The sequence below is a fragment of the Mesorhizobium sp. B2-4-14 genome, assembly GCF_006442155.1.
Taxonomy (GTDB): domain Bacteria; phylum Pseudomonadota; class Alphaproteobacteria; order Rhizobiales; family Rhizobiaceae; genus Mesorhizobium.
Genome location: NZ_VFVA01000034.1, coordinates 1 through 54,797, shown reverse-complemented (window position 1 = coordinate 54,797; position 54,797 = coordinate 1). Strand labels below are relative to the sequence as shown.

At 58.4% G+C, this 54,797-nt stretch carries 44 protein-coding genes, 3 pseudogenes and 1 riboswitch; of the genes and pseudogenes, 26 read left to right on the top strand and 21 right to left on the bottom strand.

All coding sequences use genetic code 11. From position 1 onward, the window contains the following. The coding region (locus FJ938_RS23920; RefSeq protein WP_246673490.1) for a DUF6101 family protein at positions 1-341 on the bottom strand (341 nt) is incomplete at its 3' end. A 284-nt stretch (positions 342-625) separates the two neighbouring features. On the opposite strand from FJ938_RS23920, the pseudogene FJ938_RS23915 reads away from it, so the two are divergent. Continuing rightward, positions 626-808, top strand: a pseudogene (locus tag FJ938_RS23915) (IS110 family transposase); the annotation flags it as partial. A gap of 197 nt (positions 809-1,005) precedes the next feature. Continuing rightward, positions 1,006-1,278, top strand: a complete 273-nt coding sequence (locus tag FJ938_RS23910; RefSeq protein WP_140698077.1) for a hypothetical protein — start codon at positions 1,006-1,008, stop codon at positions 1,276-1,278. Positions 1,279-1,304: 26 nt separating this feature from the next. Here the strand turns inward: FJ938_RS23910 and FJ938_RS23905 are convergent, their stop codons facing one another. The 6 genes from FJ938_RS23905 to FJ938_RS23880 all read right to left on the bottom strand — a co-directional run bounded on the left by FJ938_RS23905 (position 1,305) and on the right by FJ938_RS23880 (position 7,951). After that, positions 1,305-2,189 (bottom strand): carbohydrate ABC transporter permease, encoded by an 885-nt coding sequence (locus FJ938_RS23905; protein ID WP_246673488.1) that lies wholly within the window; start codon positions 2,187-2,189, stop codon positions 1,305-1,307. 21 nt (positions 2,190-2,210) lie between these two features. Then, a complete protein-coding gene (locus tag FJ938_RS23900) occupies positions 2,211-3,107 on the bottom strand; it encodes a sugar ABC transporter permease (RefSeq protein WP_140698075.1) in 897 nt (298 codons plus the stop codon). Between the two features lie 75 nt (positions 3,108-3,182). Beyond that, positions 3,183-4,556 (bottom strand): extracellular solute-binding protein, encoded by a 1,374-nt coding sequence (locus FJ938_RS23895; protein WP_140698073.1) that lies wholly within the window; start codon positions 4,554-4,556, stop codon positions 3,183-3,185. Between the two features lie 10 nt (positions 4,557-4,566). Next, positions 4,567-5,736, bottom strand: a complete 1,170-nt coding sequence (locus tag FJ938_RS23890) for an ABC transporter ATP-binding protein (RefSeq protein ID WP_140698070.1) — start codon at positions 5,734-5,736, stop codon at positions 4,567-4,569. Between the two features lie 234 nt (positions 5,737-5,970). After that, positions 5,971-6,480, bottom strand: coding sequence for a flavin reductase family protein (locus tag FJ938_RS23885; protein ID WP_246673486.1), 510 nt, complete (start codon positions 6,478-6,480; stop codon positions 5,971-5,973). Positions 6,481-6,502: 22 nt separating this feature from the next. Beyond that, positions 6,503-7,951 carry an NAD-dependent succinate-semialdehyde dehydrogenase gene (locus tag FJ938_RS23880; RefSeq protein WP_140698068.1) on the bottom strand — a complete coding sequence of 483 codons (1,449 nt, stop codon included), beginning with the start codon at positions 7,949-7,951 and terminating at the stop codon, positions 6,503-6,505. A gap of 274 nt (positions 7,952-8,225) precedes the next feature. Here FJ938_RS23880 and FJ938_RS23875 point away from each other — a divergent pair, with 274 nt between their 5' ends. Further along, entirely contained in the window at positions 8,226-10,214 is a 1,989-nt protein-coding gene (locus tag FJ938_RS23875; protein WP_140698066.1) for a sigma-54-dependent Fis family transcriptional regulator, read from the top strand. Between the two features lie 14 nt (positions 10,215-10,228). On the opposite strand, the gene FJ938_RS23870 is transcribed toward FJ938_RS23875, so the two are convergent. The 3 genes from FJ938_RS23870 to FJ938_RS23860 all read right to left on the bottom strand — a co-directional run bounded on the left by FJ938_RS23870 (position 10,229) and on the right by FJ938_RS23860 (position 14,522). Continuing rightward, positions 10,229-11,671, bottom strand: a complete 1,443-nt coding sequence (locus FJ938_RS23870) for an FAD-dependent oxidoreductase (protein ID WP_246673484.1) — start codon at positions 11,669-11,671, stop codon at positions 10,229-10,231. 10 nt (positions 11,672-11,681) lie between these two features. Then, on the bottom strand, positions 11,682-13,286 hold the full coding sequence (locus FJ938_RS23865) for a GMC family oxidoreductase N-terminal domain-containing protein (RefSeq protein ID WP_140698062.1): 1,605 nt from the start codon (positions 13,284-13,286) through the stop codon (positions 11,682-11,684). A 129-nt stretch (positions 13,287-13,415) separates the two neighbouring features. Then, positions 13,416-14,522, bottom strand: coding sequence for an LLM class flavin-dependent oxidoreductase (locus FJ938_RS23860; protein WP_140698060.1), 1,107 nt, complete (start codon positions 14,520-14,522; stop codon positions 13,416-13,418). A 268-nt stretch (positions 14,523-14,790) separates the two neighbouring features. On the opposite strand from FJ938_RS23860, the gene FJ938_RS23855 reads away from it, so the two are divergent. Together FJ938_RS23855 and FJ938_RS23850 are read left to right on the top strand one after the other, a co-directional pair. Then, positions 14,791-15,777, top strand: coding sequence for a D-2-hydroxyacid dehydrogenase (locus tag FJ938_RS23855; protein WP_140698056.1), 987 nt, complete (start codon positions 14,791-14,793; stop codon positions 15,775-15,777). A 144-nt stretch (positions 15,778-15,921) separates the two neighbouring features. Then, entirely contained in the window at positions 15,922-17,124 is a 1,203-nt protein-coding gene (locus FJ938_RS23850; protein WP_140698053.1) for a bifunctional 3,4-dihydroxy-2-butanone-4-phosphate synthase/GTP cyclohydrolase II, read from the top strand. 71 nt (positions 17,125-17,195) lie between these two features. On the opposite strand, the pseudogene FJ938_RS23845 reads toward FJ938_RS23850, so the two are convergent. From FJ938_RS23845 to FJ938_RS23835, 3 genes and pseudogenes are all read right to left on the bottom strand, one after another. Continuing rightward, positions 17,196-17,605, bottom strand: a pseudogene (locus FJ938_RS23845) (heme-binding protein); the annotation flags it as partial. Between the two features lie 119 nt (positions 17,606-17,724). Then, positions 17,725-18,974 (bottom strand): annotated as a pseudogene (locus tag FJ938_RS23840) (D-amino acid dehydrogenase). Between the two features lie 45 nt (positions 18,975-19,019). After that, positions 19,020-19,125, bottom strand: a riboswitch (glycine riboswitch). A 154-nt stretch (positions 19,126-19,279) separates the two neighbouring features. Next, positions 19,280-20,443 (bottom strand): mandelate racemase/muconate lactonizing enzyme family protein, encoded by a 1,164-nt coding sequence (locus tag FJ938_RS23835; RefSeq protein ID WP_140698050.1) that lies wholly within the window; start codon positions 20,441-20,443, stop codon positions 19,280-19,282. Positions 20,444-20,572: 129 nt separating this feature from the next. On the opposite strand from FJ938_RS23835, the gene FJ938_RS23830 reads away from it, so the two are divergent. The 4 genes from FJ938_RS23830 to FJ938_RS23815 all read left to right on the top strand — a co-directional run bounded on the left by FJ938_RS23830 (position 20,573) and on the right by FJ938_RS23815 (position 24,178). After that, positions 20,573-21,478 (top strand): LysR family transcriptional regulator, encoded by a 906-nt coding sequence (locus tag FJ938_RS23830; protein ID WP_140698047.1) that lies wholly within the window; start codon positions 20,573-20,575, stop codon positions 21,476-21,478. A 198-nt stretch (positions 21,479-21,676) separates the two neighbouring features. Continuing rightward, positions 21,677-22,036 (top strand): RidA family protein, encoded by a 360-nt coding sequence (locus FJ938_RS23825; protein WP_140698043.1) that lies wholly within the window; start codon positions 21,677-21,679, stop codon positions 22,034-22,036. A 74-nt stretch (positions 22,037-22,110) separates the two neighbouring features. Continuing rightward, on the top strand, positions 22,111-22,851 hold the full coding sequence (locus FJ938_RS23820; protein ID WP_140698040.1) for an SDR family oxidoreductase: 741 nt from the start codon (positions 22,111-22,113) through the stop codon (positions 22,849-22,851). A 538-nt stretch (positions 22,852-23,389) separates the two neighbouring features. After that, on the top strand, positions 23,390-24,178 hold the full coding sequence (locus FJ938_RS23815; protein ID WP_140698037.1) for a class I SAM-dependent methyltransferase: 789 nt from the start codon (positions 23,390-23,392) through the stop codon (positions 24,176-24,178). A 257-nt stretch (positions 24,179-24,435) separates the two neighbouring features. On the opposite strand, the gene FJ938_RS23810 is transcribed toward FJ938_RS23815, so the two are convergent. Beyond that, positions 24,436-25,086, bottom strand: coding sequence for a TetR/AcrR family transcriptional regulator (locus FJ938_RS23810; protein WP_140698034.1), 651 nt, complete (start codon positions 25,084-25,086; stop codon positions 24,436-24,438). 417 nt (positions 25,087-25,503) lie between these two features. On the opposite strand from FJ938_RS23810, the gene FJ938_RS23805 reads away from it, so the two are divergent. The 9 genes from FJ938_RS23805 (at position 25,504) to FJ938_RS23765 (ending at position 36,323) form a co-directional block, all read left to right on the top strand. Beyond that, positions 25,504-27,576 (top strand): hydantoinase/oxoprolinase family protein, encoded by a 2,073-nt coding sequence (locus tag FJ938_RS23805; RefSeq protein WP_140698031.1) that lies wholly within the window; start codon positions 25,504-25,506, stop codon positions 27,574-27,576. Further along, positions 27,542-29,332, top strand: coding sequence for a hydantoinase B/oxoprolinase family protein (locus FJ938_RS23800; RefSeq protein ID WP_348642291.1), 1,791 nt, complete (start codon positions 27,542-27,544; stop codon positions 29,330-29,332). Before FJ938_RS23805 ends, FJ938_RS23800 begins: the two co-directional genes overlap by 35 nt. Further along, positions 29,329-30,168: a sugar phosphate isomerase/epimerase family protein gene (locus tag FJ938_RS23795; RefSeq protein ID WP_140698025.1), complete on the top strand. Its 840-nt coding sequence runs from the start codon at positions 29,329-29,331 to the stop codon at positions 30,166-30,168. The genes FJ938_RS23800 and FJ938_RS23795 overlap by 4 nt, the downstream gene beginning before the upstream one ends. Before the next feature lie 168 nt (positions 30,169-30,336). Next, positions 30,337-31,104 carry an amino acid ABC transporter ATP-binding protein gene (locus tag FJ938_RS23790; RefSeq protein ID WP_140698022.1) on the top strand — a complete coding sequence of 256 codons (768 nt, stop codon included), beginning with the start codon at positions 30,337-30,339 and terminating at the stop codon, positions 31,102-31,104. A gap of 15 nt (positions 31,105-31,119) precedes the next feature. Continuing rightward, the gene (locus FJ938_RS23785) at positions 31,120-31,788 is read left to right on the top strand and encodes an amino acid ABC transporter permease (protein WP_140698017.1); all 669 of its coding nucleotides are present in this window, start codon (positions 31,120-31,122) and stop codon (positions 31,786-31,788) included. 4 nt (positions 31,789-31,792) lie between these two features. Next, complete coding sequence (locus FJ938_RS23780; RefSeq protein ID WP_140698014.1) at positions 31,793-32,461, top strand: amino acid ABC transporter permease; 669 nt, start codon at positions 31,793-31,795, stop codon at positions 32,459-32,461. A 77-nt stretch (positions 32,462-32,538) separates the two neighbouring features. Continuing rightward, positions 32,539-33,369, top strand: coding sequence for an SDR family oxidoreductase (locus FJ938_RS23775; protein ID WP_246673481.1), 831 nt, complete (start codon positions 32,539-32,541; stop codon positions 33,367-33,369). A gap of 280 nt (positions 33,370-33,649) precedes the next feature. Beyond that, a complete protein-coding gene (locus FJ938_RS23770) occupies positions 33,650-34,477 on the top strand; it encodes a transporter substrate-binding domain-containing protein (protein WP_140698082.1) in 828 nt (275 codons plus the stop codon). A 118-nt stretch (positions 34,478-34,595) separates the two neighbouring features. Then, positions 34,596-36,323 (top strand): dihydroxy-acid dehydratase, encoded by a 1,728-nt coding sequence (locus FJ938_RS23765; protein WP_246673479.1) that lies wholly within the window; start codon positions 34,596-34,598, stop codon positions 36,321-36,323. A gap of 205 nt (positions 36,324-36,528) precedes the next feature. Here FJ938_RS23765 and FJ938_RS23760 read toward each other — a convergent pair whose 3' ends face one another. Then, on the bottom strand, positions 36,529-37,161 hold the full coding sequence (locus FJ938_RS23760; protein WP_281409106.1) for a GntR family transcriptional regulator: 633 nt from the start codon (positions 37,159-37,161) through the stop codon (positions 36,529-36,531). A 229-nt stretch (positions 37,162-37,390) separates the two neighbouring features. Between FJ938_RS23760 and FJ938_RS23755 the strand changes: the two genes are divergently transcribed. From FJ938_RS23755 to FJ938_RS23730, 6 genes are all read left to right on the top strand, one after another. Further along, the gene (locus FJ938_RS23755; protein ID WP_140698005.1) at positions 37,391-38,809 is read left to right on the top strand and encodes a DUF4147 domain-containing protein; all 1,419 of its coding nucleotides are present in this window, start codon (positions 37,391-37,393) and stop codon (positions 38,807-38,809) included. Position 38,810: 1 nt separating this feature from the next. Continuing rightward, positions 38,811-40,085 carry an enolase C-terminal domain-like protein gene (locus FJ938_RS23750; protein ID WP_140698002.1) on the top strand — a complete coding sequence of 425 codons (1,275 nt, stop codon included), beginning with the start codon at positions 38,811-38,813 and terminating at the stop codon, positions 40,083-40,085. Between the two features lie 48 nt (positions 40,086-40,133). After that, a complete protein-coding gene (locus tag FJ938_RS23745; RefSeq protein ID WP_140697999.1) occupies positions 40,134-41,255 on the top strand; it encodes a tyramine oxidase subunit B in 1,122 nt (373 codons plus the stop codon). A 31-nt stretch (positions 41,256-41,286) separates the two neighbouring features. After that, on the top strand, positions 41,287-41,469 hold the full coding sequence (locus tag FJ938_RS23740) for a hypothetical protein (protein ID WP_140697996.1): 183 nt from the start codon (positions 41,287-41,289) through the stop codon (positions 41,467-41,469). 234 nt (positions 41,470-41,703) lie between these two features. Next, positions 41,704-43,059 (top strand): Glu/Leu/Phe/Val dehydrogenase, encoded by a 1,356-nt coding sequence (locus tag FJ938_RS23735; RefSeq protein ID WP_140698079.1) that lies wholly within the window; start codon positions 41,704-41,706, stop codon positions 43,057-43,059. Positions 43,060-43,106: 47 nt separating this feature from the next. Then, complete coding sequence (locus FJ938_RS23730; protein ID WP_140697993.1) at positions 43,107-43,304, top strand: tautomerase family protein; 198 nt, start codon at positions 43,107-43,109, stop codon at positions 43,302-43,304. 1,231 nt (positions 43,305-44,535) lie between these two features. On the opposite strand, the gene FJ938_RS23725 is transcribed toward FJ938_RS23730, so the two are convergent. Genes FJ938_RS23725 through FJ938_RS23715 form a run of 3 tightly spaced genes read right to left on the bottom strand, consistent with a single transcriptional unit; the run spans position 44,536 to position 50,261 of the window. Continuing rightward, complete coding sequence (locus tag FJ938_RS23725; protein WP_140697989.1) at positions 44,536-45,324, bottom strand: hypothetical protein; 789 nt, start codon at positions 45,322-45,324, stop codon at positions 44,536-44,538. Continuing rightward, positions 45,321-48,752, bottom strand: a complete 3,432-nt coding sequence (locus tag FJ938_RS23720) for a VPA1269 family protein (RefSeq protein WP_140697986.1) — start codon at positions 48,750-48,752, stop codon at positions 45,321-45,323. The genes FJ938_RS23725 and FJ938_RS23720 overlap by 4 nt, the downstream gene beginning before the upstream one ends. A 45-nt stretch (positions 48,753-48,797) precedes the next feature. Next, complete coding sequence (locus tag FJ938_RS23715; RefSeq protein WP_140697983.1) at positions 48,798-50,261, bottom strand: phage integrase family protein; 1,464 nt, start codon at positions 50,259-50,261, stop codon at positions 48,798-48,800. Between the two features lie 240 nt (positions 50,262-50,501). On the opposite strand from FJ938_RS23715, the gene dcm reads away from it, so the two are divergent. After that, a complete protein-coding gene (gene dcm, locus FJ938_RS23710) occupies positions 50,502-51,920 on the top strand; it encodes a DNA (cytosine-5-)-methyltransferase (RefSeq protein WP_140697980.1) in 1,419 nt (472 codons plus the stop codon). Between the two features lie 53 nt (positions 51,921-51,973). Further along, entirely contained in the window at positions 51,974-52,474 is a 501-nt protein-coding gene (locus tag FJ938_RS23705; protein ID WP_210243423.1) for a hypothetical protein, read from the top strand. Here FJ938_RS23705 and FJ938_RS23700 read toward each other — a convergent pair. The 3 genes from FJ938_RS23700 to FJ938_RS23690 all read right to left on the bottom strand — a co-directional run bounded on the left by FJ938_RS23700 (position 52,466) and on the right by FJ938_RS23690 (position 54,729). Continuing rightward, positions 52,466-52,762 (bottom strand): hypothetical protein, encoded by a 297-nt coding sequence (locus tag FJ938_RS23700; RefSeq protein ID WP_140697974.1) that lies wholly within the window; start codon positions 52,760-52,762, stop codon positions 52,466-52,468. The genes FJ938_RS23705 and FJ938_RS23700 overlap by 9 nt on opposite strands. Before the next feature lie 194 nt (positions 52,763-52,956). Continuing rightward, complete coding sequence (locus FJ938_RS23695) at positions 52,957-53,721, bottom strand: metallophosphoesterase (RefSeq protein ID WP_140697971.1); 765 nt, start codon at positions 53,719-53,721, stop codon at positions 52,957-52,959. Positions 53,722-53,859: 138 nt separating this feature from the next. Continuing rightward, positions 53,860-54,729: a hypothetical protein gene (locus FJ938_RS23690; protein WP_140697968.1), complete on the bottom strand. Its 870-nt coding sequence runs from the start codon at positions 54,727-54,729 to the stop codon at positions 53,860-53,862. Between the last annotated feature and the right edge of the window lie 68 nt (positions 54,730-54,797).

The following is a 54,797-nucleotide window of genomic DNA, read 5'->3' as shown; positions in this document are numbered from 1 at the left end:
AGTTCGAGATAGTAGGACACTATCATCGGCACCGTCAGCGTCGGATCAATGTGCAGAAGCTTGAGCTCCGATGTGATTTTTCCATCCGGATCCTCCATCGCGCAGGCGGCCACGCCGCGGAATACCTTGGCGGGAAGGGCAATGATTGTCGGTGCGCCGCTTAAATCCTGCATGCGTCGGACCACCACACCACGCTGGTTGAGCGTGAAGGTCACGTCGCCATAGTTGTCACTCGTGGTGTAGCTCACCGTCTCCGGCAGGCGTGATGGGTCGAGACGCCTGTTGCGGCCGGTCCAAGAGCTCGTCTCCGGTTCAGTATGAGTCCGCTCACCATCGTTCATCACTGGCACCTGGAAAGAGAAGGGGCCTGAAGCACAGCACGCAACGAATGCCCCGAGTGGGCCCGCATCCTTTGCGGCGCCGCCGTCTTCGGCTTGCATCCAGCAACAGCTGCGTGCCTCCGCAATCTCCACCCCTCATTGAGGTCGAATGGATGTACCCCATTCGAACTCTAAGCAAACGTCCTACTGCCACAGAAATAGCAGTGCATTCTGCATTAGCGATTACTAATTTATATCAATTTTTCGGTAACTTTGGCTAAAGGGACCGTCGGCTGCGCTATGCAACGGAGTGTGTACGCGGCGCAATGTCGACGCAGCGCAACGAGACCGACAAGCCCGATGCGCTGGGCATCGCCCACATCATTGCGCACCTGCTGGTTCCGACAGGCCTTTCGGAAAGCTGCTACCGAACGCGGTTTCTGCTGACCCACCGACGCAATAAGGCCAAGTTCCTTGACCTGGAGAACGCCTCCGCCACCCGCTGAAGTCGTTCTCGGCATCCGCTTGAGGCAAGGTCGGTCGGGCAGGCGGCACGCTAGGTTGGTCGCGTCGATCGGAGGGGTCCGTCAATCGCCAAGGGATGGGGCCGCTCATCACTCACGCGCACCATGGTCATGCTCAGTATGCCGATCATCAGCGTCATCTGTCGGCAATGTAATCGACGATGACGGTGACCATGGCGACGATGATGATCGGCATGATGCCGACGACGCTGTCGGCGACACGCCGCCCTGTAGCAATGGCGCGCCTGGCCGGGCAGTCGTTCGTCGAAAGCGAAGGCCGCCGTTTCCTAGCCTGTCGCAATCCCGATCCGCATCAGTTTACGGCCTGCCTGCGTTCGACCGCCGCGCCCCCCGAGCGCGAGCATCGAAGAGGGACTTCCGAAGAAAAAGAAAATAGGCCGCCCAACGAGGTGTTGGACGGCTCCAGTTGCTGAGAGGTGAGCGGTGGTCCAAAAATTGCTTAGCCTCGAACCGCGCCGCCCAAGACAAAGCCCTTACGAAACACACGGTTGAGCACCAGGTATAGAATTACGACTGGCGCAGAATAGACAATGGAGTACGCCGCTACGCCCCCGTACCGTGTGACGTTGGCGGCCAGGAAGGAGAAGATCTTTACCGGGCTAGGTTGCATGTCCGACGATGTGATGAGGACCAGCGGAGCCAGGAAATTCCCCCATGTGTTAACGAAGGCGAATATGGCACCGGCAGCGATGCCAGGCATGGCTAGCGGCACGACCACGCGCCACAAAATTTGGGCTGTATTCGCACCCTCGATCCGCGCCGACTCCTCAAGGTCGAGTGGGATGGCATCGATCGCATTCTTGACGATGAAGAGCACGAACGGAAGCGAAGTCACGCCCAAGAACACCGCGGTCGGGATCATCGACAACCAGTTCAGAGATGCGAATATCTGGTAGACCGGCACGATCACGATGTTGATCGGCACGCCGGACAGGAACAGAACAATCAACAGCGTCGCGCTTTTGAACGGAATGTAACGACGCGAGAAGGCATAGCCTGCAAAAATGGACGGAACCGTCGCGATGATGGTGGCGATCATCGAAATAATGACGCTGTTCAAGATTCCCCGCATGCGCCCGGGTTCGGCGACGGAATAGAAGTTATCCATCGTTAGCGTTGGAAGATGGACCTGTCGGCTCGCCGTAGCGTCAACTGACGCAACGATCAGCCAGGTGAGCGGCAGAACGAAAAGCAGACCGCAGAAAAGCAGTGACGCGTTGACGGCCGCGCGATCTAGCGTGAAACGGCGATCCTTTACCTTGGGCGCATCATCCAAAACCGAACCTGCGGCCCTGAAGCGCCCTTCTTCAACAATGATGCTCATTGGTGGCCTCCTCGAATACTTCTAGGCGATTTTTTGAGCCCGATTTAGCCAGCGGTCGATGCCGACAAAGGCCAATCCAAGCAACGCGGCCATAACGACAATGACGTTACCAAGCAGGGCACCGTAGGCCAAATTGCTGAAGCTGAAGCCCTGCAGGTAGGAATAGACGGGCAGGATGTTGGTTTTCCCACCTGGACCGCCACCCGTCATCATGAAGACGAGCGTAAAATTCCCAAAGGACAGAAGCGTCATCATCAGCACCGAAGTCATGATGGTGGGCCTTAGCATGGGAAGGGTAATGCGCCACAATCGCTGTGCTCCTGAGGCGTTTTCGAGCATGGCGGCTTCGATCATGTCCCGGGGGATATTCTTCAGCGCCGCGGCGAACATGAGCATGGACAGGCCGCATAAGGACCAGGCATTGGCCGCGGAGACGATCGTCATCGGGAACTTGAACAGCAGATCGGAGCCAGGCATTCCCAGAACTGTCGGAAGGACACCGCCAGCGGTCGACACTGCAAACCAAACAACCGCCACCGTTGCCGGCGGAAGGATGCAGGCGAGCATCGCGAGAGCACCAACCATGGTGCCGAGAGCCGGGAGAGCCTTTTCCATCAACATCGCGAGAATCAATCCCACGACCGTCGAGGCTATCGCGCCAGCGCCGACCACAAAGTAGATGGTAAGCAGTACGGAGTGATAGAACTCCTTGTCGCGGAACATATACAGGATGTTGTACGTGCCCGTGAACCGATAGTGGAGAGCATTCGCCCCAATGAGCTGGAGGTTGGTCAGACCCAAATAGAACGCGTAGGCGATAGGCACCACGAACATTCCCAGCAACAGCAGCGCCGCCGGGGAAAGTAGGAGGGCGCTGCTCCATTCGTATCGCTGTCGATCAAGCCGAGGCATCACCATCGTAGTCACCTTTTTGGGTTCGAGAGCTCTTCCCACGGCTTGATCCTTGCAATTGTCACATAACCGATTGGCAGATTATTTCTTGACCATCACCTGGTCGGCACCAAGTTGGTTGGCGACATAGTCGTTCATCTTCTGGACCGCATCGTCGACCGACACCGTCGGGTCGAGCACAACAGCCTCTGTAGCGGTGATGAAGCCCATGGCCCAGACCGGGTAGCCCGCCTTGAGAGGTATGCCGACGGATTGCGGCAAGAGCTTCTGGAAGCCCTCCTGGAATGGATCCAACGCCAACCAGTCCTTGTCCTGCCTGGCTTCAGGGGTTGGCGGCGTCCATCCATTCAATGCCGCTGTCAGGATATTGCCTTTCGTCATCTGCAGTTCGATGAACTTCCAGGCGATGTCCTTGTTTTTGGAGTTGGCGTAGATCGAACTGCCCCAACCGCTGAGCGCGGACCCAACCCCGGGTGCTTGGCCATTCACGGTGGGCAACGGAGCATAACCCACCTCATCTTTGGCATTCGGATAGTAGGGTGCGGACACCTTCTTGACCCATTGCAGGCTGAACCAGTTGCCAGCCAGTGTGATCCCGATATGATGATTGGGGATTTCCGTAGGGGGCGTGGCGATCGCAGTCGCATTGAGGAGCTGAGAGGCCGGAGCAAGCAGTCCTTCGGCCGATGCCGTCCGATAGGCGTCGATCACCTCACGGATACCCTTGCTATCCACCACCCATTTCTGGCTGCCGGCATCGTAAATGGTCGGATCGGATGATCCCAGCAGAAGGCTGTTCGGTCCGTAGGATGCCGCGCTGGCTCCCTGCGCGGTGCCGGTGGACAGCCAAAGCGGCCAGGCATCAGGGCTTGAAGACTTGATCTTGCGTGCCGCGTCGAGAACGTCCTTCCAGGACTTCGGCTCCCAAGGCATCGCGATGCCTGCCTTGTTGAAGAGGGTCTTGTCGTAGAGGAGACCCATCTCGTTCTCGCCGTGGCTGATTCCGTATGTTTTCCCGTCGAGGGTGTACTCTGCCTTCACGGAGTCCGGGATCGTCTTGTACCAGTCGGACTTAGCAGCGTACTCGCTAAGATCGGCCAGGTAGCCGCTTTCAATCCATTGGACGATGTTCTGGTTGGAGAGTTCTGCCAGGTCCGGCGCCGTATCGGGCGAGCGGTAGAGCAGCCCCATCTTGTTCTCGAAATCCTTGTAGCTTCCAGGGACTGGGATGGCCTCGACGGTAACGTTCGGGTTGGCCTTCTGGAATTGGTCGATGACGCTCGCCCAGTATGCTTTTCCGAGCTCTGGAGTCAGCGGGACGAAGTCCTGAGAATACGCGATCCTGAGCGTGACCTTGTCCTGCGCAAAGGCAGGCGCTTGGAAAGCAATCATTGTTGCCGTAATCGCAAGAGAACCGAGAATGACTCTCTGCGATATTTTGTTTCTATTGCGCATGCTATTCCCCTTATTTGTGCTGCACGGTTAGAGATGGGTCGAAAGGCGACAAGCTGCCCGGCTTGTGGGCATTTACGTCGATTGTCAGCAGCGCATCGCCAGTTTCCGGGTCGAAGAGGTGGAGGTCGTGGATGTCGAATGCAAGGTCGACATTGTCGTCGACTTTCACGGGAGCGAAGCTTGGGAACTTTGCGTTCACCAGCGCCTCGCCGATCTTGACCATCACGAACGATTCAGCGCCCGTGGTTTCGATGCTGATGACCCTGCCCGAAATGCGCTGATCGCAGCGGGAGGGAGCATCTTGCACCCAGTGCAAGTCCTGGGGCCTGATGCCGCCCTGCACTTTGGGTTTCGCCTTTTGCGAAAGAGCAGCAACCTGCATGTCGGACAACTTGAATGAGCCGCCGAGGAGCCGAACGGATGCACGCGATTCGATCCCGAAGAGATCGCCATCGACGATGTTCATCTTGGGAGAGCCGATAAAACTTGCGACCTCTCGATTCAACGGGTTGCGAAACAACTCTTGTGGGGTGCCGATCTGCATCAGGCGACCGCGAGCGAATACGGCTATGCGATGACCCATCGTCATCGCCTCCACCTGATCGTGCGTCACATAAACGGTAGGGATGCCCAACCTCTTCTGAAGGTCGGAGATTTCAAATCGCATTTGGGCGCGAAGCGCGGCATCCAGGTTGGAGAGCGGCTCATCCAGGAGAAAGAGCTTCGGCTCGTGGATCATGGCGCGGCCGAGAGCGACGCGCTGCCTCTGACCACCGGATAGTGCCGCAGGTTTGCGGTCCAGCATGGAAGTTAGGCCGAGCATCTCGGCAACGCGTCGAACGCGCTCCGTACGCTGCGCCTTGGGCTCGTGCCTCACTTCCATCCCGAATGACAGGTTCTTCGCAACCGTCATGTGCGGATAAAGGGCATAACTCTGGAAGACCATCGAGATGCCCCGCTCCCCCGGAGGAAGCAGCGTTACGTCCTTGTCGTCTATCCAGATCCGCCCATAGGATGGTGTCTCCAACCCCGCGAGCATTCTCAACGTCGTCGTCTTTCCGCAACCCGAGGGACCGACGAGCACCAGGAACTCGCCATCGTTGATCTCGAAATTGAGTTCTTGTACCGCGGTGTAGTCTCCAAACATTTTGGAGACACGCTCAAATCGAACTTTCGTCATCGGCTCTCGCGCTTCCTTCTTCCAGGTCTCGCCGGACTGCTCAATTCATGTCAAGCACGAACCGTGCCAGATTCTCGACCTCTACCTAAGCTTTTGAAATACGACACTTTTATCAGGATGGTCTCGCCGATCTTTTCCGTCGCTTGAGACGCACTTGCTGACTTAGCTTACGTCTCAGCATTGAGACTTCCGGGAACGCGCCAGCGAAATCAACCCGAGTGGGAGCGTACCGCTTCAGTCAGCGTGCCGCTCAGCTTCTTCCATTCCCGCTACGCGCACAAATCCCTTGCGATGCCACAGCATGCAACGATCGGCATTTTCATTCGGCAAAAGGATGTCGTGAATGATGCCTACAACGATCGAATGCGAGTATCCGTCGTACGTCGCCGCGATCCGGCAATCAAAAGCGACGGAAGAGCCCGCAAGCAGGGGCGCGCCGGTTTCCTGCATGATCCAAAGCGCGCCCTCAAATCTGTCGGTGCCCTTGGCTCGGGCGAAGTGCTCTGCGAACGCCCGAAGCGTATCGGGCAGCACGCTGCATCCGAAGAACCCTTGCCGCAGAACTGCGTCGTGCGCCGTTGCAGTTTTATTTATGCATACGATTATCGACGGCGGATCGGCAGAAAGGCTGCAAACGGCGGTTGCCATCAGCCCACTGGGAGTACCGTTTTCTATTGTCGTAATGGCTGTAACGGGACCAGCAAATCGCTGCATGGCCTCGCGAAAATCGTCAGCTCTAATCACGATCTTGCTCCTCGCCTACTGTCTATGAGGGTACCAGTGCCGTGTCGTGCGTCACGAAGCGTGTGTTGAGATACGCCTCAAGCGCTTCGCTTCCGCCCTCATAGCCGTATCCGGAGTCCTTGACTCCGCCGTACGGTGTTTCAGGTAAGCCCAGCCCGATGTGGTTGATGCTGAGCATCCCGGCCTGGACCTTGCGTGCAAGAACGTTGGCCGTGGCGGCGCTTGATGTCCAAGCATAGGAGCCGAGCCCGAATGGCAGCCGATTGGCTTCGGCCAATGCCTCGTCGAGGTCCTTGAAACGGCTCACCAAGGCGATCGGGCCGAAAGGCTCCTCGTTGAGTGCCCGCATGCCCAGCTTGACATCTGACAGGACAGTGGGCGCATAGAAGTAGCCCTGGTTGCCAATTCGCTGGCCGCCGGCTTCCACGCGCGCACCTTTGGCCACCGCGTCCTCGACGATGGCCTCCACCGCGGCGCGTCGCTTCTGTCCTATCAGGGGACCCATGGTCACGCCATCTTCAAGGCCGTTGCCCACATTGATCTTGGCCACGTTTTCCAGAAATCTCTCCATGAAGGGTTCGTACGCGCCGGCCTGCACGAGAAACCGCGTCGGTGAAATGCATACCTGGCCCGCGTTGCGGAACTTCGATGCCGTCAAAGCCCTTGCGGCCATATCCAGATTGGCATCATCCGCTATGATGACGGGCGCATGCCCTCCAAGCTCCATCGTCACGCGTTTCATGTGGCTGCCAGCCATGGCAGCCAAGTGCTTTCCGACTGCGACTGAACCCGTGAACGAGACTTTTCGTATCACCGGATGAGGCACGAGAAACTCCGAGACCTCGGCGGGCGGGCCAAAAACAAGATTGGCCACGCCGGGCGGCAATCCCGCTTCCTCTAGGGCCTGGAAAAGCTGTGCCGGAGCCCCTGGAGCTTCCTCGGGCCCCTTGACGATGATCGAGCAGCCAGCGGCAAGCGCGGGCCCAAGCTTCCTCACGATTTGGCTCATTGGAAAGTTCCACGGCGTGAAGCCAACCGCCGGTCCGACCGGATCCTTCAAAGCGAACTGGCTAATCGCCACACCGCGAGCCGGGATGAGGCGGCCGTAGGTTCGGCGCCCCTCCTCGGCGAACCAGTCCAGGAGATCGGCACAGGAACCCACCTCAAGGCGGGATTCAGCTAGAGGCTTGCCCTCATCCATCGTCAGGATACGCGCAATTTCGTCCAGACGGGCGCGCAGTATGTCCGCGGCGCGCCTGATGATCTTGCTTCGTTCATAAGCTGACATTGCACTCCAAATGGCGAAACCCTGTTCAACCGCCTGAACTGCGCGCACGAGGTCTTTCCTGTCAGCATGTGCGACTGTGCCCAGACGCTCGCCGGTCGCCGGGTTATCGACATCGATGGTCCGCCGTCCTTCGGCATCCGACCACTCGCCGTTGATGAAAAGTTTCACGTCTCGATAAGCCATCTCTTTCCTCGCAATTGGCGAGACTTGCTCGCGCTGAACCACATTCGGCGAATGAGCGCCTCGCGGTGGCGCGCATTCGACAAAAGAAGATGGGGAGCGCCAAGCAAGCCCTGTGCCACCCGCAGAAGATGGCCACGCATTCAGGAAATCAGCGCAGTTGGATGCGGTAGTCTCACATTTGAGACTGAGGTCGCAAAGCGGTTGACTCCAACGGCTTTGACGTATCTCATGACAAACTCGTTAGCCGGGTCGGAGGTCTAACCAGTCTCAGCTTATGGACCGTGCGAAGGATCATCTAGCCCAAATTGAGTCGACTGTTCAGTCGCTTTCGACGGCGGAAGTGACTGCGCGTAAGGATTGGCGTGCCGAGTCGTGGATTCGCTGTATCGGCGAGCACAAGCTGGATCCCACGAAACCCAAGATCGTCGATCTTTCGCAACGCGAGCTCAAGCTGGAGCGCGAGTTGTTTGACAATGACCTCGCCATGGCATGCGAGGAACTTGAGGGCGCGCTAGCGATTATCCAGGAGGGTGGCTATAGCGCCTACATCACAAATTCTCACGGCACCATTCTCGCGGAGCGCCGCAGCCGCGACAACACCTACCATTGCTCAACGGACCGCGTCGGTGCCGTTTGGAGCGAAGAGGTGGGCGGCACGAATGCTATCGGGACCGCTATCCGGAACCTGCAGCCTACAGCCGTGCTCCTGAGCGATCATTTCTTTGCCGATTTCACGGCCCAGGCCTGCGTCGGTGCCCCTTTCTTCGACCCCGACGGCAATTTGCTTGGTGTCGTGAATTTCTCAACGCGCAACCCTGCTGTCCAGGAGAGCACTCAGAAGGTCGTGTTCGGTGTGGCACAGAACGTGGCCCGGCGGCTGGAGAGGCGATATTTTCGCGACCGCTTTGCCAAGAACGCAATACTGAACCTGAGCGGTAATCCGCTCGCACCAGCAATGCTCGCCGTCGATCTCGATTGCCGTCTGGTTGGTGCAAGCAGGGCCGCGCGCCAACTATTGTCGCTTAACGAGAACGCGTTCGGATCGCGAAGTTTGTGGGGCCTGTTCGAAAAATCAAAGGAAGTATCGACGCTAGAGGCGATCTACGAAAAGGAAACTCGCCTCCGTCAAATCGGGACTGCACGAGAATTTGAAATTCGAGGCACTCGTCCGCGCGCGCTGGGTCCGTCATCTTCAAAACCTGCAGTGTCGGACAAGAAGCCAGTGCCACCTATCCGATACAGGCCTACTCTCAGCGACTGCGTGGGCGACGACGAGAAGATGCGCCAAAGCGTCACTCTGCTGCGCCGCTTCATAGGGTCCGGGCTTCATATCTTGCTGTTGGGAGAAACGGGCGTAGGCAAGGACACCTTGGCCCGGGCGCTGCACGACGACAGTATGCGGTCCGGAGGGCCCTTCGTTGCGTTTAACTGCTCTGCGGTTCCAGAATCGCTGATCGACAGCGAACTGTTTGGCTATGCCACCGGAGCGTTCACTGGCGCCAACAGGGACGGAAATTCTGGGCGCATCGTCGAATCGGATGGCGGCACCCTCTTCCTCGATGAAGTGGGGGACATGCCCTTGGTTCTGCAGACACGATTGCTGCGGTTCCTTGAAACTGCCGAGGTGTCGCCTCTGGGAAGCGGAAAGCTCCGACATGTCGACACGCAAGTCATCGCTGCGACAAATCAGGATCTAGCCACCGCGGTTGAGCAAGGAAGGTTTCGAAGGGACCTTTACCATCGCCTTGCAGGTGTCGTTGTCTCCATCCCGTCGCTGCGGGAACGGAAAGACCTAGATCGCATCATCGACACCATCGTTCTTCAGTACCAGGGCAATCGACGTCTTGAGCTGACAGACAGGGCGAGAGTCGCACTCCGGCACCACAACTGGCCGGGGAACATTCGCGAGTTGCGAAACGTCATCCAGCGGGGAGTCATGATCGCAGATGACGCCAAGATTGATGTGGAGCACCTGAGTTCGGGCGGTTTTTTTGTCGCCCCTGCTTTCGACGGCCCTGAGGCCTCGCCGCGCGGAAGCGATCTGGCATCCCCTCAACGTGCCGAGCGGTCCGATGCCCTCGACAAGGCTTCGAGTTTTTCTGAAGGCAACGCCAAGGCGATCATTGCCAATGCTGAAAGAAACGCTCTCGAGCATGCCATCAAACAGTCAGGGGGAAATGCAGAGGACTGCGCGTTTCGCCTTGGAGTGAGCCGAGCCACTCTGTATCGCAAGCTCAAAAAGCACGGCCTGGAATTAGGATAGCGATGGTTAGGCTGTCACCGTACGCCAATGCGAAGGCCTAGCCTTCCAGGCAAGCTGGCTGCGAACTTGCCAATCCAAGTCCCCTGCTCTCCCAAGTCCTCCGCATCTTCGCAGTTCAATACGCCCCACTGAACAAATCGCCCGCCGAAAAAGCGGAATGGTTCTGGAGGCAATTTGGGCTGTCGCCTGGTGCAGAATGGTGAAAGCGACCATTCGTCTTTCGTCTGGAGGGCAAGCGAGGCGAGGGTTTCGCCTCCGATGTACGTCGCATTGATGCCGTGGCCCGTGTAACCACAGCCGTAGTGGATTTGCGTTCCCGGCAACGTTCCGAAGAATGGCAAACGGTCGGACGATACCTCGATCGGCCAGCCCCAGGTCGTGTCGATCCCCGCGCTTGCGACGGCGGGCAGAAAGCGCGCAAGCGCTGCAGCAGCCCGATCCGTGCTTTGGCGGTCGCGCCGCAGTATGGGGTTGGTATCGTCGCGCCCCAGCGACATGCGGCCGGACCCAGAGCCAACAAGTACCCGTCCGTCTGGCGTTGTCCGAAAATAATGTTGGAACATTCGCAAGTCGGCCATTCCACGCCCGGAGGTCCAGTTCGATGCGGCCAGTGCTTCCGGAGACGGATTGGACATGACCGGGAAGCTCGAAAAGATCGTCGTTCGCGATGCTACTTCCGGAAGGACAAGCGCGCCCGTGTAGTTGGCCAGGATGACTGAGTTTGCGACGACCTCGCCTGACCGGACGGCCACCTGGCATGGCGGTCCGGACGCGATCTCAAGTGCGGGAGATAGTTCGAATACCTGCACTCCGGCAGCGAGCACCGCCTCACGCAAGGCATTCGACAGGCGAGCGGGATTGACTGTAGCGCCTTCGCTGAACAGGAGGCCCATGCTGAAGGCGTGCGAACTGCAATAGGCTGCGAGCTCGATCGCATTCAGACCGCGAACCGTATGGGGCACACCGAGATCTCGAGCGGCCGACAGCAGCGAGGCCACGCTCTTCTTCTGAGCCGTGCTGGCCGCGACCCGCAGATATCCGTCTTCCCTCCACCAAGTGCTGCGGCCAGGCGCAGTCGCAAATGCCCGTATGCCGTCCTGCGCGCGCGTTCCAAGCCGCGCTACCTCCATAGCCTTGTCACGGCCCAGAAGCGCGCTTAGCGACTGAATGGCACCCCAATATCCGTGAACGTTCCCGCCGTTGCGGCTGCTGGCACCATCTCCGCATCGTCCGGCTTCCAAGACTATAACACTGCGGCCGGGATCTCTCCGCTTGAGGGCCAGAGCTGCCCACATGCCCGTAAATCCGCCGCCGACAATGACAGTGTCTGACGACTTCTTTCCCATCAGTGGAGGAGCCGTCGAAACGGCGCTTTCGCGCCGCAGATCCTTCTGCCACCAGGAGAACTCGGATGGGTTTTGATTGTCCAAAGAAGCAGAGAGGCGGATCGTGCGCATGTGTCGACTGCTATGCTACCTGTTGCTTTGCGGCCCGGTTGCCCCTTATGAATTCCGACGCGCGCTCGCCAATCATTATCGTCGGCGCGTTCAGGTTGCCTGAGACGACGCGCGGCATAATTGAGCTGTCCGCGACCCGCAGTCCCGAGAGGCCGTGCACTCTCAGGAAAGGGTCGACAACAGCGAGCGGATCCGTCCCCATCTTGCAGGCACCGGATGGATGCAATGCTCCCTGCCCGGTACGTCGGACAAACTCCATTCTGTCCGCCTTGCTGGTCAGAATCCGGTCAGGCCGGATAGGCTTCCTGACGTACTTTTTCAAAGCCGGCTGGGCGAGAATTTCCTGTCCGATACGAACTCCCTCGGCAAGGCATTCGATGTCGCTAAGCTCAGCGAGATAATTTGGATCGACCGCCGGTGACTTCATGGGATCGCTGCTACGGAGCGTGATAGTCCCTCGCGACAACGGCCGCGATTGATAGACGTTCACGGTGCAGCCATTGCCACTAGGTGTCGATTCAGCCCCCTCTTCGACACCGGCACCGGGGAGGAAATGGTACTGCAGGCTTGGCAAGGGATCTGCCGCGTCGCCATACCAGAGCAAACCGCCTTCGCAGATGTTGGAATTAACAGGTCCGCTGCCGAACAGGGCGTACTGTAGCCCGGCCCACGCTTGCCAGTGCAATTTCTTGTACTTGTCGTAGCTGTGGGGCCCCGTGAGGTCGTAGATCAGGAACATGTCGAAATGATCCTGAAGGTTCTGGCCCACTCCCGGAAGGTCATGCACAACAGGCACGCCGACAGAACGCAGATGATCGGCTGGTCCGATACCCGACAGCAGCAGCAGATGCGGGGAACCGATGGCACCCGAGCTTACGACGACCTCGCTGCCGGCCCTGGCTTCGGTCGGCCGACCATTCTCCAGATATTTTACGCCGACGGCACGGCCGGACTCGATGATTAGGCTCAGCGCCTTCGCATTGGTCTTGATCGTGAGGTTTTTCCGGAGGCGTGCCGGCTTCAGGTAAGCTACTGCCGCGCTGCTTCGTCTACCGTTGCGCATCGTCACCTGATAGAGGCCACAGCCTGCCTGCGAGCCCGAGTTAAAATCCGGATTGTAGTTGATGCCCATATCCTGGCAGGCACGAAGCCACGCTTTGGTCAGGTAGTGAGTATAGCGCTGGTCAGAGACACCGAGCGGCCCCCCTTGCCCGTGGACCTCGCCACCAAACCTCTCGTTGTCCTCGGCGCGCCTGAAATACGGCAGGACGTCGCGGTAGGACCATCCGGGGCATCCATCTGCGGCCCAGCGGTCGTAGTCTTCCGGGCAGCCGCGCATGTAGACCATCGCGTTGACCGAACTACCCCCGCCAAGCACCCTTGCCTGAACAAACTCGGGCGTTGCCCCGCCTTGATGGCGTTGCGGCTCAAGGCGATAGCGAGTGAGCAAGTCTCCCTTGGCGGTCTTGAAGTAGGTGACAGGCATGTGGATGTAGGGATTCCAATCGCTTGGTCCCTGCTCGAGCAACAGCACCTGCGCATCCGGATCTTCGCTCAGCCGCGACGCGATTGTGCAGCCTGCGGAACCCCCGCCGACGACGATGAAATCGTACATTAATTCACCCTTGGCGCGGATCTAGACGCGCTGCTGGTAGTAAACTGCATTCCGCTCAGGCAAGCCATGGCTTGCCACGGAAAGAGAGCGGCGAGAACACGCCGCTCTCACGTGGCTTCGGGCCGAAGCTTACTCTGCGGCAACGAGTTGCGAGCAGTGCTGGCGCAGCTTGGGCATGACCTGCGTCGCGAGCAATTCCATCGAGCGGCGATGCAGGTCCGGCTTGTCCCAATCCTTCTGTGTCATGATCAGGGTTCCGAACGGCCCTCCGACATCGTCGACGAAGGCGACGAGTTTATCCAGGACGGTTTTCGCCGAACCTGACATCACCATCCAGTCGAGACAGTTCTTGCGGGTGATTTCGCTGTCCGGCGTCGTGATGGACGGCTTGAGCACGCCCAGCAGCTTGAAGGCTGCCATGTCCTCTATGATGTAGTCGTAGTACCAGCCGACCGACGAATAGTCGCTCGCCAGATAGTCGGCCGCCTCTTGGTCGGTTTCGGTAACCAGGATCGACCGTGCGATGCGCCAGCTGTTTCGGTCCGGCCGACGTCCAGTCTTTTGCGCGCCAATGACATATTGCTCCCAGTGCGTCCTTACGTTCGCAGCCGGGGTGAAGTTGGCTGACACCATTGCCCAGCCTCGTTCGCCAGCCTGCCGGGCGCTGCTGGAGGAAGGGCTCATCACGGAGATGGCGAGCTGCGGGTACGGGTTCTGATACGGCTTGAGCATCGGCCCGAAGCCGAGGCTTGGAATGAGCGTCTTCTCGACGACAATGTCCCAGAACTTCCCGCGAATGTTGTACGGTGGGTTGGAGTCCCAGATCTTGTGGATGATCTCGATCGCCTCGGTTACCATCTCCGCGCGGTTCTTTTCGCCGGTGCCGAACAGCTCGATATCGGTGACGAGGCCTCCAGGCCCGACACCCATGATGAACCGTCCCTGGCTCAGGTGGTCGAACTGAGCGACTCGTGCCGCCACAACGGCAGGGTTCTGTTGCGGGAGGTTGAGAACGCCCGTCGCGAACTTGATGTTGTTTGTGGAGTTGATCAGCGTCGCCATGAACTGAAGGGGGTCCGCGATCGGTTCGGACGAGCAAGTGATGTGCTCGCCAACCCAGGCTTCCGAAAATCCAAGGCGGTCGGCAAGGATGATGGCCTCCCTGTCCTGCTGCAGCAGTTCGGTATAATTGCGCCGCGCGTCGTGCAGCGGCATCATGAAAAGTCCGAGTTCCATTTCTCTTCGCTCCTCTAGGCGTTGTGCCGCTGAGAACGCGGCGCCGCCAAACAGGGCAGCAAGTCCCGTGCCAGTCCGAGCAAAGCCATATTTTCTAAAGGTTTGAGGATCAGGAGACGGGCTTCATTGCGCCCGTCTCTCACAATCGAGACTCAGTCTCATTGCTGCGCGACCATTCCACTCTGGCCTGGAAGGTCGACCTAGAACGGCATGTGTGGCGATGGCACGCCGCTTGCACTGCGTAGTCGAATGTTTGTGGAGGTGAGGCATGACAACCAAGCAGTTTTGCATCTACGTCGAAAACAAGGTGGGTGTTGCCCCGACGTATGAAGTTACGGAAGCTCAGATCCGGCATGCGATCAGAGTGGACACGATCCGACTGGATATAACGGTCCGGCGCTCCGACAACCTCGATTCAGACCGACTTAAGCAGGCTGACTTCTTTGTCGGTTCCGGATTTGACACCGCCGTCATTCGCCGCCACGGAGACAACCTGCGCCTCGTTCATTGCACCAGTGCGGGCATCGAGAAGTACCTTCCGCTGGATTGGCTGCCCCCTGGGGCCGCTCTGACGAACAGCAGCGGCGTCCACGCGGAAAAGGGAGGGACATTCGGAGCGATGGCGGTGCTCATGCTGAACGAGGGGATGCCTCGGCATGCCACCAATCAACGGCATCACCGATGGGACAGCGCCCTCTCGACGGGCATCACGGGCAAGACCGTCCTGATCTATGGTTTCGGATCCCTAGGCGAAGCGATCGCCGAACGGCTTCGGCCATTCGGCGTTTACATCGTTGGCGTTCGTCGGTCCGGCGAACCACATCCCCTGGCTGATGAAATGCACCCGCCAGGTGAACTGCGCCATCTATTGCCGCGCGTGGACTTTCTGGTCGTCAGTTGCCCACTTACCGAAGCGACGAGAAGCCTATTTGACGAAGGGCTGCTATCTCTTCTCCCCAAGGGATCCAGTCTGTTCAACATAGCCAGGGGCCCCGTGGTCGACAATGCTGCCCTCGCGGCGGCGCTACGCGCTGGTCACCTGGCCGGCGCGATCATCGATGTCTTCGAACACGAACCGCTGCCCGACACCTCGCCGTGGTGGGATGTTCCAAATCTACTGATATCGCCACACATTTCATGCGACGATGCCAAGGGATACATCGAACGCTGTCTGGCGATTTTCGGAGCGAACGTTGAGCGACTTTGCCGGGGTGAAGCGCTGAGAAATGTTGTGGACTCGGTGCAGGGGTACTGATCCTGCTCTTTCGCCGAAATGTCGCTGCAGAAAGACGACAGCTACCGAGGAGCTCGGTCATAGCCTTTATATAACAACAGCTTACGATTTTGGCATGGCTTATGCTTATGCTTCTTCGTTGACGAGAGTTGAAGGAGAACAGCCATGCCATTCTCAACAATAGAACACGCGATAGCGGCGTTCGCAGAAGGCAAGATGCTTGTCGTAGTCGATGATGAGCATCGAGAGAACGAGGGCGACGTCATTGTCGCCGCCGAAAAGGTTACGCCGGAAGCAATCGCGTTCATGATGCGCGAGGCTCGCGGCCTGATTTGCACCTCATTACCCGCCAGCCGCCTTGAGGAACTCGCGATTCCCTTGATGGTTTCGGAAAATACGGAGACTATGCGAACCGCCTTTACGGTCTCGATCGACCTTCGTGAAGGGATTTCGACAGGAATTTCCGCAGCCGACCGTGCGAGAACCATCCGAGCTTTGCTTGACCCCAGCATCCGGCCAGAGGGATTTGCTCGTCCGGGACACGTATTCCCGTTGCGCGCCCAAAAGAATGGCGTCCTGGCGCGACCGGGCCACACCGAAGCATCGGCTGATCTCGCCAGGCTTGCTGGCCTCAGTGCTGCGGGCGTTCTGTGTGAAATAGCAAATGACGATGGAACGATGGCGCGACTGCCAGAGCTCGAGCGCTTTGCCGAAAAGCACGGGCTCCGCCTGATTTCGATCGCAGACTTGATCGCGTATCGCAGGCGAACCGAGACATTCGTTAGCAGGGTTTCCGAGGCACAGTTGCCGACAAAGTTCGGCCAGTTCACGGCCTACGCCTATCGAGATAACCTCACTGGCCATGAGCACCTCGCCCTTGTGACGGGCAACACCCAAGACGATGGGCTTCCCGTCCGCGTCCACTCGGAATGTCTGACTGGTGACGTGCTCGCGTCATCAAAATGCGATTGCGGTGACCAGTTGGACCTCGCGATGACGATCGTTCAACAGGCGCAACGCGGTTGCATAATCTATCTCAGAGGACAGGAAGGTCGCGGTATCGGTCTTGCTAACAAGATCGCCACATACGCCCTGCAGGACACAGGCCTTGACACGCTTGAGGCAAACACCGCGCTTGGCCTGCCGAGCGACAGTCGCGACTATCTGGCGGCAGTCGGCATTTTGAAGGACTTGAACCTGGACAACATCACGTTGCTCACCAATAACCCCTTCAAAGTCGCCGCTCTCCGAGAATGCGGAATTCAAGTAAACGCTCGTCGAAGCTTGATCACAGCGGCACATGCGGCCAACATCAATTATCTTCGAACCAAGCAGAATAGGTTTGGTCACCAACTCGAGCTGGCGTAGCTGCCTGGAAGCGAGGCCAGCTCGAAGACTCGATGGAGACCTAAGTCGGACCAATCAACCTGAGCCTTTAGGCCCGAAGCTTCGATCCCGGCAACTGCCGCAATTTCATCGTTGTCGGAGGTATCTCCGCTGACACCGACGGCTCCGAGCAACTTGCCCTCGTTGTCAAATATTAGGATGCCGCCGGGTACCGGGACGATGCGCCCGCCCGATACCGCATTCAAACCCTCGATGAAACGAGGGCGCTCGAGCGCCGTTTCGTGGAGCCAACGCGAACCCTTGCCAACCCCCAAGCCCCATAGGCCTTATCCGCGGAAATCTCATGCCTCAGCATCGAGGCGCCGTCTTGCCTTTGAAACGCTTTCAAGTGGCCGCCGACATCGAGCACGGCGATCGCGAGGGGTTTCATCTGCGCGGCCTTCGCCTTAGCCAGCGAGGCACAGATGATGGTATTTGCAACTTCCAAGCTTAGTTCAGACACTAAAGTCCTCCGACTCCATGTTGATTACGAGGTGCTGCCAAGACCTTCTCGTCCGGAATCATGAGGGTTCCGGATTCCCTTGAGGGGGTGCTTTTGACTTCCGCGAGAGAGTCTTTCGCTCAAGCCGCGAGGGCACCGACGGCAAATTCCGCAGAGACGCTTTCGGCAACCATTTGGGCAGTGACTGCTGAAAGCGTCCAGCCCAGATGACCATGGCCAGTGTTGTAGAACACCCCAGGCTGCCGCCCCTTCCCGATCCGTGGCATCATGTTGGGCATCATCGGCCTCAAGCCGGCCCACGGCACGACCCGGTGGGTATCTACTCCGGGAAACAGCGCACGCGTCCACTCCACCAAGGGAGCGACACGATCGTGGCGGATGTCACGGTTCATGCCATTGAACTCGGCGGTGCCGGCGACACGAAACCTGCTGGCGCCAAGTCGACTGGTGACGATCTTGGCGCGCTCATCCAGAAGGCTTACCCAAGGAGCAGCACTTTGGCTGTTTTCGTCATCGAGGCCGACGGTGATGGAGTAGCCTTTCACCGGATAAACATTCACACGATCACCGAGAATGCGCGCGAAGGACGACTGGCCAGTCCGGCACAGACAACAATGCCATCAGCTTCGATCAGATCGTAGCGCGGACGGATGTCCGGCCTATTATCAACGTAACCTATGCGAAAGCTCCTATCGTGGGTGATGCTTTCGACGGTGGCATCAAAGATAAACCGCGCACCGCGCCGCTGGCAGGCGCTGGCCAGGCCGGATGTGAACTTATGGATGTCTCCTGTGGAATCGGACGGGGTGTAGAAACCGCCGTGGAAGTCCCCGTGCAAGGTCGGCTCGATCGACTTAACTTCCTGAGCCGTCACAGGCCGTCGGTCGAGGCCACCCTCGACGAGCATCGGGTTGACCTTCAGGGCATGCTTGAAACTTGGCTTGTCCCAACAGATGTGAAGGATACCGCGGCTGACGTGGTCGAAGTCGATATTCTCGCGCTTGGCAATCGCGAACAGGTGCTCCCGCGCCGCAATCGCCAAGCGCGTCGTCTCAACCGTGTTCTCGCGATAGTTCACGATGTTGGAGACGAACTCGGCCAACCACCCGTACTTGTGCCAAGTCGGTTTCGGGTTCATCAGCAGCGGCGCGTCACGCCGCGCCATCCACTTGATGCCCTTCAGCACTGTCGACCAGTGATTCCAGACCTCAGCGTTACTGGCGGAAAGTTGCCCGCCGTTGGCGAACGAGGTCTCCATCGCAGCATAGCGTTGCCGGTCGATGACGGTGACTTGATAGCCCCGCTCAAGGAGAGCGTAGGCGGTCGTGACACCGGTTATTCCGGCGCCGATGACGGCGATATGGGGCATTTCGCTCTCCGTATACAGAATGGGGGGCGGGCCGAAACCCTGGTCTTTCCCCAATCTGTCGCTGTACCTGAGAGCTTAACCGCGTTGGCTTGGCCAATTCGGCTTTCCCCTTCGGTGGGCACCCTGCGCGCCTCTCTCCAGATCGTTCAACGGCATGGTCACTTTTACCTGAGAGTTTCCTGGGGGTTGCTCCGTCGGTGCCGACCAAAGCGCTTGGTCGAACTCTCCCATGCCGCCACATGAACGCATGTCAGCAAGCTAATAGGTCGTTAGGTTCTCCGTCTGTCCATTTTGCCCAACATTGCCTAGTTGCTCGAGCGATAGTCAAATAGCCTGTAGGTTTCGAGCCGTTTTGTCTCGACAGTGGCCCCAAGGCCTGGTTCCGCCAAAACTTCGAGATAGCCGTCCTTGATGCGACCCTCAGGAGCATTGGCGAGGACCTGCACGTATCCATCCGACTGCGGAAGATACGGGTAGATCTCAAGCGGCATCGCATTCGCGCACGCAGCCCATACCTGGAGCGAAGCCGCCGTACAAAGCGTTGACGCGCAATTGTGAGGAGACACGCGGGCGTTGTAGGCCTCGGCCATGGCTGCGATCTGAACCAGTTCGAACACGCCGCCGCAATTGCCGACATCCGGCATCACCACGTCGATCGCGCCTGTCTCCAGCAGGTTGCGGAACCCGTTGCGCGTGTAGACCCGCTCGCCGGCAGCGATCGGAAAGCGGAAGCGCCCAGCAAGGTTCTTGAGACCACTCAGATTGAAGGCATCGAGCGGTTCCTCGACCCACATTACCTTCAGTTCCTCACAGAGATCGAGGATGTGCAGCAGCTGATCGTTGTTGAGCCCCCCGGACAGGTCGATCATCAACTCCGCTTGGTCGCCCACAACATCCTTCAGGTTGCGAATGCGATCGACAGCACGCGTAAACTCTTCTGGCGACAGCATCCGACGCTGCACATGCGTCAAGGTCCGGCCAGGCTGTTGGGTTGCCAAAGGATAGCTTTTCAAAATCCTGTAGCCGTCCTTCAACGGCCGCTCCGCCGCCTTCGCCCAAGTGACGGCATCGTTGCAGTGGTAGTTCCAGCCGTTTGCGTAGACCTGCGCCCTCGGCTCGAAAGAACCACCGAAGAACTCGTACACTGGCATGCCTGCAGCCTTGCCCTTGATATCCCATAGGGCTTGGTCGATCGCGCTGATTGCGGCAAACGAGATCGCGCCGCCCCCTTTGGTCCAGAACGAATTGTCGTAAAGATGGTGATAGACGTGCCGCGGGTAGCGCGGATCTGCGCCGATCACCCGGGGAGCGTAGTCTGACACCATGCCAACGGCTGCCCGAGCGCCCAAGCCATAAGCCACGGCGGCCTCGCCCCATCCGGTGATACCCTCGTCGGTCTCGATCTCAACCAGAACCGGGCGCACTCCGCCCGTGGGGATATGATAGGCACGGACATTCGTGACTCGCATGGCTTGGATTCCTGCTCAATCGTTTGGCTAGCAGGATGCCTATCAAAACCTATCAGTGCAAAATCAAAGTTGTGATATCTCTATAAGAGCGACTTATACCCATGCCAAAGATCGGCCGACGCAACAGCCATGAAGTACCACCAACTCGAGGCCTTTTATCAAGTGATGCTCACAGGCAGCATCTCTCAGGCCGCCAAGAATCTTGGGCGCACACAGCCTGCGGTCAGCATGACCATTAACGGGCTTGAGGACCAACTGGCGGCGAAACTGTTCGACAGACACGCTGGGCGCATCACACCGAGAGCGGAGGCGAAGGTCCTTTTCGAACAGATATGCCCGGTAATGCAGCAACTGAGGGACATTCGCATCCGGTTTAACCGCCTTGAACCGCTGCCGATCCCGCGGATCTCAATCATCGCGGCGAGCAATGCGGTCACGCATCTCGTGCCGAGTGCAATTGCCGAGCTGGCCTCAAGGGGACAAGAGTTCAGGGTGATGAACGGCTCGGCTGCCACAATAGTTTCCGAAATGGAGAACCAGCGACACGACATCGGACTTACTGATCAAGGGGTAGGAGAAGTCCCCCTGAATTCGCCGCTCTTCGATACGGAAGTGTTCAACATACCCGTCTGCGCGGTCTATCCTCGAGGGCTGATACCCGCCGTCGGCTCAAAGCTTTCGGTTGATGATTTGGCGGGGTTTCAGATTTGCTCGCTCTACCATGAGAATTTAACGGCGCAGGCGCTCGTCGAAAGGATTGGATCGCCAAGAGTCGAGTTCGGAAGCTTTTTCCCGATGGCATGTTATGCGGTCCTGCATAGCAGCGTGGCGATCGCCGATTGCATCACCGCGAACGCAATTCTTGCCCTTACCCGAGGAACATTGGCCGCTGAGTGCCGCATAGTCGCGGATGTCGACTCATCGCCTTATTTCCTGATGCGCGCACGATACCGCGCGCGGTCTCAGATGGCTGACCACTGCTACGAGACGCTAGGAGCCGCGTTGCGTGCACAGCAGACATTCGGAGGTCTTTGAACTCACTGGCAGCGGCAGTTGATAGCTCTGCTGCGAATGAATGTCCCGCGCACTTCCCGTGCATTTTGAAAATCCCTTCTGCCGAACGGCAACGGATACACGTCTCGAACGGGCGATTCCGCGTCACACAGATGCTCAGCTCGTCGTTGGCATAGGTCTTGCTCCTCAGCAGCTGAACCGACCAGCGGAGTAATTCAAATGGTAATCCATCGATACGAGCCGAACGGCAAGCGGCTCAGTCACGTCCTCAGGCACAATGGAATTGTGTACATGACGGGCCAAGTGCCCAGCGATCGAACCGAGGATATCACTGGGCAGACAAAACAGCTTCTCGCCAGGATTGACCACCTGCTGGCTTTGGCAGGCAGCGACAAGGCGAAAATCCTGTTCGCCCAGATTTGGCTTAAGAACATCGCCCGCGATTTCGCCGCGATGAATGCGGCCTGGGAGGACTGGATACCTGAAACCAATCTCCCGGCTCGGGCAACTGTTGAGGCGAACATGGCTGCAAACGAGATCCTCATCGAGATCGCGCTTCAGGCCGCAGTCGAGAATTGAGCTTTACGGGATGCCAGCGGCGGCTCTGACCGAACCGAACACGTTTTGGGCGATCGACCACGAAGGGAAGAGGGATGAATCTGGCCGGAAAAAGAGCCCTTGTCACGGGCGCGTCTTCGGGCATCGGCAAGGCTACCGCCGAGACCCTGATCGAGCGAGGTGCCGTTGTGGCTCTCCTCGCTCGTCGGGGCGATGTCATCGACGAAATAGCAACGCGACTCGGAAAGAGCGCCTTCAGCGTACAATGCGATGTCGCTGAGGAAACGAGCGTCTCGATCGCGATTTCCCGCGCGTGGTCCAAGCTAGGCGGCCTGGATATAGTGATCCGTGCCGCAGGCATAATCACGCCGGCGCGGATCGAGAATCTGACCCCGCAGCTGTGGCGGCAGCACATAGACATCAATCTGTCCGGCGCATTCTACGTCATGAGAGATTGCGGCTTGAGGATGCGGCAGCAAGGCAGTGGCAGCATGGTTGCCGTAGGTTCCGACCTGTCTTTCAAAGGTCTGGCATGCTATGCCCATTACTGCGCATCCAAGGCAGGACTGGGTGGCCTCACCAAGGCCCTTGCACTTGAGCTTGCCCCCACGGTGCGGGTGAATTGCGTCTGCCCGGGCCCTGTCGACACGCCCATGATGGACTCCGAACTAACGTGGTTCGGCGAGCAGGCTCGCGAAGGCTTCATCTCTGGCACGCCGCTCAAGAGATTCGCGAGACCTGCTGAGATCGCAAGGTTCATCATCTTCGTAGCGGCAGAAGCAACCTTCGCTACCGGCAGCATGCTGAGCGTCGATGGCGGCACGACAGCTCGTTGAATGTCGACACGCCATCCGCCTTCATTTCTGAAGGTGGCCGCCATGCGATCTGGCTCCGAATACCGCTGACCTTGAGGATCTCAATCGCGAGAGCGAGTCGCAAAGTTGCGACATGGGTGCACTGTTGATGACCTAGCGTTGATCCGCCATGAGATGATCGGGGGCTGCCCTAATCCTAAAGAGTTGCCCAAGGCTCAAAAATGCGGGTAAGCGACTAACTGAGATTCCGGTTATGGCTAGGCCGTGTACTGATAAACCGGCGACGAAGTCCGGTTCGCTCCGATACCAACCTCCTTTGCACAACCGCAGCAAATGTCGCGACGGGCCATTAACGGAAGTGACGGGGCTATATTCGAGCACCTCCGTCGGGCCGGCCAACGCCACAGAAACGATAGGCATCGGCCCAGTAGTCTGGCAGAAGGACCGCCTGAGGGAGGGCGCCGGGTTATTGGTGCAAAGGTGGCGCTCATCGGCACAAGCTGCTTTCCCGATCAAACCCGGACGATGCTGCCCCTGCGTTATATAGCGGAGAATGTCGATGAGCCAAGCGCCCATACGTTTTGATGATGGTTCAGCCTACGAGCGCGGGATGGGTGTCTGGAGCCGACTTGCTGGACAAGTGTTCCTCGACTGGTTGGCGCCCTCGGCGGGACTTAAGTGGATCGACGTGGGTTGCGGCAACGGCGCATTCACAGAACTGCTTGTCGAGCGGTTAGCGCCAAGTGACGTGCAGGGAATTGATCCATCCGAAGCGCAACTGGTGTTTGCACGCGCGCGGAAAGGAGCATCGGGCGTAGAGTTTCGGCAGGGTGATGCCATGGCGTTGCCGTTCGATAAAGCACGTTTCGATGCCGCAGTTATGGCCTTGGTGATTTTCTTCGTTCCCGATCCAGCCAAAGGCGTTGCGGAGATGGTACGAGTGGTTCGACCAGGCGGCATGGTTGCGACATACGCTTGGGACATGTTGGGGGGCGGCTTCCCATTCGATCCGATCCAGGTTGAGTTTCACGCTCTGGGCATCACGCCGCCGCTTCCACCGAGCGTCAACGCCTCACGTATGGACGTCATGCGCGATCTATGGAGCAACGCAGGCCTTCAGGCTATCGAGACCCGCGAAATCACAGCGCAACGGACCTTCGCCGATTTCGACGATTTCTGGCGTTCAAGCACAATTACTGGGAGTATACGGCCAATCGTTGCGGCAATGTCAGCCAGCGACGTGGAGGGGCTGAAGTCGCGGCTGCGTGCACGTTTGCCGGCGGATGCAGCCGGCCGCATATCGTATAGTGCGCGAGCGAACGCGGTACGGGGTGCGGTGCCAGAATAATTGAGCGGCGTTGTGTGCCTCGCAAACTTCGGTGGTGAATGTCGGCATTGAGTGCTGGATCACCATCGAGGATCCCCATCAACACTATCCATTTTGACTATCCATTTTGATCTCCACCAGGCAAGCGGCACAGGCGATTGGCACTCGCAAAGATCGGCGTGTGGCTTCTATGCATAGCGTAGCGTCACCTCCGCCTTCGGTTGCCGTCAGGGCAAATGCGCATTTTCGCCGACACGCGGTGCATCCTGGAGATAGCGTTACCGGCGCAGGTACGCGAGCACCATATCTACCGCTTGCTCGCGTTGGTCGGCGATATGTTTCGAACTCTGAAAATTCTCGTCTAGGACAATCGACAGGGTATGCGTGTTCGAAAAATAGAAGTACCCCAAAGCCGAAATTGATACGTACAGATGCTTTAAGTTAACATTTTCTCTAAACAATCCCTTTTGTTGACCAATTATAATGACGCTGCTTAGCTTCTCAAGAAGCGGTGTATACAGAAGCTTAATGCTAAGGGATTGCTTCAAAAACCGTGCATTCTGGACGTTCTCGTGAGTCATCATTCTCACGATTTGCGGGTTGTTGGCAAACGTATTGAATGTGGATTCGACAAGTTTGCGCATGGAGTTGACGGGATCGTTCTCATCAAGATCGATCTCGCGTTGCGATGCGCGAAGCCGCTCATACGTATGTGAAAGGCTTGCTATGTATAGCTCGTCCTTACTAGTGAAGTATTTGTAGATGAGACTTTTGTTCGTTTGAGATTGCTCAGCAATTGCGTCAATGCGCGCGCCGTCAAATCCGCGCTCGGTAAACTCGTCAATAGCGCATTCTATTATGTGCTGTTGCGTCCGGCGCGGATCGCGAATTCTCTTCTTCTTGGTTCCCACTTCGGGCTCGACACGCATTCCCCGATCCAATCAACTTTGTGAATGCCCCATGAGCAGGGGCCTCAAATCAAACAACTAATCCGAAACCAAGGCGCCACGCAAATCGATAGATCCTGCGCGGAACTGGGATCGGTGCGACAGTTAAGTTGCTGATATCGCAACGTAAACGAACTAACTCCTGTCCTCCACAAAAATTCGGTTGACTCCTTCCGAGAAAGCGACTAGCTCTCGTTAATAAACTAAATAGTTCTATAACGAACAAAAAAGGGTGAGTCAATGAACGTGGGTGGAAACACTTTCGAGATCCGCTGACACACGTCGGCCTGCTCGCACTAACCAAAATACTCAGCACTCACAAACTGCCCGCAGACGGCTCACCCGGCTGGCGGGAGAACTCGACCCGATAAAAGGCGCTGATGCGCAGGAGACATTACGATGGACAACGCACGTATTGGCGTTGATATTGGCGGGACTTTCACCGACCTGGTGCTTTTTGGTGACGCTGGCGAAACCTTCTTTACTAAGATTCCCTCGACACCCGCCAAACCTGAACAGGCCGTCCTGACTGGTATTCGCCAGATCACGGAGACTGCCGGACTTGAAATCAGCAAGGTAGCTGAAGTCGTTCACGGCACGACCGTCGGCTCCAACACGCTCCTGCAGAAGGTCGGCGCCAAGACGGGTCTCATCACGACCAAGGGTTTCCGTGACGTCTTGGAAATCGGCCGCGTCCGCACGCCAACCATGTTCGACCTTAGCTGGGAAAAACCCGTGCCGCTCATTGCGCGCCGTTACCGCCTGGAAGTCGACGAGCGTTCGACCGCCGACGGTCGCATCCTCAAGCCGCTCAACGAGCAGGAAGTAATCGAGATCGGCCGCTTCTTCGAAAGCGAGGGCATTGAATCCGTCGCTATCTGCTTCCTGAACTCCTACCGCAATCCAGAAAACGAGACGCGCGCGCTAGAAGTGATGCGCAATCACTTCCCCAACATGTGGGTCACCGCTTCCGTTTCGGTTTTGCCGGAAATCCGCGAATACGAGCGAACCTCCACAACGGCCGTGAACGCCTATGTCCTACCGTCGCTGCGCGCCTACTTCGAACGCCTCGAAAACGGCCTCCGGGAAATCGGCGTCTCGGCGCCCCTTCTGATCAGCAACTCCAACGGTGGCCTTTCGAGCGCCAAGATGGCGCAGGAAAAGCCGGTCTTCTTCATATCCTCCGGCCGCTCCGCCGGTGTGGTCGGCGCTGGCCGTCTCGGCGAGGCCATGCGTGAGAAGGATCTCGTGGTCTTCGACATGGGCGGCACAACCGCCTCCGCCTCGCTGATCCACAAGGGCGAACTGTCGCGTGCCAACGAATACGAATTCCGTGCCGGCATTTCGACGCCGAGCCGCTTCATCAAGGCCGGCGGCTACCTGATGCGCGTGCCGACCGTCGACGTCGCCGAAGTCGGCAGCGGCGCGGGCTCCATCGCAAGCATCGACGAAGGCGGCCTCATGCATGTCGGCCCGCTGTCGGCCGGTGCCGACCCGGGCCCGGTCTGCTACGGTATCGGCGGCCACTCGCCGACGGTCACGGATGCCAACGTCGTCCTCGGCTTTCTGCCCTCGGCGCTTGCCGGCGGCAGCATGAAGCTCGACGTTGAAGGTGCCCGCGCGGCCATAAAGCGCGACCTCGCCGACAGGCTGGGTCTGTCGATCGAAGACGCGGCCTTCGGTATCCGTGAAGTGGTCAATATCAACATGGCCCGCACGATCAAGGCCGTCACGGTAGAGCGCGGCGTTGATCCCCGCGACTTCGCGATCCTGGCCTTCGGCGGATCTGGCCCGGTACACGCCTGCGACCTCGCCCGCACGCTCAACATCTCCCGCGTCATCTTTCCGAAATCGCCTGGTGTCTTCACAGCGACGGGTATGCTGGCCGCCAAGGTGGAACGCTACTTCCTGCGCAGCCTGAACGGCATGCTGGACCAGCTTCCGATCGACCAGGTTAAAAGCCTGCTGAAGGACATGCGTGCGGAGGCCATCGCCTCGCTGGCGGAAGAAGGCTATTCGGCCGACCAGGTCGAATGCGGCTTCGAAGCGGACCTGCGCTTCAAGGGGCAGGACTTCGAACTACCGATCGCCCTGCCGGAAACGGTCGCCGAGGGCGACCGCGTGTCGCTTCGCGCCGCCTTCCGCGAGGCCTACAAGGGCATTTACGGCTATGCCTCGGACGACAGCGTCGAAATCGTCAACATCCGCCTCAATGCCAGCGGCAATACCGGCAACCGGCTCAGCTTTGTGCCCCATGCGCCGGAAAGGACCGATGTCGGTCCTGAAACCCGGAAGATCTATTTCTCGCGCACCGACGGCTGGGTGGACACGCCGATCTACCAGCGTAGCACCTTCCAGGGTGGCGTGCAGGGACCGCTGATCATCCAGAGTCCGGACACGACCATCGTCATTCCGCCGCGCGCGACCGCTGATCTCGATGCCTTCGGTAACGTCGTCGCGGCCCTTGCTTGAGTCTTTCGGAAGGAACAGTTTCATGGCTCAGAGACACAACGATCCCATCACCTTCGCCGTCATCAAGAACGCGCTCGACACCATCGTGGATGACATGGCGTTCGCCGTGATGCGCACCGCCCGCTCGCCAATCGTGCGCGACGTGCTCGATTACTCCGTCACGCTGTGCGACAAGCACGGCCGCATCCTGTCGCAGGCAAAGACTGTCGCTCTTCACCTCGGCGCGGTTCCCGACGCGATGGAAGTGATCATGGCGCGCTACGCCAACGATCTCGCGCCCGGCGACATCATCATATTCAACGACCCCTATGAAGGGGGTATGCATCTTCCGGACATCTTCATGATCCGACCGATCTTCCATGCCGGCTCACTGCAGGGCTTTTCGGTCGTCATCGCCCACCATTGCGACGTCGGCGGCCGCGTCCCCGGCTCCAATGCCGCGGACTCGACCGAGATCTATCAGGAGGGCCTGCGCATCGCGCCGATGAAGCTCTACGACAAGGGCATCGTCAACGAAACGCTGATGCGCATCATTACCAAGAACGTGCGCCTGCCCGAACTAGTCCTCGGCGACCTCGACGCACAGTTCGCCACGTGCAATCTCGGTGAACGTGAATTGCTTCGCCTGATCGAACGCTATGGTGCCGAAGAGCTCGACAGCTATTTTGACGATCTTATTGATTACGGTGAGCAACTCACTCGCGCGGCAATCCGCTCTTGGCCAGATGGAGACTATTACTTCGAAGATTTCATCGACGGCGACGGCTTTTCCACGGATGCTATTCCGATCAAAGTAAAGCTGACCGTCGAGGGCGACCACCTCAATGTCGACTTCGCCGGCTCCTCGCCGCAGGTGAAGGGCGCCATCAACTCAACGCTCTCCTTTGTCAAGTCGGCCACGTACCTTTCCGTTCGCTGCGCGCTCGACGCGGAGGTGCCGAATAATGCAGGCGTATATCGCGCCATCACCATCTCCGCTCCGGAAGGCTCCATCCTCAATCCGCAGATGCCGGCGCCGGTCGCTGCGCGTGCTCTAACCGGGTACCGCGTCGTCGATACGGTTCTGGGTGCACTGGCCCAGATCGCCCCGCGCAAGGTCATGGCGGCGGGCGAGGGCGGCAACACGGTTCTGGCCTTCGGCGGCTGGGACAAGCAGACGCGCGAACCGTTCGTTCTGGTCGATATGATCAATGGTGCCTGGGGCGGCCGCTGGAACAAGGACGGCATTGAGGGCATCACTAACCCTTCGCAGAACATGTCGAACCTGCCGGTTGAAACGCTGGAAGTCCGCTACCCGCTTATGATGGACGAATACAGCCTGCGGCCCGATTCCTGCGGGGCCGGCGAGTATCGCGGGGGCCTCGGCCTCATCCGCACCTACCGCCTGCTCGCCGAGGAAGCTGTCCTGCAGATTCGTGCGGACCGGCACGATCATGCACCCTACGGTCTGTTCGGTGGTAAGCCGGCGGCACCCTGCGTCAATATCCTTGATCCGGAAGGTGAAAACGTTCGCCTACCCGCGAAGATCACCCGCACCATCGGCCGCAACGTCGTGGTCCGCCACGAACAGGCCGGCGGAGGTGGATACGGTGATCCGCTCAAGCGCTCGCTTGATCTGATTGCCGACGACCTCTCCAACGGCAAGATCACTGCCGGCTATGCCCGTGACCACCACCGCGTCGTCTTTGAGGCAGATGGTGTCACCATCGATGTAGCTGCGACTGGCGCACAACGCGCACAGGAGGCTTTCGCGTGACCCATTACGATCTTACCCGCTTTGCGATCAATCAGATCACAACCCCCAAATGGTCTATGCCCCAGGCGATAGAAGGCTATTCCCGTCAAGGAATTAAGGGCATCGCGGTGTGGCGGAATTTCCTCGACGACTACGGCGTTGAGCAAACTGCGAAGCACCTGCGCGATGCACAGATGTGGGTAGCCTCACTCTGCACTAGTGCATGGGTCAGCGAATCGGATCCGACCGAGTACCGAGCCAAAATTGATGAGAACCGCCGGATCATTGATCAGGCAGCGGCCATTGGCGCGCCCTGTGTCGTCATGGTTGTGGGCGGCGTTCCCAAGGGCGACAAGGACTTGCCCGGCCAACGCAGGCGCATTCATGACGCTTTGGCCGAACTTGCACCCTACGCGGTGGCATCAGGGGTAAAACTTGGACTGGAGCCGCTGCATCCTATGTATTGTGGCGATCGCAGCGCGCTCAACCTCATCACGGACGCCAATGATCTCATCGACGAATTAGGCGATGAGGCGACCAGCCTGGTTGCCGACGTGTATCATTGCTGGTGGGATCCGGCTTTTGAGCGAGAGCTTCGGCGCGCTGGAAAGGACCGCATCCACACGTTCCACTATTGCGACTGGCTCGTCCCGACGCGAAACCTGCGGGATCGCGGCATGGTGGGAGATGGGGTGATCGACTTTGCCACCATTCGTGGCTGGCTAGACGACTTCGGTTACGACGGCCCGTTTGAACTGGAACTTTTTTCCGAATTGGACTGGTGGGAACGGGATCCCGAAGAGACTGTGCGTATCGCCATCGAGCGTTGCGGTCCATTGGTGGGACCGCGCAAATAATACGGCACTCGTGATCAGTGGTTGCAGAAGTATCATGGCAGGCTGGTGTTTAGACAAATTTACGCTCTGAGTATCAGAATGTCTAATGCTTGCATCGGCCCACGGCGCTTCTCGGGCTAGTCGATCCTTAACCGCCTGAAATATCAGGCTTCGCTTCAGGAGATCCTGATGACAGAACAGAGCTTCATTTCAGTACGCAACCTCAAGAAAAGCTATGCATTTGGGCAGATCAAGGTACTCACTGGCCTCAATCTTGACATGAAGAAGACCGACCGGCTGTTGGTTATTGGGCCTAGCGGCGGAGGGAAAAGTACGCTCCTCCGCTGTGTCATGGGGCTTGAAGATGTCCAAGGCGGCGAGATCAGAATCGACGGCAAAAGCTACATCGTCGGCGGCGAAAAAAAGACGACCATCAACGCCGAAATGCAAAAGCAGATCGGAATGGTATTTCAGAGCTATACGCTCTTTCCTCACCTTACCGTGCTTGGCAATCTCACTCTGTCGCCGATACGATCACGCGGCGTGAAACGTGACGAGGCAGAGGGCCGAGCGCTCGAATTGCTGAATCGTTTTGGGCTCAAGGCGAAGGCCAAGGCTTATCCAGCCGCACTTTCCGGCGGACAGAAACAGCGCGTCGCGATCGCGAGAGCTTTGATGCTCGATCCGAAATTGATGCTATTCGATGAAGTGACATCGGCACTCGATCCGGAATTGGTGAATGAAGTCATCAGTATGGTGACCGAGCTTGCAGACGGCGGCATGCCGATGATGATCGTCACACACGATATGTGGTTCGCAAAGAAGATCGCAACTCGCGTTGTCTTCTGCGACGGCGGTGTTGTGGCCGATGACGCGACACCGGATGAGTTCTTCCATGCCCCGAAAACCGCTAGGGCGCGTGATTTCATTCACAACGTGCTGCATGCAGATCGCTGAGACGGACGCATTGCCATGCAAAACATCGATTTCTTTTTCGTCCTCAATGCCTGGCCTGCGCTTCTAGAGGGATTAAAAATCACCCTCCAGCTCACGGTTTGGGCAAACATTATCGGGCTTGCGGCTGGATTTCCTCTGGCTCTGCTATCCAACTCCCGCATTGCCCCGATAAGGTGGATTGCGCGGTTCTACATTGATCTATTTCGATGCACACCGGTGCTCGTCCAGGTCGTGTGGTTCTTCTTCTGCATTCCGATGATCTTCGACGTGTTCTGGTCGCCTATTTTCATGGGCATCTTGATTCTCGGCATGAACCAAACGGCGTTCAACGGTGAAGCATTCCGTGCCGCGATCCAATCTATTCCCGCTGCTCAGAGGGATGCTGGTGTCGCGCTTGGTCTCGGCCGATGGAACTACGTCCGATACGTAGTGTTGCCACAGGCGATAAGAACCGCGACGCCGGGCTTGATCACCAACGCCATCGGCATCTTTCAACAAAGCTCTCTTGTCGCACTCGTTGGCGTTGCCGACCTCATGTACCAGGGGAAGCTACTTTCTACCCAGACTTACCGTCCGATTGAGACGTTCACCTTCCTCGCGGCCTTCTATCTGGCTGTCGCTATCCCCTTCGGTCGTCTGGCTGCCTTTTTTGAGCATCGGCTGGAACGTATAAAGAAGGTGTAAGATCATGCAGGGTCTAGATTTCTCGATTGTGCTAAAGTACAGCGGCGCTTTGCTGAAGGGTCTTATCCTCACGCTCGAACTTACGATCGTGTGTGGCTTAGCGAGCGTCTTGTTCGGATTTCTTATAGGTATTGGGCGAAAATCTAAATCTCGACCAATCCGGTGGATTTGCTCCCTCTATGTCGAGGTGCTTCGAGGTACTCCGGTACTGATCACCTTGTTCTGGGTTTTCTTTTGTTTCCCGATAATCTTCGATGTCGAGTTCGGCCCGGTCACGTCATCCATCATCGCCCTGACACTCTATACTTCGGCGATTACGAGCGAGTCTTTTCGGTCTGCTCTCGGGTCGATTGGGCAAGATCAGCACGATGCATGTCAGGCACTTGGTTTGAGCCCGTTTGCAAAGATGGTGTATGTGGTCGCGCCACAGACAATAGTTCGGGCAATACCAAACCTGATGTCGAATCTGGTGAGCCTCTTCAAGGAGAGCGCGCTGGTCTCGGCAGTGGGCGTTGCCGAACTTATGTACACCGCTCAAAACATTTCGAACGTAACGGCCAGGCCCGTTGAAGTTCTGACAACCGCTGCTCTCGTCTACTTTGTTATCGGTTGGTCGCTCACTCGTCTTGTCAATGCTGCTGAAAGTCGCCTGCTGGTCAAAATGGCCGTTTGAGGATGTGCGCGATTTTCGTGAGCGGACATCATGCTGCGCCGCTGGGGTGCAAATAACCTGGGTCCACATGAAGCAAAATGAATGAAGATTTCTATGGAGGTAAGTCAATGGAAAGTGCAACTGCACAAAGCACGTCCCCGCTTGCGGTCGTAACGGGCGGCGCAAGTGGGATCGGTGAGGCTACCGTGCGGAGCTTCGCGGCAGCCGGTTGGCGGGTTGTTATCGCCGACATCAACGATGAGCGGGGAAACGCGATCGCCGCGGAACTAGGCGCAGCCGCTAAGACCGTCAGCTACCTTCATCTTGATGTATCCGACGAGCAGGCCGTATCTCAATTTAAGCAGAAGGTATATGCGGAGCATGGACTTGTTTCCGCGCTCGTGAACTCCGGCGGCATCCTGCAGAACGCTATTCGCGTGACGAAGATGCCAATCGAAGATTTTGACCGGATCATCGACGTAAACCTTCGCGGGACGCTCCTAACAGCACGCGCCTTTGGTGAACAAATGGCTCAAACCGGCGGTGGAGCCATCGTCAACCTGTGCTCTCTGACAACTTTCCAGGCTACGCCACAGCCGGCATACGGCATGAGCAAGTCGGCGCTGAAGATGCTCACCGAGATCATGGCCGCCGAACTTGGTCCGCAAGGGGTGCGTGTAAACGCGGTAGCGCCTGGATATACAATGACCCCCGCAATGAAGCAGCGCATTGAACGAGGCGAACGCGATCCCTCTGCTGTCATTGCTAAGTCTGCATTGCGGCGGTTCGTCGAGCCAAAGGAGGTTGCCGATGCTATCCTTTTCCTGTGCTCGCCATCCGCATCCGCCATCACTGGCATTACTCTGCCGATCGATGCCGGTTGGCTTGTTTATACGGCTTATAGCAGCGCCGCTGCCCAGCCAGACTAACGGAAGTGTGGGCGGAAAGGCTCGGCGGCAAGGGAAGTTCTGCATGTGACCTAGCCTTGGCGTGATCGCCATGTCGAAAATACTTGCACGACAAGCCGGATGGCTATTGTCGACAATAGCGGTTAATGCAAAGATTATTGTTGCCCGTAGGCGGAGCTCCGAAAGGTAACCGGTGGAAACAAAAGATGAAGGGAGCCGTCAGAGGAACGAGAACTGAGAAAGACGCATGCGCAAGAATATCCATGGAAGTAACAGCTGCACATCAATGGGAGAATTCGAAATGAAACTTGCAAAAATGATCACGGGGCTCATGCTCGGCGCGGCGATTTTGGCCGGAGCAAGTCAGGCTCATGCTCAAACTGCCGAAGGGTATTGGCAGGAAATTCAGAAGCGGGGCGTACTCAGATGCGGCGCCGCGGTTGCCCCCCCGCACGTCATCCGCGACCCTCAGAGCGGGGAATACAGCGGTACATTCGTCGACCTGTGCAAGAAATTCGCCGAAGACGTACTTGGCGTGAAGGCCGAGCTAGTCGACACGACGTGGGACAACATCGTTGCCGGTTTGCAGGCCAACCGCTGGGACCTGTCGCTCGCTCTGAACCAGAACCCCAAGCGGGCTATGGCAATTGCCTTCAGTCAACCCGTCGTTCAGTATGAGGTTTCCGGCATCTACGACAAGGCAAATCCGAAGTTCGCCACGGCACCGAAATCTATAGCGGACTTGGACGTTGCCGGAGTAACGATCATCATCATGTCGGGCACGGCAATCGACGGAACGCTTACGCGCCGGATCAAGAATGCAACGCTCCTCCGCCTACCCGATATAGATGCAACGCGTCTGGCGCTCTCGTCCCGGCGAGGCGACATCCTCGTCGATGACAGCGACAGCAATGCGCTGTTTTCCGCGACGGCAAAGGATCGGTGGGTAACGCTCAATCCCGAGCCGGCGATCTCCAAGCAGGGCATCGCGTTCGGCCTGCGGCGTGATGCGTCTTACTCGGATATCCAATCGCTCAACTTCTTCATCCAGGAGCAGACTGCGATCGGCGAAGTCGACCGTATTGCACGCGGATACATCGACAAGCTTGCGAGCGAAATCAAGCAGTAGCACATGCTAGCGAGGCGCTGCGATCGGGCAGCGCCTCGTCTATACTGATCGGATTAACGGCGAAAGCAAACCCTGGCTCTCGAAAATCGCGGGAGGGCTGCTTCGAATGGAGAATGTGATGACCGCCGAAAAGAGGCCTCTCCGAAGCGAGGCATGGTTCAAGCGCATTGATAACACTGGATATGAGCACCGTACCCACCTCAAGGCGCGCGGAGCGCTGCCAGATATGTTCGAAGGCAAGCCCGTCATCGGCATTGCGAATTCGGCATCCGACCTGGTCCCTTGCAACGCGCATCTCACGGAATTGGCCGAATGGGTTTCTCGCGGAGTGCTTGAAGCTGGCGGGTTTCCGCTCGTCTTTTCTACGATGTCGATCGGCGACTCAATCATGCGTCCCAGTGGGATGCTGTTCCGCAATATGATGAGCATGGAGCTCGAGGCGACATTGCGTGCAAACCCGCTCGACGGAGTGGTGTTGCTTACGGGTTGCGACAATACCGCACCTGCCTACATGATGGGCGCGGCCAGCGTCGATCTTCCCACCCTCGTCGTGCATGGGGGAACCATGCTGAGCGGTCGGGTTGGGATGCGACAAGTCGGCTCAGGCTCCGACATTTTCCGTATGCACGGCGAATACAAGGCAGGCCGCATGACAAAGGATGCTTTCCTTGCGTCGGAGTACGGAATGTCGCGCAGCAACGGTGCCTGTAACACGATGGGGACGGCAACGACGATGGGCTGTATCGCAGAAGCGCTCGGCCTCAGTCTCACAGGTTCTGCTGCCATTCCCGCCGTGGATGGGCGTAGAAAGGGCTCCGCACAACTGTCCGGCCGCCGAATAGTCGAGATGGTCAGGGAGAATCTTGCGTTCTCCAACATCGTTGATCGATCGGCGCTTGAGAATGCAATCCGTGTAAACGCTGCGCTCGGCGGCAGCACGAACGCCATTATCCACTTGCTTGCCCTGGCAGGGCGCCTGGAAATTGATTTAACCCTTGCCGACTTTGAAGAGAACAGCCGATCAATCCCGCTACTTGCCAACATCCTTCCTAATGGCAAGTTCCTGGTTGAGGAGTTCTTTTCAGCAGGTGGATTGCCCGCCATGATGGCATCGCTTGGTGAGAGGCTTCATCTGGATGCAAGGACCGCAAGCGGAAAGACGCTTAGGGAGGAGCTCGTCGGCTTCGAAAGCTTGGACGAGAACGTCATCGCGCCCTTCGACAAACCGATCAAGCCGCAAAACGCACTACGCATCATCCGGGGCAACATTGCCCCTAACGGCGCCGTGATGAAGCCGTCCGCTGCCAGTCCGCATCTGATGAAGCATACGGGGCGTGCCGTTGTTTTCGAATCCGTAGAAGATCTCGACAAGCGGATCGACGATCCTGCTCTCAATATCGACGAGACGTGCGTGCTTGTTCTGAAGGGCATCGGCCCCAGAGGTTATCCAGGCATGCCTGAACTCGGAAACATTCGGTTGCCCAAGCATATCCTCGAAAAGGGCGTTACCGATATGGTGAGAATCTCGGACGGTCGTATGAGTGGAACTGCATACGGAACAGTCGTTCTTCACGTTGCTCCGGAGTCCTCGATCGGCGGCCCCCTGGCTTTGATCAGAGACGGTGATCTTATCTCGCTTGATGTCGAAGAGGGAACGTTGTCGGTCAATCTTACCGATGAGGAACTCGAACAACGGCGATCGGAAACATCCTTCGCACCCATCAACCACAAGCGCGGCTACGAGCGGCTCTTCGTTGAGCATGTACTGCAGGCTGACCAGGGTCTTGATTTTGACTTCTTGGTTGGGCGAAGCGGGAACGAAGCTCCAACGCGAAGACCGTTCTAGTTTCAGTTACTTTCCGGATTTCGACCGAACTGCCATCTTTATCGAGGAAGATAGTGCTATTCCTAGACCCTCTGGGAGTAGAAGCCCTCGATATTTGGACTGCGGACGCGGCGGGAGCGCAACACACTACCGAATTTCACCTTGCTATTGCAAAGCGCGTGAATCCAGCTTGCGCGTCTAAGTAGAGTATTCAACCGCTAGAAGATCAAGCGCTTGGTAATGAGCCAGTTAGTTTCTGGCCTTCGGTAATATTGTGCTGCTCCGCCAACGTACCGGCAAAATCCGCGTTTCGCTGGCGAATTGCGTTCCAGATAGGTTCGTGCTGGGCGATGATCTCCGCAGGGTCTTCAATCAGGAGATTGCTTGAACGAATGAACACGCGGATTTGCTGCTCAATCAGCTTATACTGTTGTTTCAGCCGGCTATGGCTGGAGGCATCGACAATTGACTTGTGAAAGCCGAAATCGGCTTCAGCTATTTTTTCTGAATCCTCGCCAACCGTATCCTTCAGGCGTTCAAACGCGCCCTCGATACGCAACATCGATTCCATGTCTGCACTGGTCGCAGCAAACTGTGCTGCTAGACGCTCGATAGCGCCTCGAAGGGTGTAGAGCTCCCAGACATCCTGATGTGTAAGTTCCACCACAGTCCAACCCGTGTAGGGAACGAGGCTGACCAGGCCTTCCTTGCCGAGTTGATGCAGTGCCGTCCGGACAGTGGCACGCGACAGGCCCATGCCCTCGGAAAGCTGGACCTCGGTCAAGCGCGATCCCGGCGGGATAGACCCATCTACAATCTGCGACCTCAAGGCACCGAGTGCTCGAACGTCCGCAGGCATCTTTTCGATTTTCGGTAGCTTCATTTGGGTCATCGTCGGTCCACACTGTGGCTTTGAGATTTACCGTTCAGAAAAGAGGCAAACAAGAGAACCATATCAGATTTTTCGTTTCGGGCTATTGTCGACAATAGCCTTTCGCCTTATAAGTCGCACCACGATGCTACTGAGGTCCCAACGAGGGACGCTTGGTCACCCTCAAGGTTCATTCCAAGTCTAAGGAGCCCTCTGAATGCTCAAGGCGAACAAAATTCGAAACGCTGACGAGATCGTCTCTTGCGGGGATACGGACTCGCGTCAGATCGTCCTCGAAATCGCAGACCGAACCCTTGATCGGCTCGATAGCTACAAGCGCATCCGCGGCATCATGCGCCTTGACGGCGATATCATGCGCATCGGCACGAAATCCTGGGACCTGTCGAAGAAGCGGAACATCTACCTCTTCGGCGCGGGCAAGGCCTGCAACCACATGGCCATGGCGGTGGATCACGTACTTGGCGACCGTCTGACGCGCGGTATAGCCATCGTCAAGATCCACGAGGAAACCGACCGTTTCAACAAGACTGAGGTCTATGTCGGGGGCCATCCGTTGCCGAACGAGGAGGGTTTCCGCGCCTCGAAGAAGATGATCGAGATCATCGACCAGGCGAGGCCAGACGACTTGTTCATCGGAGTCATCAGCGGCGGCAGTTCCGCTTTGATGTCCCACCCAATCGACGGCATTTCGCTGCAGGACGAGATCGACACGACCGACGTACTGCTGAAATCTGGAGCGGGAATCTACGAAATCAATGCCGTGCGCCGACATATTTCTGCGCTCAACGGCGGCATGCTCGCCAAGCGCATTCAGGACGTAGGCGCGGAACTGATCGGCTTCGGCATCAGCGACGGCATCGGCTCGCCGGCGACCGACGACATCGCCATCCCCTATTCCGCCTATAAGAGCACGCCCATCGGCCCCGACGCGACGACGCTGGACGACGCGCGCGCCACCATCATCAATTATGACATCGCCGATCGCCTGCCGAAGAGCGTGGTCGGCTACCTGATGAGTGCCGGGCCGGATAAGGAAACGCCCAAGGCCTTTCCAGACAACACCTATTTCCTGCTCAACACCCTGCCAGATTCCTGCATCTACGCCAAGGAAATCTGCGAGGAGATGGGCATCCCGGCCATCATCGTCTCCTCCTTCCTGGAGGGAGAGAGCAAGGACGCAGGAACCTTCTTCGCCTCGATGGCGCGCGAAATTCAGACCTACGGCAACCCGGTTAAGGCACCCTGTGTGCTGCTCAGTTCCGGCGAAGTCACGACGCAGATTCTCGACAACAGCGTCATCCGCGGGCATGGCGGACCGGGCCAGGAGATGACGGTCAGCTTCGCGATCAAAGCGGCGAAAACCAAGGGCGCTTGCCTCCTGTCGATCGACAGCGAAGGAACCGACGGGACGGCCAAGGTTGCCGGTGGCATCACCGATTCGGCCAGCATGAAGTCCGCCGCGGCCAAAGGCATCAATCTTTACCAGACGCTGCGCGAGCACAGTTGCTTTGAGGCGCTCGACGCCATCGGCTCCGCCGTCTTCACCGGCAACACCGGCACCAACCTGTGCGACCTCAACATTCTCTACGTACCAGCCGTGAAGGAGGGCCAGTAACATGGAAGACAGGATCGTCTCGGTCTTCGCCCAGCAGATCATCGACTGCAAATGCCGCCCAGCGGTGGAGGTGGAAATTCGCACGGAAAGCGGTGCTGTCGGCCGTGGCGCGGCACCGACCGGCACGTCGGTTGGAATGCATGAGGCTTTCGTCCTTCGGGACGGCGACTCGTCCACCTACGCCGGCCTCAGCGTCCACAAAGCGGTAGAAAGGGCCGAGACGGTCATTGGCCCGGCGCTCATCGGGATGAACGTCTTCGACCAGCGCGCCATAGACGAGAAGATGATCGCAATCGACGGCACCCCGGACAAGCGCAATCTCGGAGGCAATACAATCTACTCGGCCTCTATCGCCGCGTTCCGTGCCGCGGCCGATGCGCGCCGCATTCCGCTCTACAAACACATCGCGGGTGGCGAGATCAAAACCGTCCCGGTCCCCTGCTTCAACGTCATTAATGGCGGGAAATACGACGGTTTGGTCCAGTCCTTCAACGAGTTCCTGATCGTTCCTTACGGGACCGACAGCATAGATGTCTCTGTCGAGATGGCGGTCACGGTGTTCCAGAAGCTGGCCGATGTCCTTACCAAGCATCTCGGCCAAAAGCCGCAGGTCGCCAGCTCCTACGGTTACGCAGCGCCCTCCGACGATCCGGAAGTCCTTCTCGACCTCATGCAGAAGGCAATCGATGCCTGCGGCTGCACCGGACGCATCGCCTTCGCGCTCGATTGCGCATCGAGCGAGTTCTACGATGCCAAAAGCCGCACTTATCTCCTTAAGGGCGCGCGTGTCAAAAGCGACGAACTGATCGCCTACGCGAAGCGCCTGACGGAAAAATATGATTTCGTCTTCATAGAGGACCTGCTCGACGAGAACGATTGGGAAGGTTACGCCAAGGCGAACCGCGAACTCGGCCGCACCAATATTCTTGGTGACGACCTAACAGTGACCCGGCTCGAATACCTGAAGCGAGCCTTCGAGACCAAAGCTGTCGCCGGCTTTATCCTGAAGCCCAATCAGGTCGGCACGATCACCGAGGCGATGGATGCCTATCGCTACGCAGTCGATCACGGGATGATCGCGGTGCCGTCCGGCCGGTCCGGCGGTGTAGTGGACGACGTAGTGATGGACTTCTCCGTCGGGCTGCAAGTTCCGTTCCAGAAGAACGGGGCGCCTCGCTCGGGCGAGCGCATCGAGAAGCTGAATTTCCTGATGCGCGCCAATGCCCGCAGCGTCGGAAGCCGCCTTTACGACATCAAGCCTCTCCTGAAATTCTGACGAACAAGACCCCAGCCCGATCCATACCCCACCAGACGGAGCCCATCAATGTCCACGAAAATCGACTTCCTCTATCTCTCTGAACCCGACATGATCGCCGCCGGTGTCAACGACGCGAAGCGCTGCGTGGAGATCTGCGAGGAGACCTTCAGCCTACTCGGCGAGGGCGACTACCTCATGGGCGGCGCCAACCACAACAGCCACGGCCTCAACATCGTCTTCCCGAAGGAGACGAAGTTCCCGAACATGCCCGTCGCCGGCCCGGACCGCCGTTTCGCCGCCATGCCCGCCTATCTCGGCGGCCGCTTCGATGTCTGCGGCAACAAGTGGTACGGCTCGAACCATGCCAATACTCAGAATGGCCTGCCGCGCTCGATCCTGACAATGATGCTGAACGACAAGGACACCGGCGCGCCGCTTGCGCTGATGTCGGCGAACCTACTCAGCGCCGCCCGCACCGGCGCCGTGCCGGGTGTCGCAGCAAAGCATCTCGCCAACAAGGACGCGAAGGTCGTCTCCGTCGTCGGTTGCGGCCCGATCAACAAGGCCTGCTTCACCGCCATCATGACGCAGCTTAGCGCCGTCGAGAAGGTCGTCTGCTTCGACGTGTTTCTGGACAAGGCCAACCAACTCGCCCGCTGGGTCGCGGAAACCTACAAGGTCGAGGCCGTCGGTGTCGACGAGGCCGAGGCGGGCTTCCGCGACGTCGACATCATCACCGTCGCTGCCTCGCGCCTCAAGCCGCTCTACTTCAAGGACGAGTGGATCAAGGAAGGCGCGACCATCCTGATCTCCGGCCCGTTCAACACGGACGAATCCTTCCTCACTGCCGCGAAGATCGTCTACGATCATACGGCGCTTCAGGAGGCCTATGTCGAGGATGCCATCGCCTCGGGCAATAAGGAAGCCTATTACGGCGGTGTGATCGGCGGCCCGTTCTTCCGCCTGATCGATGCCGGCAAGCTGCCTGCCCTCAAGGATTCGACCGGCCTCGGCGACGTGATCAACGGAAAGAAGCCTGGCCGCGAAAGCGCCACGGACCGGATCATCTTCATCGCTTGCGGTATGGCCGTCTTCGATATCAGCTGGGGCTTCGAGGTGTACGAGAACGCCAAGAAGAATGGCATTGGGCAGTCCCTCAATCTTTGGGACAAGCCGGCACTCGCTTGATCAAACGACGGCCACGTCGGGAGACGATGCCGTGGTCGTCTATTGCGATGAACCGGGAGCGATGAAGGACAGCCTTCTCAGGCAGAACCTGAACGTACCTGGCACGCTGCCAGCCTGCAAGATGCTCAATCTCCTTCAGACCACCGACGTTCGCAGCGTAGCCGGAATTTCCATTCCGAACTGCCACTTCGCGGCGAGTTTGGGACTGCGCTGAACACTTTGGCGAAGCGTTCCGCAACCCCTTCTTTCCCTGTGGTGCCAGAGGCTGGCAACCTGACTGATTCCGCTCGCTCTATACCACCCAAAGCGGAAGCCTGCTTGTCGCTTCCGACTTTAACGCCGCGACCTCAACGTGGAGGACTGCAATTTGGATACCGTAAGTGCCCCTCAAGACAATCCCAGTGATGCCCCATTTCTTCAGAGCGTTGAGGCCTACATCGATTATGCAATGACGCATTTGTCCCTCACCGAAGGGCTCGCTGAGCGGATTAAAGCTTGCAACTCCACTTACACGGTTCGCTTCGGCGTCAGGCTGCGAGGGAGAATGTTCAGCTTCACGGGTTGGCGTTCGGTGCATAGTGAACATATCGAGCCAGCGAAGGGAGGAATTCGATACTCGATTCTTTCCGACCAAGAGGAGGTCGAGGCGCTTGCTGCGCTCATGAGTCTGAAGTGCGCGGTTGTTGATGTACCGTTCGGGGGATCGAAAGGCGCTCTCAAAATTGATCCCACCGAGTGGGATGCCAACGAGCTTGAGCGCATCACGCGCCGCTTTACCCAGGAACTGGCCAAACGAAATCTCATCTGCCCGGGGCGGAATGTCCCAGCGCCCGACATGGGCACGGGTGAACGGGAGATGGCTTGGATGGCGGATGAGTACAAGCGAACCGGCCCATCCGATGTTATGAACGCGAACGCCTGCGTAACCGGCAAACCGCTTGCTCGCGGAGGCATTGCTGGAAGAACCGAAGCTACAGGCCGGGGTGTTCAGTACGCAATTCAAAGTTACCTGCGCGACACGGCAGAAAATGGCATCGGTGGGCGCAGGGATTTGCGGACAATGTCTGTCGTCATCCAGGGATTTGGCAATGTTGGTTACCACGCTGCCAAGTTCTTGAGTGAAGACGACTGTGCCAAGATCATCGCGGTCGTCGAGCGCGACGGGTATGTTACGAATTCCGATGGATTGCCCGTCGAAGAACTCAAGCGCTATCACCGCGAACACGGGAGCATCCTTGGGTTTCCCGGCGCTAACAGCCTTGCAAATAGCGCGGGAGGTTTGGAACTGCCCTGCGATATCCTCATCCCGGCGGCCATGGAGAACGCGATCACCCTTCACAACGCCGACCGAATTCGAGCGAAGTTGATCGCCGAAGGCGCAAACGGTCCCGTCAGCTTCGAGGCCGAACAGCAACTGGTGGACCGCGGTGTGGTCGTATTACCTGACCTCTTCGTCAATGCCGGTGGTGTCGTCGTCAGCTACTTTGAATGGGTCAAGAACATCACGCACATCCCCTTCGGACTGATGGAGCGTCGGCGCCGCGAGCGGAGAAACCTTCATATCACACACGCTCTCGAGGCAATGACGGAGCGCGCATTCCCGAGCGACATCCGTGATGAATTTCTTGAGGGGGGTGCGGAAATCGATCTGGTCAGGTCAGGGCTGGAGGATGTGATGCGAAATGCCTACCAGAACATTGCCGAGCTGAGGCGTTCATCACCGGAAATCAAAACCTTCCGCACCGCAGCCTATGTCATAGCAATCAGAAAAATCGCCGATGCTTATCAGGCGATCGGTATCTAAGCACGAGCGCGGTCCTCCGCAGACTGCCAGCGTTTCAGGAGAAGCAAATGCCCGTCATCCGTGTGGATTGGCTCGCCGGTCGCAGCCAGGACCAAAAAAAGGAAGTTGCCGAGGCGTTCACGCGCGAACTCGCGCGAATCGCCAGATGCACCCGAGATGACATCCAAGTCGTGTTTATGGATGTCGAGCGCAAGAACTGGGCCGTCGGCGGCATCTTCTCAGAAGGCCAGAAGTCCGACAGGTAGATCCAATGGGGTATCGACGTGGCGAACGTTACGGTCGTCGGTGGCGGCATCATAGGTGCTTGTTCCGCCATCGCGTTTGCAAGCGGAGGGATGCTCCGCAGAAATTATTGACCGAGGATTGCCCGAAGAAGGCGCCACTTACGGCAACTGCCGTCTCTTGGCGTTAGGCGAGGTCGTTCCGCTATCGAAGCCCGGAATTCTACCCAAGATTCCGAACCGGCTGCTCGACCCGTATGGGCACCCTTGTTCGTCCGCTCTCGCGACCTTCTTGGGCAGATACCGTGGCTAATGCAATTCCTTTGGGCCAGTCGGCGCTCCAGAGTGCTCGAGATCGCGCACGCTTTGACACCACTGCGTCAAAACGCGGACGACGATTATCGAGAGCAATCTGGCATTGAGATTAATGAACGCAATTCAGGCCTTGGCTGCAGGCAATCGTTTGCTTGAAGTTCACGGCCTGTCGCGGCGAGACGAAATCGGCTCGATGGCTCAAGAGCGCTGGCCTTTTTCGACAAAGCTCTGGACGCTAAATTCTGGAGGATGAAAAGAGGCGGTTATTCAAGCAATTCCGGCAAGACGACAGGATGGCCGGGTGTCATTCTCATGGAAGGGCAGCGACGGCCGCGAGCGATTGATCGAGAGGGCTCCGCCGGAGGCATCCAACGTAAGTGGTTTGCTGACCTGTGCGATAACCGGAACTCCGGTTATCGCACAGGTTATGATTAATTGGTCTTGGCCCTGCCCTTCCGCGGGCATGCGCGCCAACTTTATGCCGATGCCTTTATACCTCTTCCGAAGCACGCTCTGGTCGGCGATGACGGAGCGACTGGACTCCCTCCTACCCCTCCGCTTGGAACTCGAAGGCGAGGCTTCGCGGCTCGCCGTCCAATCGGGGCTCAAATCTTCGTCGGCCTTTTGGGCTTGCCCGGACGGTTGCCTCGGCATCGCGAAGCTTGAGACATGTCATCAAGTCCCTCTCGCCACGAATGGTCGCGGCGACTGACCTAGCCATTACTTACTCGCCCTTTTTCCAAGCGGCGCGGGACCGCACGTACATTCCAATGATGCGCGGCTCACCTTGACCAAGTTCGGTGTCGGAATCCGGCCGTGCCGACCCCGCCGAGCTTGTACGCTTCTCCGAAGAGAGTCCCATCGCTAGCCTCGACGAATCGGGACAACGTGACAACGTGCCGGAGATCGGATGGGCTCCTTTTCGCTTCGGCCTGTGAGGTTATGCAGTCGACTCTTCCAGGCCGGCCAGCCGCTCCAGAAGGCTTATCTCCTCTGGGAGGACCAGATCCAGCCCGCCTTCTCTCTTCACACGGCCGCTCCGAAAAATCAGGTCGAATTCGTCGAGCTGGTCATTGTCGCGCAGCCGAGCCACCAGCCTCCGTATCAGCTTCACGTCTTCCAGCCCGACAGCCGACTGCGCCTGGGGGCCTTTAACCTTCGTCGCGAACGGCCGACCCTCCTGAAGAGCATCGATATCGATTTCCGGGTACCTCCGCAGCGCGGCGACCATGATGTCCAGCTGCCGCTTCGTCTCGCGGCCCCTAGCGACCGCTTCCCGAAGCTGAGCGCGATCATGCATGTTTTCGATGCCGTCGATGATCTCGTCGGTTTTCCGGGAACTTGGGGAAGGCCTTTTCGGCCTGCCCGGCCGAGTGGCTTCAGCAGCTCGTAGCTGGACATACTGAGCCAGTTCCTTCCAGCCACGGATTGTCGAGGGGTGCGGCCCAGACCAGTCGGTCGGACCTTTGTCCAGCCTGGCGCGGAATCGGATATATAGCCCGATAACGCGTGGGTTCAGCTTCACGAAGTCAGGATCGAACATCTTCGGATCCTCCTTCGCGGCCCTCGCGCGGCGGGCGGCCCCTCCGGACAGGATGTCGTCGCATGCCTCGACAACGCGGGCCAGCGTCGCTACCGGACGGGGATCGCCCGTCTGCCTCGCTTCCCGCTGCAGCCCCGCCATCAACGAGTCGGCGGTTACGCTCTCGGTTTCCGCTGACTGGGTCATGCCGCGAACTCGATCTGCGGGACTGCCTTCGGCATGCTGGCGATGACCGCGCGGACTTCCTTCCGGACGTCTTCCAACGCATCCTCGTCGAGCTTCACCGCTCCATCGACGAGTCGCTGAAAATCATTCGGGTCCGGATAGCGCTCTAGCAAAACACCGCCGATCTGAAGATAGGCATCAGTTTCCTTGCGATCGGAGAGCGATGCCGTGAGTTCGGCGAGATTGTTCGCGCGCAGCACCGTTTTCAGCAGCTTCTTCATATGCGCCTCCACGCCTTGGGCCGTCTCGATTATCGACGCGGGCAGCAGCCGGGTTTCTTTTACCAGCGTCCAGAACAGCTCGAACTCATGTACCTGGTCCAAACCGTAGCCGAGGGCGGCGGGGTCGAACTCGGGCGTGACAGGAAGCAGCAGGTTGTCCGCCGAGCCACCCTCCGCCAATGCCGCCTCACGGACTTGCTGCACTGCCTTCTGTACCCTCAGCTCTTTTCCCAGCTCGTCGCTCAGACTGTTCTTGAAGCCGCTTTCCGAACGCTGAATGCTGCGCAAGGCGTGGTCTTCCTTGCCCGTCTCCAATTCCTTCTCCTCGATCGCCCGGCTGATTTCACGGGCCCGCAGCTCGGCTAACCGCAGCTCGGCGAAAAGATTGTTGATACGGTTCTGGATACCCGGCAGGAACTTCGGCCCGGTGACGCGGTAGCGGCACCCCGAACACGCGCGTTCGCGCCAGACCGGGAGGAACCGCTCGCCCGATCCCTTCTCGCCGCCTGTCGAGCAGGAGCCGCCGGGACAGATGCCGTGAAGGAATATCTCGAACGGAGAAAGATTCTGGCGTTTTCCGTATGCCCGAAGCATTCGAATGCCGACGTGATGGTCGACGAATTCCGGAACGACGGCTTCGTTCGCATACTCCTCGATGGCATCCTTGTCCTTGGCCGCCAGCCTGTCGTGCGCCGCGCCGCGCGATTCCATGGCGGCCTGCACGGTGACATTCAGCTTCGCGCTACGCAACCCGTTGTAGTACCACGTCATCATGGCGGTAGCATGCCCTACCAGGTCGCGAACGACCTCAAGGCTAACCCCGGCTTCGAGCAAATTCGAGACCATGGTGACGCGCAAGGAATGCAAGTCAAAAACCAGGTCGTTGCCGCTGATCAGAGGGTATTCGTAGCCGAGAAGCTGGTTGACATCATCCTGGCAATGGTGAAGCAGGTCCTTCCAATACCGCATGACCTTATTTTCGCTTATCGCCATGTTCTGTTCGTTGTCCGGATCGCGAAACAGCGGAAAGATGTCTGGAAAGAGTTCTGGATTGAGGCGGGTGAGTTCCCGGGTCTTGTCCTTGATCTCCTTAACGGGCGCATGGATCGGGTTGTATTTCGTCTGCAGGGCGAGCATCCGGTAGTATGCGTTTACGATCCCGGCATCGGTCCACGGAATGGTGTAGGGCTTCCCGGTCTTGTTGCTGATAACTCTCTGGCCGATGATTCTACGGGATTTCTTGCCAGACAGGTCGACGAGCTGAAGGAAGCAATCCTTGCGGCCCAACTTCGCCGCCGGATGCGGGTTGACAACCATCGTCATGTTCTCGCGGTCAGGGAGCTTCTCGTCGCCTTCTCCGCTGTCGACCCATCTGCCGCTTTTGTGGCGCATCCCGGAATTCAGCAGGATATCGACCACGATCGCTTCGGCCGGCCAGAAAACGTTCTCGTACTCGCCCGTATCGGGGTTCCTGAGGGTGTGATGGCACCGCGTGGGTCCGAGGCTGCGCGCAAAGGCATAGTCGCCTTCCCGGTTTTTCCGGACGATCAGTTCCCAGGCTTCGGGTTCCAACGGTTTCCGGGACGTGACATCAGCCCGCTTCCCGTAGCCGCTGCCGATGCGGTCCTGCTTCGTGTCGAAGGGGTTCCCCGCCTTGAAGCGGCCCCGCCGCGCGGCGAGCTCGAAGGCATGGCGCATCTTGGTGATCGCGCGGTTGGGGAGGTCGGCGGGTTTGCCCTTGTAATACGCGCTCAGAAAGTCCCAGAAAGTCGAGGTGTTCTCGCCGCTCAAGTCGTGAACGTGGTCCATACGGGAGATCGACTGGAAGTCTTTGGGCGCCTCCTCGGGCTTGAGCGTCATCAAGAAGATCAGCCAGAGATCGAGGGCGTTTTCGACGACGGTGACGGCCTTGTTGCCGAACTCGGGCAGCAGCTCCCGCAATTGTGCAGCCCATGATTTCACATGCGTGGGAACGACGGTCACCGGCCGCTCCAGCATCTTGGATGCCAGCTGCGTATTGAACCGGGTCGGGTTCAGGGTCCAGTTGAAGGCATCCACGCCGACCTTCGCGAGACGCGCCCCGTTGATGAAGAAATGGGCCTCGGAGCGGTTCTTGACGCTTTCTCCCGAGTATTCGAGCGCGATCTTGTAGACTGCGTTAAGCGACGACGACAGATAGCCGGCCGCACTCAGGCTCGGAATCTTCTCCTTGAACGCGGCCATCGGATACCAGTTGAAGGACCCGCGGCTCGTCTCGAACGTGTTTCCACACAGGGCCGCGGTCGCAAACGCCTGCAGCAACCCGGCCGACCCGGTGTTCCCCTTTCCCTGATGGTAGCGGAAAACGACATCTGCCAGATCCCGGTGCTCGGCCGCGACCGACATTCTTGCGACCAGCGGGATGAACCTCGCGGGATACAGGTGGATTATCGTCGACACGTACCTGGCCGGCCAAACCCATATCTTGCGTTGCGCAAGGAACTGGGAGAACCACCTTGGGGCAAACCGGACCTTCTCGTTTGGATCGGCATGCCTGACCACGCGGTTTTCCCGCTCTCCCATGGCGCGATCCGTATCGGCAGCCAGTTCCTCAAGGAACGCCGCCGTGTCGGTGGCTCCGTGAACGCGGCTTCGAAGATTCTCCCAGCCGATCTCGCTGCCTTGAGTAACGAGCATCCATTCGTCGATATTCTGATGGTCGTCGACGATCGCTTCGATGATCGCCTTCTGGGCAGTGCGCGGCATCGCGAGAACCTCGTCCAGGATATGGCCATCCCCGCGCTTCATGCGCTGTCGGGGCTGGCCATTGGGCTTCTGGTCGGGAATGAGGTCGAGCGCCGCTGCGGCCCTGAAGAGAGCGGGCTTTCTGAAATGGACGGTCTTCTCGCCGTTATGCGTCAGCATGCCGAAAAGCTGGTCCTTACGGTCGGCGGCATTGCCTGTGCTGAAACCCAGCTTGCCAAACTGCTGGACCACGTCCCCGTACGGCCTGATTAGAAGGTCCTTCAGTCCGGACCTTAGTTCCCTATCGAACTCGTCCCAGAGCCGTTTCAGCTCTTCGGCATTGGGCATTCGAAGAAGCACGATTCGGTCGGAGCTGTTGAAATAGCTGCCTGGCTCCTTGTCGGAGCAGGCTAGATTGTCGTCGTTGCGAAACTCGAGATTCATCGTTCGGTCCCCTCTTTATCATTGTCGGCTAGAGATGATTCTGACTCAGGCGCGATCCGCGGTGCGGGCATTGACTTTGTTCATCGCGTCGTAAATGTCCGTCGCGTTCTTTCCGTATTGCCGCTGGCTAGCCAGGCTGACGTGCCTGAGCATGAGTTGCACGATTTCTTCGTCGAGCCCGAGTTCGTGTCGGGCGTACCATTTGTAGTAATGACGCGTTCCGTGCAGCGACGCTCCAGGCGTATCCGGGTCGATGCCCACCCGGTCGCACGCGCGCCCAAACGCCTTCTCGACGTTCGGAAGCTGCAGCGGCTCGCCTAGGAACTCGCGGTTTTTCGCGTTCACGAACAGGAACGGGTGCGAACCCTTCGTGACGGCTATGTCGGCATGGAATTCCCGGATTTCGTCAAGCAGTTCCGCGAACTCCGCCGCGCGTTTCCGGCAGGTCCACACGCCGTGAGCGATCAGCCACTCGGGGTTGAAGGTCATCATGCCCTTCCAGCCTGGGCTGTGTCTTCTGTCCGGGCTGCCCGGGCGCGGCTTGAGTCCGTATTTGCCGAGGTAATCGGTGCGAGTTTGGATCGCGCGCCTTGAGTCGAAATGTCCGACGTACTTGGAGTCCCAAGGGTCGGCGAAGATGGGAACGGGGCCGACGAGGTTCGTACGAAAGAACCTGCTTGCGTCAGCCGGACTCAGGAAGTCGCAGAACCACATGTTCAGGGGTTCCGATATCCGGGGGCCGACATACGCCAGAAGGATCCAAAGCGCCTTGAACATAAAATTTCGTTCATGGTCGATGAGGGTGTCTATCGCCTCCTGGGAGAGGGTGGTGTCGTTGCCGTTCTTGGGAACATTCGCGTGAACGGCTATGCGCCTCAGGGCCGAAGGCGGCGCCGGCACGATGTCGTCTCCCAGGATCAGGCTCCAGCGCTCCCGGTCCACCTGGAGATGCGCCAGGAAATCGTCGGGCTTGGGCGAGCGCTTCATCGTCACCCAAACGTCGGATGACGTCTTGAAGGCCGAGCCCATGACGGAAGCCTGGCCGAGGTAGCCTTCGCAGAACTTGGCGAATTCCAGAAGGTCGCGGAATTCGGTTTGAACCCATGCCAATCGGACAGGCTGCCAATGCGTGAACAGCCGCTGCGACGGGTCCAGGGGGGTTTCGGCCCTCGCGCGGAGATACGCCCAGACCACGTCATCGATCATTCCGTCCAATTCCAATCGCTCGCCGACCGTCAGCTGGGCGAATTCGTGGAGCCTTCCCACGGCATTCAGCTTGCGCCGGATGTCGGCGGCCGGAACGTAGGCTTTGATCATGTTCCTGACCCACGCGAGGGTCTCGCCAGGCACGACGACCTCCCCGTTTGCGAACCTGATCGCCAGGACTGGATGCAGCGCCCTTTCGGGCTTGGTACGCGCCTTGCCTGCATAAACGTCCCGGTAAACGGAGACGGGCATATCGAAGACGACGTATCCCGGCCCTTCGTCATCGATGTCGAATTCGTTCATGGCCTGCGTCCGTTTCCGTATCGGGAGCGGTAGGACGCCAGGAATTAAGGAAGCACCGGCGAACGACGTAAAAAAAGTCCTTACGCCGCTCCGGCCCTACCCGGTCCCATAAGTCGCATCGGGAATCCTGGCACCTCGGCTCGCAAAGACCCAACGCGATTTCCGACATCGCCGGCATCAGGAATTCTTAACTATCCGACGCCAAACCCCGCTTTAGGAATACGGGGGTTTGGAATTGTGATGTTTTTGGATGCCGCCGGGCTCAAGGTCGCGAGCTCGGCAACGGAGCCTGCTGAGCCGGAAATCGGACAGCGCCGACTGAGAGTAGTGGAACTATATGCCGGAGCTGGAGGCATGGGCCTCGGGCTCCGGCGAGCCGGGTTCGAACTGGTACGGGCTTACGACCACATGCAATGTGCGGTCGATGTCTATAACCGGAATCTGGGTTATCACGCGGTCGTCGCGGACCTCGGAAACGTGGCCTCGATCGCGCCCGAGATTTGCAAGCTCCGGCCAGACATGATCGTCGGCGGGCCGCCTTGCCAGGATTTCTCTCCGGCAGGTGCCAGGATCGAAGGCGAGCGCGCGAACCACACGCGGACCTTCGCTCTCTACGTCTGCGCGGCGGCGCCGGAATGGTTCGTGATGGAGAACGTCCAGCGCGCGCGGAATTCCGCCGCCTGGGCAGATGCACGCGAAATGCTGAAGCATGCGGGATACGGCCTGACTCAGCTTGTTGTGAATGCCGCGTTCTATGGCGTGCCGCAGAAGCGGCAGCGGCTGATAGTCGTTGGTCGCCGGGGCGAGCGCGACGGCTTTCTGCTCGGCTCGATCCAGCATGCCGCCTCGTCGGAGCCGATGCGCTTGAGAGCCGTGTTCGGCGACCGACTCGGCGACCACGTCTACAACCATCCGCGAACCCCTGGCCGTCGAGGCGTCTGGTCGGTGGACGGGCCGAGCCCTACGATCCGGAACGCCAGGCGGCCCCAGCCCGCGAGCTACGAGCCGCATCCGAACGACTCCAATTATGAGATCGTCACGTCCTGTGCAACCTCCTCCCCTGGCGACGAGATGACGGGACTCTACTTCCGTCCGTATCATGACGCGCGGGGCGTCTACAGCTTGGACGAGCCTGCCCCCTCAATCGTTCGGACATCGCGGGAGCGGCCGCGTTCCAGCTATATTGCTAGCCCGCATCCAGATGACCCCTCCCCAGCGGCATCGGCCTACATCCTTACCCAGAAGGATACGTCTCGTATCCAAGGGTTTCCCGAGGACTGGGATTGGAGCGGCTGTCTGAGCAGGGACATCGATCAGATGATCGCGAACGCCGTGCCGGCACCGATGGCTGCGTCGCTCGGCAGGGAAATTCTGCGGCGCGAGCGCGGTGAAAGCCATCCCGGCGTGCCGGGAAACTTCGGGCAGTGGTTGGCCAAGGAGAAGAAAATGGCTCCTCAGATGGTGGCGAATGCAAAATGGCGCGTCAAGCGGGCCCGCCAGTTGTTGGGCGGGCGGGACCTTCAATGTTCCGGGGCAGAGGCGCATGCGCTGGAAGCGGCTTTTGAGCAGGAAAGCCTGGCGAAGGGGACGCAGTCGGAGATCAGGCGGGCGCTCAGGCAGTTCCGGGAATGGCAAGAGAAGGTGCGGTCGGGTATCTGAATGAATGGGACAACCCCTTGCCTGCGGTAAAGCGCTGTCGCCGGGGCACGATCATGTATCCAGCAATCAGCATCTGCATTGCTCGCCGACTGTCGCATGAAGGATCCTGCTCGCTTTGCGACATTACAGGGCATCATGAAGCGCGGGATCACTCTGCAAATTCAAGGAGCTTTGATCCTTTCCGATTAGGCGGATGTCTCAAAGGAGAGCCTATCGTGCTGAAAATACAATGCCACATTTCTGGGACAAACTCGGCGAATGATCACTATAACTGGGCCGTTCTCGGAGAATTGGTGACCACATGCGTCTCAATGGCCCGGAGCCTTGGAGCAAATCTAGATAAGGGCTATTCAGTTGAGGATATGACGTCGTCTGCCCAACGGCATGTTCGCACCTTTGTGGCCAACTTCCATGCGCCGGATGACGAATTTATCACCTTCTATTTCGCATTTGATAACACCTTTGACAAAGATTACGAGGAGGCGTTGGTATTATTTCCAACTATAGATACTGCTAACCTCGACACTCACCTCCTCCTTCACCCGTTAGACTGAGCCGTAGAACGGTACATTGAGGATATGGTCCGGGTGCAGTGTAACAAGTCGATGGTCTCGGTTAAGTAGCGAATCCTTGCCATTCTCGAGAGCTTCCTCCTTGACCGAGTCCAGCCACAGTCTGGCTTGCTCATATATTTCCGACACACTGTCGACATCCATCATGCGGACGAATGCGAGGTTCTTTTCCAATTCCTTCTCCACGCCGTCATACCAGCCAGCCTCAACCCTCATGGCAAGCACCGGAGCATAAATAAGCTCTATCTGCCGTGCGCGAAAACTATCCATGATATCCTCCTAAAGCGAGCGTCGGATCAGCATTGTCGCTCCTATTGAAAGCAACAACTGGCGAATTACCGAGACAAGCCGATGTGAGCACCTCTCTCCGAACCTCCATCCTTCGCGATCACTAAACCGTGACTTGGACTTGGTGCTCCGAACCACTACTGCATAGATCAACGAGAAGCCCCGTTCGCTCAGGCTCACGTTTCTACGGAGACAACGCGGCTGGCATCGAACGCCGCGTTTTCATCGTCATACCCACGCGGGTTGCATATTACGCGAGTCCTTCCGACGCGATAATCACAACTGTCATGGGTATGCCCATGAACCCACAGGGTTGGCTGGCGCTGCTCGATGATGGAGGACAGATCCGATGCGTAGGCCGCGTTGAGCAGGTCGCCTGCGAACCGAGCCGGAATGGAACCCCGATGTGGCAAGTGGTGTGTGACAACTACGGTGGTAATGGGATCGGATTTCAGGGCGCTTTCGACAAAGCGCCTTGAATCCTGGTGCATCCGGTAAGCGGTCTGAGGAAGGAAACGTTTCCACGGATTCCGCTGCTCCGCAATCTGGCGATGGTCATTCATGCGTTCGCGCGCGTAAAGCATAGCTAATTCCGGAGAGCCTTCGATACGGTAGTCTGTCCAAAGAGTGGACCCGATGAAGCGGACACCTTGGATGATGACCGAGTCGTTCTCGAGAAAATGAATATTTGCGAACTGGGCCGCCGCGGCTCGCCCGTCCTCAAGTCCCTCCTTGATTGAGCCCCGATAGTGCTCATGGTTTCCAGCGACGTATACGCAGGGCATATCTTGCGGGATGTGCTTGGCGAGCCAATAGACACCGTTCGCTGGAGCTCGGCAAAGATCGCCGGCCACCACGAAGACGTCGGCCTCGGGAATCTTGAGCGGCTGGCGAAGGTCGGTGTATTCGAGGTGCAAGTCGGACAGCAGCCAGATCCTCATGAGATCGAATCCTTGGTTGACGACACACGCTTGCGGATTTGAGGTAATCCTGACGGAGTAGGCGGTTTCAGGCTTTCGCTCCGCCACGCCTAGGCGAAGCGCTCTCCGGCTTCCTGCCCGGCATCGCCGGAACGGACCTCACGTTCTACGCTCTCCCGTTCCCGTCTTCGCTGGCGTTCGGTCGGCCAAACTGGTTTCGATTTGTTCCCGCACGGTCCCGAGCGAGGCACCCAGCTTGTCTTCGGGTTCCCTCGCGGGATCGTCGCCGTCGCCCGGTCGGTTCGCGGCACCGACGAGTTCGGCGATTTCGGCGGCGGAAAGGTAGCCTGACGCTGTCAGCCTGTCGGCGACCTCGTCGAGCGCCGCCCGGTTCTTTCCCAGCAATTCTGTCGCATCCGACATGGCGCGATCGAGACGCTTGCGGACGCTGCCCAGCAGGCCCGGTATGACTGTCAGCGTGTCGTGTGCTCCTTCCGGCAGGAAGACGGGGCCAAGTTCCCCGAACCCCAGTCGGAGTTCCATGTCCTTCCCGAGGTCTGTCGCCCGCGATAAATCGGATCCTGGAACTCCGCCCGCGCCACCCGAAGGGCTTCCGATCACCAGTTCCTCCGCGGCGCGGCCGGCCAACAGCATGATCATCACCTCATGGCAGCGTTCGGGGGATATGCTGCCGTCAACCCTGAAGATCTCGGTGACTCCGTCACGGTCGCCGATCGTTACTCCGGCAACTTTCATTCCGCCGAGCACCGTGGCGATGACGGCATGGCCCGCTTCGTGGACGGCAAGGCGGCGGCGGTCTTCCTCGGACGGCGGCTCTCTCTTCGAGCGAACCTCGGCGAGGAGGTCGTCAAGCCGTAGCGGGCGGCGAGCGCGCCTGGCGGCACCAAGTGCCCTCCTGACGTAGGCTTCGACATCGGCACCTGTGGCACCGCGCCCGGCGAGCGCCACGGGCATCAGATCGGCATCGGGCAGCTGATGGCCAAGGTGATGCCGAAAGATCCTAGTCACCTGAATCTGAAGTTCGGTTCATTGTCTTCTGGCAGAAGCGCTTGACCGACGCGAGGATTTGGTCGGCG

What these genes read in the sequence shown, in the direction of transcription:
- FJ938_RS23705 (WP_210243423.1), top strand. Translation starts at nt 51,974, where the DNA reads ATGTATCCAGCAATCAGCATCTGCATTGCTCGCCGACTGTCGCATGAA.
- FJ938_RS23735 (WP_140698079.1), top strand. Translation starts at nt 41,704, where the DNA reads ATGACGCATTTGTCCCTCACCGAAGGGCTCGCTGAGCGGATTAAAGCT.
- FJ938_RS23810 (WP_140698034.1), bottom strand. Translation starts at nt 25,086, where the DNA reads ATGCGTGTCGAGCCCGAAGTGGGAACCAAGAAGAAGAGAATTCGCGAT.
- FJ938_RS23780 (WP_140698014.1), top strand. Translation starts at nt 31,793, where the DNA reads ATGCAGGGTCTAGATTTCTCGATTGTGCTAAAGTACAGCGGCGCTTTG.
- FJ938_RS23750 (WP_140698002.1), top strand. Translation starts at nt 38,811, where the DNA reads ATGGAAGACAGGATCGTCTCGGTCTTCGCCCAGCAGATCATCGACTGC.
- FJ938_RS23825 (WP_140698043.1), top strand. Translation starts at nt 21,677, where the DNA reads ATGGTAATCCATCGATACGAGCCGAACGGCAAGCGGCTCAGTCACGTC.
- FJ938_RS23855 (WP_140698056.1), top strand. Translation starts at nt 14,791, where the DNA reads ATGACAACCAAGCAGTTTTGCATCTACGTCGAAAACAAGGTGGGTGTT.
- FJ938_RS23760 (WP_281409106.1), bottom strand. Translation starts at nt 37,161, where the DNA reads ATGCCTGCGGACGTTCGAGCACTCGGTGCCTTGAGGTCGCAGATTGTA.
- FJ938_RS23765 (WP_246673479.1), top strand. Translation starts at nt 34,596, where the DNA reads ATGACCGCCGAAAAGAGGCCTCTCCGAAGCGAGGCATGGTTCAAGCGC.
- FJ938_RS23880 (WP_140698068.1), bottom strand. Translation starts at nt 7,951, where the DNA reads ATGGCTTATCGAGACGTGAAACTTTTCATCAACGGCGAGTGGTCGGAT.
- FJ938_RS23745 (WP_140697999.1), top strand. Translation starts at nt 40,134, where the DNA reads ATGTCCACGAAAATCGACTTCCTCTATCTCTCTGAACCCGACATGATC.
- FJ938_RS23785 (WP_140698017.1), top strand. Translation starts at nt 31,120, where the DNA reads ATGCAAAACATCGATTTCTTTTTCGTCCTCAATGCCTGGCCTGCGCTT.
- FJ938_RS23720 (WP_140697986.1), bottom strand. Translation starts at nt 48,752, where the DNA reads ATGAATCTCGAGTTTCGCAACGACGACAATCTAGCCTGCTCCGACAAG.
- FJ938_RS23730 (WP_140697993.1), top strand. Translation starts at nt 43,107, where the DNA reads ATGCCCGTCATCCGTGTGGATTGGCTCGCCGGTCGCAGCCAGGACCAA.
- FJ938_RS23725 (WP_140697989.1), bottom strand. Translation starts at nt 45,324, where the DNA reads ATGACCCAGTCAGCGGAAACCGAGAGCGTAACCGCCGACTCGTTGATG.
- FJ938_RS23800 (WP_348642291.1), top strand. Translation starts at nt 27,542, where the DNA reads ATGCCTTCGGTAACGTCGTCGCGGCCCTTGCTTGAGTCTTTCGGAAGG.
- FJ938_RS23715 (WP_140697983.1), bottom strand. Translation starts at nt 50,261, where the DNA reads ATGAACGAATTCGACATCGATGACGAAGGGCCGGGATACGTCGTCTTC.
- FJ938_RS23790 (WP_140698022.1), top strand. Translation starts at nt 30,337, where the DNA reads ATGACAGAACAGAGCTTCATTTCAGTACGCAACCTCAAGAAAAGCTAT.
- FJ938_RS23770 (WP_140698082.1), top strand. Translation starts at nt 33,650, where the DNA reads ATGAAACTTGCAAAAATGATCACGGGGCTCATGCTCGGCGCGGCGATT.
- FJ938_RS23870 (WP_246673484.1), bottom strand. Translation starts at nt 11,671, where the DNA reads ATGCGCACGATCCGCCTCTCTGCTTCTTTGGACAATCAAAACCCATCC.
- FJ938_RS23835 (WP_140698050.1), bottom strand. Translation starts at nt 20,443, where the DNA reads ATGCGAGTCACGAATGTCCGTGCCTATCATATCCCCACGGGCGGAGTG.
- FJ938_RS23695 (WP_140697971.1), bottom strand. Translation starts at nt 53,721, where the DNA reads ATGAGGATCTGGCTGCTGTCCGACTTGCACCTCGAATACACCGACCTT.
- FJ938_RS23860 (WP_140698060.1), bottom strand. Translation starts at nt 14,522, where the DNA reads ATGGAACTCGGACTTTTCATGATGCCGCTGCACGACGCGCGGCGCAAT.
- FJ938_RS23850 (WP_140698053.1), top strand. Translation starts at nt 15,922, where the DNA reads ATGCCATTCTCAACAATAGAACACGCGATAGCGGCGTTCGCAGAAGGC.
- FJ938_RS23900 (WP_140698075.1), bottom strand. Translation starts at nt 3,107, where the DNA reads ATGGTGATGCCTCGGCTTGATCGACAGCGATACGAATGGAGCAGCGCC.
- FJ938_RS23755 (WP_140698005.1), top strand. Translation starts at nt 37,391, where the DNA reads ATGCTCAAGGCGAACAAAATTCGAAACGCTGACGAGATCGTCTCTTGC.
- FJ938_RS23905 (WP_246673488.1), bottom strand. Translation starts at nt 2,189, where the DNA reads ATGAGCATCATTGTTGAAGAAGGGCGCTTCAGGGCCGCAGGTTCGGTT.
- FJ938_RS23700 (WP_140697974.1), bottom strand. Translation starts at nt 52,762, where the DNA reads ATGGATAGTTTTCGCGCACGGCAGATAGAGCTTATTTATGCTCCGGTG.
- dcm (WP_140697980.1), top strand. Translation starts at nt 50,502, where the DNA reads ATGTTTTTGGATGCCGCCGGGCTCAAGGTCGCGAGCTCGGCAACGGAG.
- FJ938_RS23910 (WP_140698077.1), top strand. Translation starts at nt 1,006, where the DNA reads ATGACGGTGACCATGGCGACGATGATGATCGGCATGATGCCGACGACG.
- FJ938_RS23875 (WP_140698066.1), top strand. Translation starts at nt 8,226, where the DNA reads ATGGACCGTGCGAAGGATCATCTAGCCCAAATTGAGTCGACTGTTCAG.
- FJ938_RS23895 (WP_140698073.1), bottom strand. Translation starts at nt 4,556, where the DNA reads ATGCGCAATAGAAACAAAATATCGCAGAGAGTCATTCTCGGTTCTCTT.
- FJ938_RS23820 (WP_140698040.1), top strand. Translation starts at nt 22,111, where the DNA reads ATGAATCTGGCCGGAAAAAGAGCCCTTGTCACGGGCGCGTCTTCGGGC.
- FJ938_RS23865 (WP_140698062.1), bottom strand. Translation starts at nt 13,286, where the DNA reads ATGTACGATTTCATCGTCGTCGGCGGGGGTTCCGCAGGCTGCACAATC.
- FJ938_RS23805 (WP_140698031.1), top strand. Translation starts at nt 25,504, where the DNA reads ATGGACAACGCACGTATTGGCGTTGATATTGGCGGGACTTTCACCGAC.
- FJ938_RS23830 (WP_140698047.1), top strand. Translation starts at nt 20,573, where the DNA reads ATGAAGTACCACCAACTCGAGGCCTTTTATCAAGTGATGCTCACAGGC.
- FJ938_RS23890 (WP_140698070.1), bottom strand. Translation starts at nt 5,736, where the DNA reads ATGACGAAAGTTCGATTTGAGCGTGTCTCCAAAATGTTTGGAGACTAC.
- FJ938_RS23815 (WP_140698037.1), top strand. Translation starts at nt 23,390, where the DNA reads ATGAGCCAAGCGCCCATACGTTTTGATGATGGTTCAGCCTACGAGCGC.
- FJ938_RS23775 (WP_246673481.1), top strand. Translation starts at nt 32,539, where the DNA reads ATGAATGAAGATTTCTATGGAGGTAAGTCAATGGAAAGTGCAACTGCA.